The following is a 43,954-nucleotide window of genomic DNA, read 5'->3' as shown; positions in this document are numbered from 1 at the left end:
GGGAGGGGAAAAGCGGAAGGGCGAGCCGCAAGTGGCAAGTGGCAAGCTGCAAGAAGAGGCCAGAGGGGTAGCGTGGATGCGTGAGGGGAAGCGTGATTTTGCTTGCAGGGTTGAACCGAAAGCGGCAAGCGGCGCTTACTTGCCGCTTGCCGCTTGCCGCTTGCCGCTTGCCGCCTTACGCCAGCGCTTTGGACGCCAGCCAGAACAGCCCGGCAGCCAGGCCCATGGAGGCCGGCAGGGTCAGGACCCAGGCCATCAGGATGGTCTTCACCGTGCCGCCTTGCAGGCCGCTCTTGTTCGCCACCATGGTGCCCGCCACGCCGGAGGACAGGACGTGGGTGGTCGAGACCGGCAGACTGAACACGTTGGCCATGCCGATGGCACAGGCCGCGGTGATCTGGGCGGCCATGCCCTGGGCATAGGTCATGCCCTGCTTGCCGATCTTCTCGCCCACGGTCAGCACCACACGCTTCCAGCCGACCATGGTGCCCAGGCCCAGGGCCAGCGCGACGGCCACGATCACCCAGAACGGAGCGTACTCGGTGGTCGCCGTCAGGTCCTTGCGCAGCTTCTCGAGGTCGGACTTCTCGCGTGCGTCGAGGCCTGGCAGCTTGCCGACCTTCTTGGCCGTGTCGTCCAGGCACAGCAGGTAGCGGCGGACTTCGACGCGCTGCTCGGACGGCAGTGCGTGATAGTCGGTCACGCCCTTGAGCGTGCGCTGCAAGGCGGTGATGGTCGGCTCGGTCTGCTGGGGGTCGCAGCTGAACTGCTCCGGCAGATCGCCCGTCTTGGCCTTGCCCAGGGCCAGGAACTCACCCAGCGTCGCTTCGTTGCGCTGGTAGAACTGGCTCAGGTGCAGCGTGGCGTCACGGGTGCGCTCGATCTGGTAGGTACTGCTGCCCAGGTCGAGCACGAACTGCGCCGGCACGATGCCGATCAGCACCAGCATGATCAGGCCGATGCCTTTCTGGCCATCGTTGGAGCCGTGCACGAAACTCACGCCCATGGCCGAGATGACCAGGACTAGACGGTTCCAGAACGGCGGATGCTTCTTGTCGTCGAGCTTGCGGCGCTGCTCCGGGGTCTTGTGCATCTTCGACAGCGGGCGCCACCACTTCAGGCCGATCAGCACCAGGGCCGCGACCGCGAAGCCCGCCACGGGCGACACCACCAGGGAAAGGGCGATGTCGATCGCCTTCTGCCAGTTGACCCCATCGCCCAACGGAATGTCGTTGATCAGGGCATTGGCCAGACCTACGCCGAGGATCGAGCCGATCAGCGTGTGCGAGCTGGAGGCCGGAATGCCGAAGTACCAGGTGCCCAGGTTCCAGGTGATGGCTGCAGCCAGCAACGAGAAGACCATGGCCAGGCCGTGCCCGGTGTTGACGTTGATCAACAGCTCGACCGGCAGCAGGTGGACGATGGCATAGGCCACGCCGACGCCGCCCAGCAGCACGCCCAGGAAATTGAAGACACCGGACAGGAACACGGCCAGGTGTGGTGGCATGGCCTTGGTGTAGATGACGGTGGCTACCGCATTGGCGGTGTCATGAAAACCGTTGATGAACTCGAAGGCGAGCACGAAGGTGACGGCGAGTACCAGGCTCACCAGAACCCAGGCATCCAGTCCGCTGAATAAATCGATCATGAAGTTTGTCTGGCGGTCGTAGGGGGGGCGGATTATGCCAGAAAACCCTGGCAATCGATCCCCCCCTGAAGCAACCGGCGACGAACCGAGGCCTGGGGGCTGGGTAGGTCACGGGTCTTCGGTTCAGGCCGATCGCGCCATGAGTCGTTTCGATCGCCAGCGAATGTGTCGCCAAACGGAGCAAAATGAACTACTGGGACAGCGCCGAAAAAAGACATGAAATTTGTCAAATTACAGGTCAGCCCTGCACGAAGCGCATGCTCGAAAGGGCCATCGAGCGATGCGTTACGGGAAGGGCACCTTCAGAGCTTGTCGTCCCGTAACTCTTTCTCCATCTTCTCCAACTCTTGAGCGAAGACTTGGTCCTGGACCGTGGAGCGTTTGCGCCACGGTTTGCGCTCAGGTTCCGGTTGAGCGGCATAGGTGGTGACTTCGCCACCGTACACATCCTTGTAACGGTCGGCCTGACGCTCGAGTTCGGCGCGCAGTTCATCTTTCGTCACAGTAGTATCCATCGATCATTAATGAAGCCTGGCGACTGCATGCAGACGGCATGCGGCTACGTGGCCAAGGCAAACAACGTGTCGTAGCAACTCGGTTCAAACAAGATTGGAGGCGGCAGGCGCCTCTCGACAGGGCGCTGCGTCGAGCGTCCGAACGATTGGATTGGATCCAGGCATTCAAGCGTCATGGCAAGGCGCGCTGGCGATTATAGCCACTCTGCCCACCGCTGTTCCATGAAGGTCTTCATTGTATCGGGCCAGCGGCGAAGTTGAGGGCTCGACAGTCTGCAATCAATCAATCGCTCATGATCATATGAGATGTTGTTTGTAGGAAAGTTCTGAAATAGCAGAAGAGAGGGTGAGACGGCCTCGCCACGGAGCAAGGCCGTGCCTAGGGACTTCCACGGTGGGTACCTGACCAGTCTCTCCAAAGAAGCCACATGGGCCCACTCAAGGTATAAGCAAATGTATCGCCGGTCAATTGCGATTATCGGTCGATTGTCCGATAATCGCACAAACCAAGCGCTTCGAGGTGACGCATGAACGAACAAGAGCCGGCCATCCCCTGCGATCCGGTGCCGCAGGCGCCTCCCGTGGCGGTTGGGCTAGCCCCACCGATCGTCGCTTCGCCCGCCAAGCGGATCCAGGCCTTCACGGGCGACCCGGATTTCATGACGTCGCTGGCCCGCGGGCTGGCGGTGATCCAGGCCTTTCAGGAGCGTAAGCGTCATCTGACCATCGCACAGATCAGCCACCGGACCGAAATCCCGCGCGCGGCCGTGCGACGGTGCCTGCACACCCTGATGAAGCTGGGGTACGCGACCACCAACGGGCGTACCTATTCCCTGTTGCCCAAGGTACTGACGCTGGGCCATGCCTACCTGTCGTCGACCCCGCTGGCCGTCTCTGCGCAGCCCTACCTGGATCGCATCAGCGAGCAATTGCACGAAGCGGCCAACATGGCCACGCTCGAAGGCGACGACATCCTCTATATCGCCCGGTCGGCCACCGTCGAGCGGCTGATCTCGGTGGACCTGTCGGTGGGTGGGCGGTTGCCGGCGTACTGCACGTCGATGGGGCGTATCATGCTGGCCGCGCTGGACGATGCCAGCTTGCAAGAGTATCTCGAGCGGGCCGACATGAAGCCGCGCACCAGTCGCACCCTGCACGAGCCTGCTGCATTGCTGGCGTGCATTCGACAGGTCCGCGAGCAGGGCTGGTGCGTGGTCGATCAGGAACTGGAGCAAGGCCTGCGTTCGATTGCCGTGCCGGTGTACGACGCCTCCGGGCAGGTGCTGGCCGCGCTCAACGTCAGTACCCATGTCGGGCGTGTGACGCGGGGCGAACTCGAGCAGCGGTTCCTGCCCATCCTGCTGGCTGCCAGTCGCGACCTGTGCGCGCAGCTGTTCGCCTGAACGGCAACCGGGAGCGGCCCGAGCGTCTTACGCTCGCTTAGGGGTAGAAGCGCTGAATGTGTTCGGTAACCGCCCACAGATGCGGTGGCTGGATTGTAGCGCTCGAGATCCTCTCACTATTCTGCTGTCCATCTGGCCTCATGGCCGACAGGCAGGAGAAGCACGATGCGCGATGTCTTCATGTGCGATGCGGTCCGCACCCCGATCGGCCGCTATGGCGGGGCTCTGGCCGGCGTACGCGCCGACGACCTGGCGGCGGTGCCGCTCAAGGCTCTGGTCGAGCGCAACCGGTCGGTGGACTGGACGCAGCTCGACGAAGTCTTTCTCGGCTGCGCGAACCAGGCAGGCGAAGACAACCGCAACGTGGCGCGCATGGCGTCGCTGCTGGCAGGCCTGCCCGAGTCGGTGCCCGGGGTGACGCTCAATCGTCTGTGCGCCTCCGGCATGGAAGCGATCGGTACGGCGTTTCGTGCCATCGCCAGTGGCGAAATGGAACTGGCCGTTGCTGGGGGGGTGGAGTCCATGTCCCGGGCGCCATTCGTCATGGGCAAGGCCGACAGCGGTTATGCGCGCACCCAGCAGCTCGAGGACACCACCCTCGGCTGGCGCTTCGTCAACCCGGCGATGCGTGCGGCGCATGGGGTCGATTCGATGCCGCAGACGGCCGACAACGTCGCCGAGGAGCATCGCATCTCGCGCGCCGATCAGGATGCCTTCGCTCTGCGAAGCCAGCAGCGTGCGGCCGCCGCCCAGGCGGCGGGCTTCTTCGCCGAGGAAATCGTACCGGTGCGCCTTGTGCACAAGAAAGGCGACACCTGGGTCGAGCGTGACGAACATCCGCGTGCCGACACCACCCTCGAGGCGCTGGCGCGGCTCAAGCCGGTCAATGGGGCTGACAAGACCGTCACGGCAGGCAATGCCTCGGGCGTCAACGATGGCGCCGCCGCGATGATCCTGGCGTCGGCCGAGGCCGTGCGGCGGCATGGGTTGACGCCACGGGCGCGGGTGCTGGGCATGGCCAGTGCCGGCGTGGCGCCGCGAGTGATGGGCGTCGGTCCGGTGCCGGCGGTGACCAAACTGCTCGAGCGGCTGAAGCTTAAGGTCTGCGATTTCGACGTCATCGAGCTCAACGAGGCGTTCGCCAGCCAGAGCCTGGCGGTGCTGCGCGGGTTGGGATTGGCGGACGATGCGCCTCAGGTGAACCCCAATGGCGGCGCCATCGCCCTGGGTCATCCGCTGGGCATGAGCGGCGCACGGTTGGTCATGACGGCCTTGCATCAGTTGGAGAGGAGCGGCGGGCGCATGGGCTTGGCGACGTTGTGCGTGGGCGTGGGGCAAGGGTTGGCGCTGGCCATCGAGCGGGTATAGGTCCCTGCCCTGCGGAACGGTGTTGTTACTAGTTATGTCTAGACTCACACTATAATTATTCGGGAGCACCCCACCATGACTTCAATGCCTTATTCCCAGGACGAGCGCCGCAAGCGCATCTTCGCGATCGTGGGCGCCTCGTCGGGCAACCTGGTGGAGTGGTTCGACTTCTACGTCTATGCCTTTTGCGCCATCTACTTCGCGCCGGTGTTCTTTCCTTCGGACAACCCGACCGTGCAACTGCTCAACACCGCCGGCGTATTCGCCGCCGGCTTTCTGATGCGTCCGATCGGCGGCTGGATCTTCGGGCGGCTCGCCGATCGCCGGGGGCGCAAGCATTCGCTGATGATTTCGGTGCTGATGATGTGCTTCGGCTCACTGGTCATCGCCTGCCTGCCGACCTACGCCAGCATTGGGGCCTGGGCGCCGCTGCTGCTGTTGGTGGCGAGGCTGATCCAGGGTCTGTCGGTCGGCGGTGAGTACGGCACCACCGCCACCTACATGAGCGAGGTGGCCCTGCGCGGGCAGCGCGGCTTCTTTGCCTCGTTTCAGTACGTCACCTTGATCGGCGGGCAGTTGCTGGCGGTCCTGGTCGTGGTGATCCTGCAGCAGGTGCTCACCGAGGACGAGCTGCGGGCCTGGGGCTGGCGCATCCCCTTCGTGGTCGGGGCCATCGCCGCGCTGATCTCGCTGATGCTGCGCCGCTCGCTGAAGGAGACCAGCAGCGCGGAAACCCGGCAGAGCGCCGAAGCCGGCAGCGTCGCCGGCCTGTTCCGCAATCATGGCGCCGCGTTCGTCACGGTGCTGGGCTACACCGCGGGCGGCTCGTTGATCTTCTACACCTTCACCACCTACATGCAGAAGTACCTGGTCAACACGGCAGGCATGCACGCCAAGGACGCCAGTTTCGTCATGACCGGCGCGCTGTTCCTGTTCATGTGCCTGCAGCCGCTGTTCGGCATGCTCTCGGACCGGATCGGCCGGCGTACCTCGATGCTGCTGTTCGGCGCATTGGGCACCGTGTTCACCGTGCCGTTGCTGATGGCGCTCAAGACGGTGAGCAGCCCGTTCATGGCCTTCGTGCTGGTCAGCCTGGCGCTGTGCATCGTCAGCTTCTACACCTCCATCAGCGGCCTGGTGAAGGCCGAGATGTTCCCGCCGCAGGTGCGTGCACTGGGTGTCGGGCTGGCCTATGCGGTGGCCAATGCGATGTTCGGCGGGTCGGCCGAATACGTGGCGCTGGGGCTCAAGTCCCTGGGGATGGAGAACACCTTCTACTGGTACGTCACGGCAATGATGGCGATCGCCTTCCTGTTCAGCCTGCGGCTGCCCAAGCAGGCCGAGTACCTGCACCACGATCATTGAGGTGCAGAGTACGGCTCTGAGCGGCACGGGGCTGCCTTGCAGCCCATCGCGGGCAAGCCCGCTCCCACATGGACGTGCGGCGGCCTATCCTTCTGCGGCGCAGCTCATTCATAGGTGGGGGCTTGCCCGCGATACAGGCGACGCGTGGTCGGATCCTGTCGCTGAAGGATCCGGCCCGCTTCCTACCTCAACCCTTCTTCTCGGCATGCATCACTCACCCGCACGCCACGCCGCCAGACAGGTGTCCAGCATCCGGTTGGAGAACCCCCACTCGTTGTCGTACCACGCCATGACCTTGAGCATCCTGCCACTGATGCGGGTGTGATTGGCGTCGAAGATCGACGACCGAGGGTCATGATTGAAATCGCAGGACACCAGCGGCAAGGTGTTGTAGCCCAGCACCGGCGAATGCTCGCTGGCTTGTTTCAGCGCCTGGTTCACCGCGTCGACCGTGGCCTCACGCTCCAAGGTCACGGTCAGGTCCACCAGCGACACGTTGATCACCGGCACGCGCACCGCCATCCCGGTCAGGCGTCCGGCCAGTTCCGGCAGCACCAGGCCCACCGCTTCGGCCGCCCCGGTCTTGCTCGGGATCATCGACTGGGTGGCGGCGCGGGCACGGTAGGGATCCTTGTGGCTGACATCGATCAGCACCTGGTCGTTGGTGAAGGCATGGATGGTGGTCATCAGGCCATGCTCGATGCCGAATTCGCGGTGCAGCACCTGGGCCACCGGTGCCAGGCAGTTGGTGGTGCAGGACGCGTTGGAAATGATCTGGTGCGAGGCGCGCAACTGGTCATGGTTGACCCCGTACACGATCGTCGCATCGGCGCCCTTGGCCGGTGCCGAAACGATGACCTTGGCTGCCCCGGCAGTCAGGTGCGCCGCGGCCTTGTCACGGTCGGTGAACAGCCCGGTACATTCGAACACCACATCGATGCGTTCGTCGCGCCATGGCAGTTCGGCCGGGTTACGGATGGCGCTGAACGCGATGCGATCGCCATTGACCGTCAGGCTGTCCTGCTCGACGTGCACCTCGGCGTCGAACAGGCCGTGTACGCTGTCGTGCTTGAGCAGGTGGGCATTGACCGCGAGGTCGCCGAGGTCGTTGATGGCGACCACCTGCAGGTCCTGGCGGTAGCCCTGGCTGTAGAGTGCGCGCAGGACGTTGCGTCCGATACGACCGAATCCGTTGATGGCAATGCGAAGGGTCATGGGCGATACCTCTGGCGAAGGGAAGAAAGCTGTGACAAGAATGTCGCGTCACTGAAACGATTTTGTTGTTGGAATTACAAGATTATTCGTTCAATGATAGAAAACAAGCCCCGGTAGTGGCAGAATTTTTATCAAACCTACAACGAGCAGTCGAGCACTTCAGGCTTACCGATGGTCCGGGCATGTGCTTCTCAGCCCTGACGATGTGCGAGCCGGACGCTCAAGACCGCCCCTGAACGTCAGCCTGGAGTCGAGTCATCATGCACCCGCGCATCCTTGAGGTTACCGAGCGACTGATCGCTCGCAGTCGTCGTACGCGTGAGCGTTACCTGTCGCTGATCGATGCCGCCGCCAGCGATGGCCCGGTCCGCGCCAGCCTGCAATGCGCCAACTTCGCCCACGGCGTGGCCGGGTGCGGGGGCGAGGACAAGCAACGCCTGCGGCTGATGAACGCCGCCAACGTCGCCATCGTCTCGGCCTACAACGACATGCTCTCGGCGCATCAGCCCTACCAGCACTTTCCCGAGCAGATCAAGCAGGCCCTGCGCGACATTGGTTCGGTCGGCCAGTTCGCCGGCGGCGTGCCAGCGATGTGCGACGGCGTGACCCAGGGCGAACCGGGCATGGAGCTGGCGATCGCCAGCCGTGAAGTCATCGCCATGTCCACCGCGATCGCGCTGTCGCACAATTTGTTCGACGCCACGTTGCTGCTGGGCATCTGCGACAAGATCGTCCCCGGCCTGATGATGGGCGCCTTGCGCTTTGGGCACCTGCCGACGGTCTTCGTTCCAGGCGGTCCCATGCCCTCCGGGCTGTCCAACAAGGAAAAGGCCGACGTGCGTCAGCGCTACGCCGAAGGCAAGGCCAGCCGTGAAGAACTGCTCGAGGCGGAAATGCAGTCCTATCACAGCCCGGGCACCTGCACCTTCTACGGCACGGCCAACACCAACCAACTGCTGATGGAAGTGATGGGCCTGCACCTGCCTGGCGCCTCCTTCGTCAACCCCTATACACCGTTGCGCGACGCGCTCACCGCCGAAGCCGCGCGGCAGGTCACGCGCCTGACCAAGGCCGGTGGCACGTTCACACCCCTGGGCCGGATCGTCGACGAGAAGTCGATGGTCAACGCCATCGTCGCCCTGCATGCCACCGGGGGCTCGACCAACCATACCTTGCACCTGCCGGCCATGGCCCAGGCGGCCGGCCTGCAACTCACCTGGCAGGACATGGCCGACCTGTCCGAGGTGGTGCCGACCCTGGCCCACGTCTACCCCAACGGCAAGGCCGACATCAACCATTTCCAGGCCGCCGGGGGGATGGCCTTCCTCATCGGCCAACTGCTCGACGCCGGTCTGTTGCACGACGACGTGCAGACCGTGGTCGGTCCGGGCCTGCGTCGCTACACCCAGGAGCCGTTTCTCGACGAAGGGCGCCTGGTCTGGCGCGACGGGCCGCGGGACAGCCTCGACGAGAGCATCCTGCGCCCGGTGGCGCGGCCGTTCTCCGCCGAAGGCGGGCTGCGGGTGATGCAGGGCAACCTGGGCCGGGGCGTGATGAAAGTATCGGCCGTGGCGCCTGAGCACCGGGTGGTCGAGGCCCCGGCGCGGGTCTTCCACGATCAGCAATCGCTGGCCGACGCGTTCAAGGCCGGCGAGCTGGAGTGCGACTTCGTCGCCGTGGTGCGCTTCCAGGGGCCGCGCTGCAATGGCATGCCGGAACTGCACAAGCTCACCCCGTTCCTCGGTGTGCTGCAGGACCGCGGCTTCAAGGTCGCGCTGGTGACCGACGGGCGCATGTCCGGCGCCTCCGGCAAGATTCCGGCGGCGATCCATGTCTGCCCGGAAGCCTATGACGGTGGCCTGCTGGCAAAAGTCCGCGATGGTGATAGGGTGCGCGTAGACGGCGCCGAAGGCACGCTGCAGGTCCTGGTGTCGGCCGAGGAACTGGCCGCACGCGACATGCCACCCGCACCCACCGGGAACGACCTGGGGTGCGGGCGCGAGCTCTTTGGCTTCATGCGCGTGGCCTTCAGCTCGGCGGAGCAGGGCGCCAGCGCCTTCACTTCGGCCCTGGAGAATCTGGAATGACAGCCCTGCTGGTAGGCGACATCGGAGGGACCAACGCACGTTTCGCGCTCTGGCAAGATCATCGACTGCACGCGGTGCAGGTGTTTCCGACCGCCGAACATGACAGCGTCGAGGACGCCATCGAGCTGTACCTCGAACAGCAGGGCATTGCCCGCGGTGGCCTGGCGGCCGTGTGCCTGGCGGTGGCCGGGCCGGTCGAAGGCGACGAATTCCACTTCACCAACAACCCCTGGCGCATCCAGCGCGATGCCTTCTGCACGCGCCTGGCCGTCGAGCACTTGCTGCTGATCAACGACTTCTCGGCCATGGCCTTGGGCATGACCTGCCTGGCGCCGGACGAGTACCAGTCGATGCGTGACGGCCAGGCCGACCTGACGCGACCGGCGCTGGTGATCGGGCCAGGTACCGGCCTGGGCGTGGCCGGCCTGCTGCACCTCGACGGGCGCCGCTGGCTGGCGCTGCCTGGCGAGGGTGGCCACGTCGACCTGCCGGTGAGCAACGTGCGCGAAGCGGCGATCCATCAGCAGCTGCACGCCAGCCTGGGTCATGTCAGCGCCGAGCACGTGCTCAGCGGCGGTGGCTTGGTACGCCTGTACGAGGCGATGTGCGCCCTGGACGGCGACCGGCCCCGGCACGACTCGCCTGCCCAGATCACCGATGCCGCGCTCGGGGGTGAGCCCCGGGCACTGGCGGTGATCGAGCAGTTCTGCCGCTTCTTCGGCCGGGTGGTCGGCAACCATGTGCTGACCCTCGGCGCCCGCGGCGGGGTGTACATCGTCGGCGGCGTCATCCCGCGCTTCGTCGAGTTGTTCCGCCAGAGCGGCTTCGCCGACAGCCTGTGCGACAAGGGGGTGATGAGCGATTACTTCGATGGCATCCCGATCTGGCTGGTGACGGCGCCGTTCTCCGGTCTGCTCGGGGCCGGCGTTGCCTTGCAACAATCGCTCGAACACGGATTACAGCGGGCGTAGACCCGCGTGCTTGTCAGAGGGAATTACCGTTGAGCACTGCCGGACATTCGATTCTGCTGGTCGATGACGACCAGGAGATTCGCGAACTGCTGCACACCTACCTCAGCCGCGCCGGCTTCGAGGTGCACGCCGTCGCCGATGGCCAGGCCTTTCGCCAGGCCCTCGACACGGGCCACTGCGACCTGGTGATCCTGGACGTGATGCTGCCCGACGAGGACGGCTTCAGCCTGTGCCGCTGGACGCGCCAGCATCCTCGGCGCGGCCAGGTACCGATCATCATGCTGACCGCCAGCTCGGACGAGGCCGACCGGGTCATCGGCCTGGAGCTGGGGGCCGACGACTACCTGGGCAAACCCTTCAGTCCGCGGGAGTTGCAGGCGCGCATCAAGGCCCTGCTGCGTCGTTCGTCGTTCGCCCGCGACACCGGCTCGGCAGTGCTGATCTTCGACGACTGGCGCCTGGATACGGTCAGCCACCGGTTGTTCCACCGCGATGGCGAGGAAGTGCTGCTGTCCGGGGCGGACTTCGCCCTGCTCAAGCTGTTTCTCGAGCGCCCGCAGCAGATCCTCGACCGCGACACCATCGGCAACGTGACCCGTGGCCGCGAGCCGATGCCCCTGGACCGCGTGGTCGACATGGCCGTGCGCCGCCTGCGTCAGCGCTTGCGCGACGTGGACCGGCCGGCGCGGTTGATCCGCACCGTACGGGGGAGTGGCTACCTGCTGGCCGCGCATGTCAGCACCGGTCGCTGAGCGTCGCTGGCGGCTGCTGCCCCGCTCGCTGCTGGGGCGCATGCTGTTGCTGACGCTGCTGGTGGTGGCGCTCGCCCAGGCGCTTTCGAGCCTGGTCTGGGTCTCGCAATGGCGCGCCAGCCAGGTGCAGGGTCTGCAGGCCAGCGCGGGCAGCCTGGCCCATTCCATGGGCGCCAGCGCCAGTTACCTGCGTTCGCTGCCGGTGGCCTATCGGCCGATGGTGCTGGACCAGCTGCGGCACATGGGCGGCACACGCTTTTTCGTCTCGCTCAATCAGCACGCCTTGCAGATGCGCACGCTGCCAGCGACGCCGCGCAAGCAGGCCGTGATCGACGTGTTTCGCCAGGTGCTGGGCCAGCGCCTGGGCGAGGGCGTGCAGTTCGAGGTGAATTTCGTCAGCCCCGGCGAGCTACGGATCTTCAACAGTGGCCTGCGCCTGGACGAGCTGCCACGCTCCTGGGCGCACTATTCCCTCACCCTGGAACCGCTCGATCCGCCCGTGCTGGTCACACAGATCCGCCTGGCCGAGAACGAATGGCTGTACATCGCCTCGCTGCTGCCGGCGCCCTACACCGAGCCGGAGCCTCCCGAGCTGCCGCGTCAGCAATTGCTGTTCATGGGCATCACCAGCGTGCTGCTGTTGCTGTTCATCGGCCTGCTGGTGCACTGGCAGAGCCGTCCGCTCAAGCGGCTGGCCCGCGCGGCACGGGACATGTCGCTCAGCGGCGAGGTGGCACCGGTGCCCGTGGGTGGGGGCAGTGAGGTGGCGGACGTGGCACGCGCCTTCAACAGCATGAGCGAACGCATCACCCGCTACCTGACCGAGCGGGGCCAGTTGTTCAGCGCGATCTCCCACGACTTGCGCACACCGATCACGCGTTTGCGGCTGCGCGTCGAGCTGCTCGAGGACGAGCAGGTGCAGGCGCGCTTCACCCGTGACCTCGACGAGCTGGAACTGCTGGTCAAGGGCGCGCTGCAATGCGTGAAAGACACCGACATCCATGAGAACGTCGAGCCGGTGGACCTCGACCACGTGTTGCAGCTGCTGGCCGAACCCTACCTGGAGGACGGCCGTGTCACCCTGGAGGGGCGCAGCCTGTCACCGTATCCTGGCAAACCCCTGGCCCTGCGCCGCTGCATCGGCAACCTGATCGACAACGCCATCAAGTACGGCGAGCGTGCTCACCTGCGAGTGCTCGACAGCCCCAGCGGGTTCGTCCTGCAGGTCGACGACCAGGGGCCAGGCGTGCCGGCCCAGCAGCTGGAGCAGGTCTTCGAGCCCCATGTCCGCCTGGGCCAGCAGCAGCAAGGCTATGGGCTGGGGCTGGGCATCGCGCGCAACATCGCCCACAGCCATGGCGGCGAAGTCAGCCTGCTCAACCTGCGCCAGGGCGGCCTGCGTGTGACCTTGAGCCTGCCCCGGTGAGCCCTGCGGCCATTGGCCATGCAATGTCACCATCCGGTGACATTTCTCCAACCTTTCGTGACCTGCCAGGCCTGAAGGTCTGGTTAGACTCCTTGCCCAATACCGGCCATGCCGTCATTGGCCAGGAATCGTTCGCTCGAAACGACTTCGCATAACAACAACAAGGTATTGCCCATGACTACGTTCACACGTATCGCCACTGCCATTTCCCTCGCTTCGCTGATGCCCCTGGCGGCGTTCGCCGACGACAAGGGCACCGTCGAGGTGCTGCACTGGTGGACCTCCGGGGGTGAAGCCGCCGCCGTCAAGACCCTCAAGGATCAGATCGTCCAGGACGGTTACACCTGGAAGGACAATGCCGTCGCCGGCGGCGGCGGTGCGGCGGCCATGACCGTGCTCAAGACCCGCGCAGTCGCTGGCAACCCGCCTGCTGCCGCCCAGATCAAGGGTCCGGACATCCAGGAGTGGGGCGCCCTCGGTCTGCTCACCGAACTGGACGAGGTCGCCACGGCCAACAACTGGGACGCGCTGCTGCCGGCCAAGGTCGCCGACATCATGAAGTACGACGGTCACTACGTGGCCGTGCCGGTGAACATCCACCGCGCCAACTGGCTGTGGATCAACCCGAGCGTCTTCGAAAAGGCCGGCGCCCGCGTGCCGACCACCCTCGACGAACTGTTCGCCGCCGCCGACAAACTCAAGGCCGCTGGCTTCCAGCCGCTGGCCCACGGCGGGCAGCCCTGGCAGGACAGTACCGTATTCGAGGACGTGGTGTTGAGCGTGCTCGGCCCGGTCGGTTACCACCGTGCCTTCGTCGACCTCGATCCAGAGACCCTGACCGGCCCGGACATGGTCAAGGCCTTCGGCGTCCTGCAACGGCTCGGCACCTACATGGACCCGAACCGCGCCGGGCGTGACTGGAACATCGCCGCCGCCGAGGTCATCAACGGCAAGGCCGGCATGCAGATCATGGGCGACTGGGCCAAGAGCGAATGGACCGCCGCCGGCAAGGTGGCGGGCAAGGACTACCAGTGCGTACCGTTCCCGGGTACCCAGGGCAGCTTCACCTACAACATCGATTCGCTGGCCATGTTCCAGCTCAAGGACGAAAAAGACATCGCCGCACAGAACGACCTGGCCAAGGCCGCCCTGGAGCCGGCCTTCCAGACCGCCTTCAACCAGGCCAAGGGCTCGTTGCCGGTACGCCAGGACATGGCCATGAACGCCTTCGACGCCTGCACCCAGCAGTCCTCCAAGGACTTCAAGCAGGCCGAGCAGGGCGAGGGTCTGCAACCGAGCATGGCGCACAACATGGCCTCCTCGCTGGCCGTGCAGGGCGCAATCTTCGATGTGGTCAGCAACTTCATGAACGACCCCAAGGCCGACCCGGCCAAGGCCGCTCAACAGTTGAACGCGGCGATCAAGGCCGCGCGCTGACGCTTTCGCGTGACAGGTGCGTGGCGGTCTGACGCCGCGCACCCTGCCTCTCGCCTCTGGAGACCCAAGCATGACCACAGTCGCCGCCCCGTCGCGGGCCGCACCCCTGGACGCGTTACAGCGCTGGCTACCGAAACTGGTGCTGGCGCCGAGCATGCTGATCGTCCTGGTGGGCTTTTACGGTTACATCCTCTGGACATTGGTATTGTCCTTCACCCGCTCGACCTTCATGCCCAACTACCGCTGGGCCGGATTCGAGCAATACATCAAGTTGCTGGGCAACGACCGTTGGTGGGTCGCCAGCAAGAACCTGCTGGTGTTCGGCAGCCTGTTCATCGGCATCAGCCTGGTGATCGGCGTGGTCCTGGCCGTGCTGCTGGACCAGCGCATTCGCCGCGAAGGCTTCATCCGCACGGTGTACCTCTACCCGATGGCGCTGTCGATGATCGTCACCGGCACCGCTTGGCAGTGGCTGCTCAACCCCGGCCTGGGCCTGGACAAGCTGCTGCGCGACTGGGGCTGGGAGGGTTTTCGCTTCGACTGGCTGGTCGACCCGGAGCGGGTCATCTACTGCCTGGTGATCGCGGCGGTCTGGCAGGCGTCGGGCTTCGTCATGGCGCTGTTCCTGGCCGGTCTGCGCGGCGTCGACCCGTCGATCGTGCGTGCGGCCCAGGTCGATGGCGCCAGCCTGCCGCGCATCTACCTGCGCATCGTCCTGCCGAGCCTGCGTCCGGTGTTCTTCAGCGCGGTGATGATCCTGGCGCACATCGCCATCAAGAGCTTCGACCTGGTCGCGGCGATGACCGCGGGCGGGCCGGGCTATGCCTCGGATCTGCCGGCGATGTTCATGTACTCGTTCACCTTCAGCCGGGGGCAGATGGGCATGGGCTCGGCCAGCGCGATCCTGATGCTCGCCGCGATCCTCGCCATCCTCGTGCCGTATCTGTACTCCGAACTCAGGAACAAGCGCCATGACTAGTCCTCGCTGGTACGCGCCCAGCCGCCTGGCCATTCACGCCACCTTGCTGGCGGCCTGCGCCCTCTACCTGGTCCCGCTGGTGGTGATGCTGCTGACCAGCGTCAAGTCGCCCGAGGACATCCGCACCGGCAACCTGCTGAGCTGGCCTGACGTGATCACCGGGATCGGCTGGCTGAAGGCCTGGGACGCGGTGGGCGGGCATTTCTGGAATTCGGTGAAGATCACCGTGCCTGCCGTGCTGATCTCCACGTTGCTCGGCGCCTTGAACGGCTATGTGCTGTCGATGTGGCGCTTCCGTGGCTCGCAGCTGTTCTTCGGCCTGCTGCTGTTCGGCTGCTTCCTGCCGTTCCAGACCGTGCTGCTGCCGGCGTCCTTCACCCTCGGCAAGCTGGGCCTGGCCAGCAGCACGCTCGGGCTGGTGCTGGTGCACGTGGTCTACGGTTTGGCCTTCACCACGCTGTTCTTTCGCAACTACTACTGCAGCGTGCCGCTGGCCCTGGTGCAGGCGGCGCGGCTGGATGGCGCGGGGTTCTTCACCATCTTCACGCGCATCCTGCTGCCGATGTCGCTGCCGATCATCATGGTGTGCCTGATCTGGCAGTTCACCCAGATCTGGAACGACTTCCTGTTCGGCGTGGTATTCGCCAGTGGCGATGCGCAACCGATCACCGTGGCCTTGAACAACCTGGTCAACACCAGCACCGGGGTCAAGGAATACAACGTCGACATGGCAGCGGCACTGATCGCCGGGTTACCGACCCTGATGGTCTACGTCGTGGCTGGCAAATATTTCCTGCGCGGCCTCACCGCCGGCGCGGTCAAGGGGTGAGACATGGCACGGCTCGAATTACGCAACGTCAACAAACACTACGGTAGCGGCCTGCCGGACACGCTCAAGGCGATCGACCTGGCGATCGACTCCGGCGAGTTTCTGATCCTGGTCGGCCCGTCCGGCTGCGGCAAGTCGACCCTGATGAACTGCATCGCCGGGCTCGAGGACATCAGCGGCGGCGCCATCCTGGTCGACGGCGCCGACATCAGCGGCATGAGCCCCAAGGACCGCGACATCGCGATGGTCTTCCAGTCCTATGCGCTGTACCCGACCATGAGCGTGCGCGACAACATCGCCTTCGGCCTGAAGATCCGCAAGCTGCCCAAGGCCGAGATCGACGCCGAGGTGGACCGGGTCGCCCGGCTGCTGCAGATCGAACACCTGCTGGCACGCAAGCCCGGCCAGCTGTCGGGCGGCCAGCAGCAACGCGTGGCCATGGGGCGTGCCTTGGCCCGTCGGCCGAAGATCTACCTGTTCGACGAACCGCTGTCGAACCTGGATGCCAAGCTGCGGGTGGAGATGCGCACCGAGATCAAGCTGATGCACCAGCGGCTCAGGACCACTACGGTCTATGTGACCCACGATCAGATCGAGGCGATGACCCTGGGCGACAAGGTGGCGGTGATGAAGGATGGTATCATCCAGCAGTTCGGCACGCCCCGCGACATTTATACCAACCCTGCCAACCGCTTCGTGGCCAGCTTCATCGGCTCGCCGCCGATGAACTTCATTCCGGCGACCGTCGTCGAGCGCGACGGCCTGGCGTTGGCACGGTTGGACAGTGGCCAGGGGCTGCATGAACTGCCACTTGGGCGCATGACGCCCGAACTACGAGAACGAACGGTCACCTTGGGTATCCGCCCAGAACAGATCAGCACCCGCCTGGGGCAGGGCACTGCACTGCCCGGCATTCGCGCGCGCGTCCAGGTCACGGAGCCGACCGGCCCGGACCTGCTGGCGTTCGTCACGCTCAATGACACCAACGTCTGTTGTCGCCTGGCACCGGACGTGGCCTGTCGGGCGGGCGATGACGTGGACCTGGCGCTCGACGCCAGTAAGGTATTGCTGTTCGACAGCGCGACCGGCGAGCGCTTGCGCCATTCGCCCGTGCTGTCGGCCGAGCAGGGCGCGGCCCCGTTGGAGCAGGGCTGCTGATACGTGTTGGATACCCATAACAAGAAGAGGAAACACATCATGGAGCAGTGCAAACGCATGGGCGCGCTGGGAGCGCTGGGTCTGCTGGGCGTCATCGCCAGCGGCGAAGCTCAGGCATTCGAACCGTTCGCGACGGATTCACCCTGGATGAGCGGGGATTGGGGCGGCACCCGCACCGAGCTGATCGAGAAAGGCTACAACTTCAGCCTGCAGTACGTGGGCGAGGCGGCGACCAACGTGCATGGCGGCTACGACCATGACCGCACGGCGCGCTACAGCGACCAGTTCGCCTTCGGCCTGCTGACGGACCTGGACAAGGTGCTGGGCTGGAAGAATGCCGAGTTCAAGATCGGCATCACCGAGCGCAGCGGGCGCAACCTGTCCAATGACCGCATCGGCGACCCGCGTGCCGGGCACCTGAGCTCGGTGCAGGAAGTCTGGGGGCGTGGCCAGACCTGGCGCCTGACGCAGTTGTGGCTCCGCCAGACCTACCTGGATGGCGCCCTGGACCTCAAGGTCGGCCGCTACGGCCCGGGCGAGGAGTTCAACAGCTTCCCGTGCGAGTTCCAGAACTTGGCGCTGTGCGGCTCGCAGGTCGGCAACTGGGTCGGTGACATCTGGTACAACTGGCCTGTGAGCCAGTGGGGCGGGCGCCTGAAATACAACGTCTCGCCCGAACTGGCGGTCCAAGTGGGAGTGTTCGAGCAGAACCCGTCCAACCTGGAAACCGGCAACGGCTTCAAGCTGAGCGGCAGCGGCAGTCGCGGCACGATCGTGCCGGTCGAACTGATCTGGTCCCCGCGTCCGGGTGGGCTGCCGGGTGAGTACCGCCTGGGCTACTACCGCAGCAGCGCGTCGGCGGACGATCTGCACAAGGACGTCGACGGTCAGGAGCAGGCCCTCACCGGCAAGGCCTTCAAGTCCCATGGCAGCAAGCATGGGGCCTGGCTGGTGGCGCAGCAGCAGCTGACCTCCCGGGCGTCGGACGCTAGTCGAGGCCTGAGCGTGTTCGCCAACGCCACCGTCCACGACAAGTCGACCAACCTGATCGACAACTACCAGCAGCTCGGCGTGCTCTACACCGGCGCCTTCGATGCCCGTCCCAAGGACGTGATCGGCCTGGGCGTGGCCCGTATCCATGTCAACGAGGACGTGCGCAAGCGGGCTACGCTGCTCAACACCCTCAGCGGCATCGACGACTACGACAACCCCGGGTTCGTCCCGCTGCGCGGCAGCGAATACGACGCCGAACTCTACTATGGCGTGCACGTCACAGACTGGCTGACCGTGCGCCCCAACGTGCAGTTCATCAAGCGTCCCGGCGGTGTCAGCCAGGTCGATGACGCCTGGGTCATGGGCCTTAAGGTCTCGTCAACCTTCTGAGTCGGTCGGCCTGACCTTTCAACCCAGGTCGCTATCCTCGACGGGATAGCGACTGGCGTTGAGGCTTTCCTTGATCTTGCGCAGGTGTGGCTGGAAATCCACGCCACGGCGCAAGGTCATGCCGGTGGCCAGCACGTCGAGCACGGTCAGCTGGATGATGCGCGAGGTCATCGGCATGTAGATATCGGTGTCCTCGGGCAGCGGGATGTGCAGGCTCAGGCTGCACGCCTGGGACAGCGGCGAACCGGCCGCGGTCAGGCCCAGCACCGAAGCGCCGTTTTCCCGGGCGAGCCGCGCCACGTCCACCAGCTCGCGCGTGCGACCGGTGTAGGAAATGATCACGAACAGATCCCCCGTATGTGCCACCGACGCCAGCATTCGCTGCATCAGCACATCGGCATGTGCCGACACCGCCAGGTTGAAGCGGAAGAACTTGTGCTGGGCGTCCAGGGCGACCGGCGCCGAAGCCCCAAGGCCGAAGAAGTGGATCTGCCGCGCCTGGATCATCATGTCCACCGCACGACTGACCTGCTGCGGGTCGAGTTGCTGGCAGGCACTGTCGAGCGACGCGATGGCGCTGCCGAAGATCTTCTGGGTGTACGCCGCCGGATCGTCGTCCTCGGCGACCGCGCGGCTCACGTAGGCCGCGCCGCTGGCCAGGCTCTGCGCCAGTTGCAGCTTGAGTTCGGGGTAGCCGCTGACGCCGAACGAGCGGCAGAAACGGTTGACGGTCGGTTCGCTGACCTTCGCCGCCTGGGCCAGCGCCGCGATGCTGAAGCGCGTGGCCTGCTGGGGGTTGAGCAGGATGACTTCGGCCACCTTGCGCTCGGCCTTGTTCAAATCCTCGAGGCGTCCCTGGATCTGTTCCAGGAGATTTCGCACACGGTCCATGGGGTGTCCTTGAGTCAGGGGGGCGACCGGCTGGCGAAGCAGCGGGCCGTTTGTGAGGTCTATCCTACTGGCAGCTGTCGTGCGCGCACCACCTGTATGCACACGCTGCCCGATAATGTTGTGTTTATTACTACATATTCCCTTGAAAAAAAGCCAATGAACCGGTATTCCTAGGGTCAATTTATGAAAGAACCCAACATCATGCCTGCGATCAGCGTAGAACCCTGTACCTTCGGCCTGTTCGGCGCCCTTGGCGATCTGGCGCTGCGCAAGCTGTTCCCGGCGTTGTACCAGCTCGACCGAGCCGGTCTGCTGCACCCGGATACCCGGCTGCTGGCCCTGGCTCGCGAGGCCGGCAGCGACGACGCGCACCTGGCCTCGATCGAGAGCCACCTGCGGCGCTACCTGCCGGCTAGCGACGTGGACGAGACGGCCATGCAAGGGTTCATGGCCCGCATCACCTACCTGCACCTGGATTTCCTCGAGCGCGACGGCTATCGCCGCCTGGCCGAGGCGGTCACGCCTGATCAGCCGCTGATCGCCTATTTCGCCACGGCCGCTGCCGTGTACGGGGCCATCTGCGAACACCTCGATGGGGTCGGCCTGGCCGAGCGCACCCGTGTGGTGCTGGAAAAGCCCATCGGCCACGACCTGGAGTCGTCGCGCCGGGTCAACGATGCCGTGGCCCAGTATTTCCCGGAAAGCCGCGTCTACCGCATCGACCACTACCTGGGCAAGGAGACCGTGCAGAACCTCATCGCTCTGCGCTTCGCCAACAGCCTGTTCGAGACCCAGTGGAACCAGAACTCCATCTCCCACGTGGAAATCACCGTGGCCGAGAAGGTCGGCATCGAAGGCCGCTGGGGCTATTTCGACAAGGCCGGCCAGTTGCGCGACATGATCCAGAACCACCTGCTGCAGCTGCTGTGCCTGATCGCCATGGACCCGCCGGGCGACCTGTCGGCCGACAGCATCCGTGACGAGAAGGTCAAGGTGCTCAAGGCCCTGGCGCCGATCACCGGCGAAGGGCTGGGCAGCCGTGTGGTGCGTGGCCAGTACATCGCCGGGCACAGCGATGGCCAGCCGGTGCCAGGGTACCTGGACGAAGACAACGCCAACAGCCAGAGCGACACCGAAACCTTCGTCGCCCTGCGCGCCGACATTCGCAACTGGCGGTGGTCGGGCGTGCCGTTCTACCTGCGTACCGGCAAGCGCATGCCGCAGAAGCTGTCGCAGATCGTCATCCATTTCAAGGAACCGACGCACTACATCTTCGCCCCGGAGCAGCGCCTGCAGATCGGCAACAAGCTGGTCATCCGCCTGCAACCGGACGAAGGCATCTCCTTGCGGGTGATGACCAAGGAGCAAGGGCTGGACAAGGGCATGCACCTGCGCAGCGACCTGCTGCAGCTGCATTTCTCCGACACCTGGCGCCGCAGCGCCCGTATCCCCGACGCCTACGAGCGGCTGTTGCTGGAAGTGATGCGCGGCAACCAGAACCTGTTCGTGCGCAAGGACGAGATCGAGCACGCCTGGGCGTGGTGCGATCAACTGATCGCCGGCTGGAAGCAGGCCGGCGACATGCCTCGGCCCTACGCGGCCGGTTCCTGGGGGCCGATGAGTGCGGTCGCCCTGATTACACGCGATGGGAGGTCATGGTATGGCGATATCTGAACTGCGACTGCCAGCCAACGTGCAGGCACACACGTTCACCGAGGCCCGTGCATTGGCCACCGGTCTGGCCCAGGATGTGGCCGAGCGGCTGCGCCAGGCCATAGACGCCAAGGGGCAAGCGACCGTGGTGCTGTCCGGTGGGCGCAGCCCGGTGCCGTTTCTCGAGGCCTTGTCCAGTCAGCCGCTGGACTGGTCCAAGGTGGTGGTGAGCCTGGCCGACGAGCGCTGGGTGCCGGTGGAACATGCCGACAGCAATGCCGGACTGTTGCGCCAGCATCTGCTCAAGGGGGAGGCGGCCAAGGCTCGCTTCGTTGGCCTGTACCGCCCGGCCGACACCTTGGACGCCGCTGCCGAAGCGGCCGACCGCGCCCTGGTCGATCTGCCGCCGATCGATGTGCTGGTCCTCGGCATGGGCGACGACGGTCACACCGCTTCGCTGTTCCCGGCCAGCCCGCAGGTGCGCGCCGGGCTGCAGCGCACCGGCGAGCACCGCTGCCTGCCGATGCTTGCACCCAGTGTGCCCCATCAACGCTTGAGCATGACCCGCGCGCTGCTGGCCACTGCCGCCTTCACGGCTTTGTCCGTGCAAGGGCAGGGCAAGCTCGCGACCCTGCGCGAGGCACTGGCCGGCGATGATGCCGCGTTGATGCCGATCCGCGCATTTCTTCAGGACCCGTTGCATCTGTACTGGTGCCCATGAGCCAAGGATTCCCAGCCATGCCCACGCTTGAACGCCCTCAGCCTCTGCTGACCATGCCCGAGAAGGTGGCGCGCATCGACGCCTTGTGCGAGCGCGCCCGCATTCTTCCGGTCATCACCATTGCCCGCGAACAGGACATCCTGCCACTGGCCGACGCCCTGGCCGAGGGCGGCATTCGTACGCTCGAAGTGACCTTGCGTTCCGAGCATGGCCTCAAGGCCATCGAGGTGCTGCGCGAGCAGCGGCCCGAGCTGTGCGTGGGGGCTGGCACCGTGCTCGATTGCACGATGTTCGCTGCCGTGCAGGCTGCCGGTGCGCAATTCGTGGTGACCCCGGGGATCACGTCGGAGCTACTCAGGGCCGGTGTGGACAGCGACATTCCCCTGCTACCAGGCATCAGCACGGCTTCGGAGATCATGACCGGCTATGCGCTGGGCTACCGCCGCTTCAAGCTGTTCCCGGCCGAGATCGCTGGCGGCGTCGCGGCGATCAAGGCCTTCGCCGGCCCCTTCGGCGACATTCGTTTCTGCCCGACGGGGGGCGTGAACGCGAGCAACGCACGCCACTACATGGCCTTGCCCAACGTCATGTGCGTGGGTGGCACCTGGATGCTCGACAGCAGCTGGATCAAGAACGGCGATTGGGGTCGCATCACCGAGTGCAGCGCCGAGGCGATGGCACTGTTCGACTAAGGGCAAGGTGTCGAGCGCTCGGTCTGGAGGGCGCTCACGCAAACCCGCGCGCTCGAGCTGCCAGAAACAAAAAAGCCCGCATCCTGGATGCGGGCTTTTTTCATGCGTCAGGCGCTCAGGCCGCCTTGGCGTTCTGTTGGCTCAACGAACGGTTCAGCGCACTGAACAAGGCCTTGAAGCTGGCCGTCGTGATGTTTTCATCGATGCCCACCCCGTGGACCGGACGTCCACCCGCCACGCGCAGCTCGATATAGGCGGCGGCCTTGGCATGAGTGCCTGCGCCAATGGCGTGCTCGTTGTAGTCCATGATCTCGACCGCCACCGGCAAGCCGGCGACCAGCGCCTCCAGGGCGCCGTTGCCCTTGCCGGACCATTTCAGGGTGGTCTCGCCTTCACCCGCGACGTCCACTTCCACGGCGCTGTGGCCGTTCTCTTCCCGCAGGCGGTGGCTGACCAATGCATAGGGCGTATTGGCTTGCAGGTATTCCTTCTGCAGCAGGCTGTAGATCTGCTGAGCCGTCATTTCCAAGCCCAGGCGGTCGGTTTCGCCCTGGACCACCTGACTGAATTCGATCTGCATGCGGCGCGGCAGGCTGATGCCGTACTCCTGCTCGAGCAGGTAGGTGATGCCACCCTTGCCCGACTGGCTGTTGACGCGGATCACCGCCTCGTAGTTGCGACCGATGTCGGCCGGGTCGATGGGCAGGTAGGGCACCTCCCACAGTTCGCCGTCCTGCTGTTTGCTCATGCCCTTGCGGATGGCGTCCTGGTGCGAGCCGGAGAACGCGGTGTGGACCAGATCGCCCACGTACGGGTGGCGGGGGTGGACCGGCAACTGGTTGCACTCCTCGACGACCTTGCGCACGCCGTCGATGTCCGAGAAGTCCAGCTGCGGGTCGATGCCTTGGGTGTAGAGGTTCAGGGCCAGGGTCACCAGGTCGACGTTGCCGGTGCGCTCGCCATTGCCGAACAGGCAGCCTTCGGCACGGTCGGCACCGGCCATCAGGCCCAGCTCGGTGGCGGCGATGCCGGTACCACGGTCGTTGTGGGTATGCAGGCTGATGATCACGCTGTCGCGACGGTTGACGTTGCGGCAGAACCACTCGATCTGGTCGGCGTAGACGTTGGGCGTCCCCACTTCGACGGTGGCCGGCAGGTTGAGAATGATCTTGTGCTCGGGCGTCGGGTTCCACACCTCGATCACCGCGTCACAGACTTCCTTGGCGAATTCCAGCTCGGTGGCGCTGAAGGTTTCCGGCGAGTACTGGAACGTCCAGCGTGTCTCGGGTTGCTGCGCGGCGTACTTGACGAACAGCTTGGCGGCGTTGACCGCGATGTCCTTGACGCCTTGCTTGTCCTGGTTGAAGACGATGCGGCGGAACGACGGGCAGGTGGCGTTGTACAGGTGAACGATGGCCTGCTTGGCGCCGCGCAGGGATTCGAAGGTCCGCGCGATCAGGTCTTCACGGGCCTGGGTGAGCACCTGGATGGTGGTGTCGTCCGGGATGTGGCCGTCTTCGATCAGCGTGCGCACGAAGTCGAAATCGGTCTGCGAGGCGGAGGGGAAGGCGGCTTCGATTTCCTTCACGCCCACGTGCACCAGGGTCTGCCAGAAACGCAGCTTCTTCGCCGAGTCCATCGGTTCGATCAACGACTGGTTGCCATCACGCAGGTCGGAGCTGCACCAGATCGGCGCCTGGGTGATGGCCTTCGACGGCCAGGTGCGGTCGGGCAGGTCGATGGTCGGGAACGCGCGGTACTTGCGAGAAGGGTCTTTGAGCATGGACATGGTGCAATCCTTTAATGAGCGGCCGTGATCGGGCCTGCCAGACGATAACCGGTCGAAAGCGGGGTAACGCGGCTCAACCCGATAGTCGTGCGCTGACCAGGGAAAGGCTGCGATGCTGGCGGAGCAGAATGAGGGTGAGTGGAGTCGTCATGCATCCAACCCTAACCACAGGTGCAAGGAATGGCAAGCATAGTAGAAAAATTGAGAGGAATGATCATAAAGGCAGGTCAGGGGTAACCTGACAGGCGCTTTTAGAAAAAAAGCATGCATTTTATTGCGCGAGGAAAGCATTGATCGAAAGAGGGGCCAGACTGGCGTGCCCACGTCCCTGGTTTCACCACCGGCGCACGCTCGAAACCTGTCCACCCACCGGGTTCAGGGTTGGAATGCGCCGATGAAGATCGCCGGGTCCACCCGTGCATCGTTCAGGCTCACGTTCCAGTGCATGTGCGGCCCCGTGGCGCGCCCCGTCGAGCCGACCCGGCCGACCACCTCGCCGCGGCGCAGGTCCTGGCCTTTCTTCACGTCGATGCGCGACAGATGGCAGAACATGCTGATGAACCCCTGGCCGTGATCGACGAACACCGTCTGGCCGTTGAAGAAGTAATCACCGATGAGAATCACCTTGCCATTGGCCGGTGTCTTGATCGGCGTGCCCGCCGGCACCGCGAAATCCAGACCGGCATGGGGGTTGCGCTCTTCGCCATTGAAGAAACGGCGTACGCCGAACTTGCTCGACAAGGGACCGTTGACCGGCTTGTCCAGCAGCAGGTTGCTCGGCAAGACCGGGCTGAAGCTGCGGTAGGCGGTGGTCTGTTCGGCCAGCTCGCGTTCGATGCGCTTGAGGTCGTCGGGCTCCGGGTTGACCTGGCGCTTGTTCTTCAGGGTGATGTGCTGTTCAGGGTACTTCTTGCTGCCGACCATGAACGGCAGGCTGCGCGAGCCTTGCATCACCACCGCCTGGCCCGGCTTGTGGGTCAAAGGGATGCCAACGATCGCCAGCCAGGTGTCCTGTTCCTTCACCACCAGCACCGGCTTGCCCTCGAAGCGCGCGCTGGGGGGCTGTGCCGAAGGGCCGAGGTCGACCACCGCCACGCCGCCCGGCACCGGCTTGTTCAGCTGGCGGGTGATGTAGCTGGCCTGGGCGCAGGTGCCGACCAACAGCAGGGTAAGGGCTAGCAGGGGAGCGATGAACCTTGGCATGGGTCAGTCCAGAAGGGAGAGGGTGACGGGCGTCTGGTGGTTGTCTTCGACACGCACCTTCAATTCGCCATCGTTCAGGCGAGCGGTCAGGCGCTGGCCGGTGTGGGTGTCGGCAGCGCTGCGGATGGCATGGCCCTTTTCGTCGAGCAGGATGCTGTAGCCGCGTGCGAGGGTCGCCAGCGGGCTGACCACTTGCAGGGTCTGCACCTGGGCCTGGAGCCGTTGGCGGCGGTCCTTGAGCAGGTCGCGCATGGCCCGCGGCAGGCGCTCGGCCAGGGCGTCCAGGCGGTGGCCGAGCAAGGTCAGCGTGCGCCCCGGATGCTGCGCGCCCAGGCGTGCCTGCAGCCGCTCCAGGTGTTGCTGGTGCTGGCGCATGTGCAGCGTGAAGGCCCGGCGCAGGCGCATGTCCAGGTCATCCAGGCGCTGGGCCTGCTGGCGCAGACGCTCGCCCGGATGGCGCAGGCGCCGTGACAGGCCATCCAGCCGCAGGCGATCGTGGGCCAGACGGTTGCGCAGGCGCAGCAGCAGGCGCCGCTCCAGGCTCTCGAGGGTCTGGCGCAGCCCGCTGCTGTCGGGCGCCAGCAGTTCGGCCGCCGCCGACGGCGTCGGCGCCCGCACGTCGGCCACGAAATCGCTGATCGAGACGTCCGTCTCATGGCCCACGGCGCTGACGATGGGCGTGGCGCAGGCAGCAATGGCCCGGGCGACGGCCTCTTCGTTGAAGCACCAGAGGTCTTCCAGCGAACCGCCGCCACGGGCCAGGATCAGCGCATCGAAGCCTTGCGCATCGGCCCGCTGCAGCGCCTTGACGATTTGCCCGATGGCGTCGCGACCCTGCACGGCGGTGGGGATCAGGTTCAGCTCCACCTGCGGTGCACGGCGGCCGAACACGCTGATGATGTCGCGAATCACCGCGCCGGTGGGTGAGGTGACGATGCCGATGCGTCGGGGGTGAGCGGGCAAGGCGCGCTTGCGGTCTGCACTGAACAGCCCTTCGGCACCGAGCTTTTCCTTCAAGGCATCGAACGCCAGACGCAGCGCGCCGTCACCGGCCGGCTCGAGCGTGTCGAGGATCAGCTGGTAGTCGCCGCGCCCTTCGAACAGCGAGACCTTGCCACGCACCCGCACCGCCAGGCCGTCACGCAGCGCCTGCCGTACCCGCGCAGCGTTCTGCCGGAACAGTGCGCAACGTACCTGGGCGCCGCTGTCCTTCAGGGTGAAATAGAGGTGCCCGGACGCCGGCCGGGCCAGGTTGGAGATCTCGCCCTCCACCCAGATGGAGCGGAACACGTCCTCGAGCAGCACGCGTGCGCGGCCGTTGAGCTGGCTGACGGTCAGGACTTCACGGTCCAGACCAAGGCGTTCGAAAGGGTCTTTGATCATGGAGGCATCATAAAGGACAAGTCCGTCGGATGCACCGGTGCAGGATCACGGGAAGCGTCCTACCTTTCGCGGCGAAATGAAGGGCTTATCCGCCCATGAGCGCGCGCCTAGCCTGAGCGCTTCCCGTCCCGAGGAGGTGCCCCATGTACGAGGTCGATTCCACCACTTACCGCGCCAAGGCCTTCAATCGGCGCGTCCGCTTTCTGGTGTTCCACTACACCGCCATCCACTTCAATGGTTCGGTCAATGCCCTGGCCAAGGGCAACGAGGTCAGCGCGCACTACCTGCTGCCCAATCCTGCCGATCCGACCTATCAGCGTGCAGGCTTCGGTCGGCTGCGCATCTTCAACCTCGTCGACGAAGGCGAGCGTGCCTGGCATGCGGGCAGCAGCGCCTGGGCCGGGCGCAGCCACCTGAACGACACGGCGATCGGCATCGAGCTGGTCAACGAGGCGACGGCGAGCAACGGGCAATTCACCTTTCCGCCCTACCACCCCGAACAGATCGATGCCCTGATCCAGTTGAGTCGAGACATCCTGCAGCGGTATCCGGACATCACCCCGACCCACGTCGTCGGCCACAGCGACATTTCCATCGGCCGCAAGAGCGACCCAGGCGCGGCGTTCCCCTGGCAGCGCCTGCATGAGGCGGGTATCGGGGCCTGGTACGACGAGACCCGCAAGGCACAGTTCCTGGCGCAGTTCGCGCGCGCCTTGCCGGCTGCCAGGGAAGTTCAGGCCCAGCTGCGTGCCTATGGCTACGAGGTGCCGGCGCAACCGAATGCAAGCCAGATGCGTGCGCTGCTCAGGGCCTTTCAGCTGCACTTTCGTCCGTCCGATTACCGGGGCGTGCTGGATGCCGAGACGGCGGCGATTCTCTATGCGCTGGTCGAGCGCTACAAGGCCTGAGCGTGACGGGTCGCGGGCCGGGCTGCGGGGCGCGCGGCTCGGTCGCTACCTCGGCGCCTGCGCAGGCGCTAGAATGAGCCACCCCCGCCGTCCAGGTTCGTCTTGCCCATGAGTACCCAGCGCATCATCGTCCCCAAGCTGTCCACCGTGCCGTTTCACGAGGCCCGTGCCCGGGCCATCCTGCGCTGGCTGGTGCGGGAGAAGGTGGTGGAGGAAGCCTTGACCACCTGCGGCCGCACCGGCAACCATATGGGCCATGCCCTGGCAGAAGGCGCGCGCAAGTACGCCTTGCACCCTGAGCAGTTGCCATTCGGCGAACAGGCCAATGGTCTGGAGGTCGTGCTCAAGCGCTGCATCTATACGCCTACCGACGGTTTTCTCGAGGAGGCCGGCTGCCCTGAATGCCGCCGTGAAGTCGGGGAACCGCTGTTCGACAGCCTGGAAGAGTGGATGCCCGGGGTGAGCGACAACTTCACCTGCCCCTTGTGCGGGTTCGAGGACGACATCAATGGCTTCCTGTTCCTGCAGCCGTGTGCCTTTTCCAACCTGGGCTTCATCTTCAATGGCTGGGGTGGCGCGGGCTTCACGCCAGCGTTTATCGAACAGTTCGCCGACTGGCTCGACCAGCCGGTGGCGGTAGTGAGCGTGGGGCAGTAGGTGGGGGAGGGCCCACCGGCACGGTCGATCCACGAGCGCAGGAATTGACAGAAAAAGTCAGCGTTGCGCCCCACCACTCGGCATTTCGCGTTGAGCAACGGCCCCGGCATGAGTATAATGGCGCGCTTCCATTTTTCCCGCCCGGGAGCATCCGCGATGCTGCGTATCAGCCAAGAAGCACTGACCTTCGACGACATCCTCCTTGTACCTGGCTACTCCGAGGTACTGCCCAACGAGGTCAGTCTCAAGACCCGCCTGACCCGCGGGATCGAGCTGAACATCCCCCTGGTCTCCGCCGCCATGGATACCGTGACCGAAGCCCGCCTGGCCATCGCCATGGCCCAGGAAGGCGGCATCGGCATCATCCACAAGAACATGACCATCGAACAGCAGGCCAGCGAAGTACGCAAGGTCAAGAAGTTCGAGGCCGGCGTGGTCACCGACCCGATCACCATCGACGCCGACGCCACCGTGCGCGACCTCTTCGAACTGACCCGCTTGAACAACATCTCTGGCGTGCCGGTGCTGGAGAACGGCGACCTGGTCGGCATCGTCACCTCCCGTGACGTGCGCTTCGAAAGCCGCCTGGACGTCACCGTGCGCGAAGTGATGACGCCCAAGGATCGCCTGGTCACCGTCAGCGAAGGTGCCAACAAGGAAGAAGTCCGCGAGCTGCTGCACAAGCACCGCCTGGAGAAGGTCCTGATCGTCGATGCCGCCTTCAACCTCAAGGGCATGATGACCGTCACCGACATCGAGAAGGCCAAGGCCTACCCGCTGGCCAGCAAGGACGACCAGGGTCGCCTGCGCGTCGGCGCCGCCGTCGGTACCGGCAAGGACACCGGTGAGCGCGTCGCTGCCTTGGTCGCTGCCGGCGTCGACGTGGTGGTGGTGGACACCGCCCACGGTCACTCCAAGGGCGTGATCGACCGCGTGCGCTGGGTCAAGGAAACCTACCCGCAGGTACAGGTGATCGGCGGCAACATCGCCACCGGTGCCGCGGCCAAGGCCCTGGTCGAAGCCGGCGCCGACGCCGTCAAGGTCGGTATCGGTCCAGGCTCGATCTGCACCACCCGTATCGTCGCCGGTGTCGGCGTGCCGCAGATCAGCGCCATCGCCAATGTCGCCGAAGCCCTCGAAGGCACCGGCGTGCCGCTGATCGCCGACGGGGGTATCCGCTTCTCCGGTGACCTGTCCAAGGCCATCGTGGCCGGCGCCTCGTGCGTGATGATGGGTTCGATGTTCGCCGGTACCGAAGAGTCGCCAGGCGAGATCGAACTGTTCCAGGGCCGTTCCTACAAGGCCTACCGTGGCATGGGCTCGCTCGGTGCGATGGCCCAGTCGCAAGGTTCTTCGGACCGTTACTTCCAGGATTCCTCGGCCGGCGCCGAGAAGCTGGTCCCCGAAGGCATCGAAGGTCGTGTCGCCTACAAGGGCGCCCTGGCCGCGATCATCCACCAGCTGATGGGCGGTCTGCGTTCGTCCATGGGCTACACCGGCAGCGCGAACATCGACGAGATGCGTACCCGTCCGGAGTTCGTGCGCATCACCGGTGCCGGCATGGCCGAGTCCCACGTGCACGACGTGCAGATCACCAAGGAAGCGCCGAACTACCGCGTAGGCTGACGGCCCGCTTCGAGCGGCACGCTGCAAGCGGTAGCCACACGAAACAGTACGGCGGTCAGTGCGCCTGGCGCGGTGACCGCTTTGACACAGCAGCTTGCCGCTTGCCGCTCACCGCGTGCAGCTGCTCTTCCCGTTTCCCCGATCAACTTGCGGCCTGGGGCTCGATGCCTCGGCTGCACCAGAGAGTTCCCCATGGCCCTCGACATCCACGCCCACCGCATCCTGATCCTGGATTTCGGTTCCCAGTACACCCAGCTGATCGCCCGCCGCGTGCGCGAGATCGGCGTCTACTGCGAACTGCACCCGTTCGACATGTCCGACGAGGCGATCCGCGAATTCAACCCGCGTGGCATCATCCTCGCCGGCGGTCCCGAGTCGGTTCACGAAGCCAACAGCCCGCGCGCACCGCAGGCCGTCTTCGACCTCAACGTCCCGCTGCTGGGCATCTGCTACGGCATGCAGACCATGTCCGAACAACTGGGCGGCAAGGTCGAAGGTTCCGAGCTGCGTGAGTTCGGCTACGCCCGCGTCGACGTGGTCGGCAAGAGCCGCCTGCTCGACGGCATCGAAGACCACATCGACGCCGACGGCGTGCTGGGTCTCGACGTCTGGATGAGCCACGGCGACAAGGTCACCCAGCTGCCGGCCGACTTCCACGTCCTGGCCAGCACCCCGAGCTGCCCGATCGCCGGCATGTTCGACGATGCCCGTGGCTACTACGGCGTGCAGTTCCACCCGGAAGTGACCCACACCAAGCAGGGCGGTCGCATCCTGTCCCGCTTCATCCAGGACATCTGTGGCTGCGAAGCCCTGTGGACCCCGTCCAACATCGTCGAAGACGCCATCGCCCAGGTGCGTGAACAGGTCGGTTCGGCCAACGTCCTGCTCGGCCTGTCCGGCGGTGTCGACTCCTCCGTGGTCGCCGCGCTGCTGCACCGCGCCATCGGCGACCAGCTGACCTGCGTATTCGTCGACAACGGCCTGCTGCGCCTGCACGAAGGTGACCAGGTCATGGCCATGTTCAAGGAGAACATGGGCGTCAAGGTGATCCGCGCCGACGCCGAAGCCCAGTTCCTCGACAACCTGGCCGGCGAAGCCGACCCGGAGAAGAAGCGCAAGATCATCGGCCGCACCTTCATCGACATCTTCGATGCCGAAGCCAGCAAGCTCGAGAACATCCAGTTCCTGGCCCAGGGCACCATCTACCCCGACGTGATCGAGTCGGCCGGCGCCAAGAGCGGCAAGGCCCACGTGATCAAGTCCCACCACAACGTCGGCGGCCTGCCCGAGGAAATGAACCTCAAGCTGGTCGAGCCCCTGCGTGAACTGTTCAAGGACGAAGTGCGCAAGATCGGCCTGGAACTGGGCCTGCCGTACGACATGGTCTATCGCCACCCGTTCCCGGGCCCGGGCCTGGGCGTGCGCATCCTGGGTGAAGTGAAGAAGGAATACGCCGACATCCTGCGTCGCGCCGACCACATCTTCATCGAAGAGCTGCGCAAGGCCGACTGGTACCACAAGACCAGCCAGGCGTTCGTGGTGTTCCAGCCGGTGCGTTCGGTCGGCGTCGTCGGCGACGGCCGCCGCTACGCCTGGGTCGTGGCCCTGCGTGCGGTCGAGACCGTGGACTTCATGACGGCCCGTTGGGCGCACCTGCCGTACGAGCTGCTGGAAACGGTCAGCGGTCGCATCATCAACGAGATCGAAGGGATCTCGCGGGTGACCTACGACGTGTCGAGCAAGCCGCCAGCGACGATTGAGTGGGAATGATTTTGTAGCGTGAAAAAACCGGCTCCGGCCGGTTTTTCTTGTCTGCAAAGAGCAGACGGATACATGCTGGCTTATCTCTGTACGTCTAGCTAACGATGCCTGCTTCGTGAGGGCGGGGGTCGTTGACGCAGGCAGACCAACATCGCCCCACGAAACCAATGCCCACTTCCCTACCTATCAAACCTAATCAGCCCCCCGACTCAACCCCCCCAGCCGCGCCGAAATCGACTGCATCCCCCTACCCAGCTCCCGAAGCGTGTTCGCATCCCGCGCACCTTCCTCACTCGCCGCATGGATACGCACCGCTAGCTCGTTGATTTCCTGTGTCACGTGACTCTGCTCCTGGGCCGCGACGGCAATCTGCTGGGCGCGCTGGACGATGTCATCGAAACTGCCCACGGTCGTGCCCAAGGTGGCGGCCACACCGATCGCCTGCTGCACGGACTCGCGGGTGCGGTGGGCGCCGTTCTGCATGGTGGTGACGGCAGACGTCGAGGCCTCACGCAACTGAGTGATCATCTCCTGGATCTCGTTGGCAGACGTCTGTGTGCGGCCTGCCAGTGTCCGCACCTCATCGGCCACCACCGCAAACCCCCGACCTTGTTCACCAGCGCGCGCGGCCTCGATGGCCGCGTTGAGCGCCAGCAGGTTCGTCTGCTGGGAGATCGACTTGATGACCTCCAGCACGCTGCCGACGCGCTCGATGTCTTCACCCAGCTGAGTGATCGCGGTGGCCGCGCCCGAGATGTCGGTCGCCAGGCTTTCAATGGATTCACCGTTGCGGTTGACCTGCTGCTGACTCTTTTGCGCCTCTGCCAGCGAGCTGCGTGCCGTGTCCGAGCAGTCGCTGGTGTTGTGTGCGACCTCATGGGCACTGGCCGACATTTCGGTGATGGCGGTGGCGAGCAGGGTGTTGTCCTGGCGTTGCGCTTCTGCTCGTTCCGCTAGGCCGTTGGACAGTTGCGCCAGCTCGTTGGCCTGGGCTTCCAGGGACACCGACTCATCGGCAATCTGTCGCAGCATGGTCCGCAAGGAGCCGGCGTAATGGTTGACGGCGCTGCGCAGCGCACCCAGCTCATCTGACCGCAGAATCTCCAGTTGAGCACCGGCTTGACCGCCTTGGCCGAGCCGTTCGATTTGCGTGGTGGTTTCCTCGATCTGGGTGAGCAGTCGTTTGCCCGCCAGCCAGGCGAGCCCCAGCAAAATGCCCAGCAGCGGCAGCAGGAACAGCAGGATCTGCCCGGTCAGTGTGTTCGCCAGTCCGACCACGCGGGCCTCGGGCGTGACCAGACCAATGCGCCAACCAGTGCCTTCCATGGTCGCCAAGGTGACGTAGGCCGGCCCGTCCAGGCGCGCATCGTTTTCCAGGTGCAGCGTCGTCGTGCCAGTGGAATGGCTCGACAGGCTGTCGACGACTGGCTTGAGCCACGGTTGCTCCTGGCTCAAGTTGGCCAGGGTCGGCAGGCCCTTCGTGCTTTTCGCTTCGGGGAAGAACAGCAGGTTCCCTGAACCGTCGACGGCGAACGCATAGCCGTCGGTGACGTTGCCATTGGCCTCGAGAAACGCGGCCAGGCCGTCGAGCTTGAGGTCGATCGTCGCGACTCCGGCGAACGTGCCCTGTGCCTGGTAGGGCACGCTGCAGGTCGTCATGGCCACGCCACTGACCGGATCCTGGTAGGCGTCCGACCAGACGCAACGCCCCGGTGGCGCGGTTTTCGCGCCGGTGTACCAGGATTCAGCCTGGTACGAGGGGGTTTGCGCGGCATTGTATTCGTCCGAATACACCAGCCCATTGCTGGCGTTGCGGGCCCAGAAAAAACTGCGCCGATCCGTTCCGGCCGTAAACGCGTTGGGTTCTGGCCACAGCCCGCCGCCTGCAATGGCGGCATCGCCCTGGCTGTCGATCACGTTGGGCAGAGTGGCCTTGAGCAGGGCCTCGTCGTGGGGCAGGGTTTCGGCCAGGTGCGCCATCGCCGTCGTGGTGCCCTCGATGCGGTTCACTTGCATGGCGAGCTGGCGGGTCATCGCATTGGCCGATTGTTCCGCGGCCTCGGTACCCGCAGCGACCAACCGGGGCTTGCCGCCCAAGGTCATGACGGCGTAGATCGCCAACGCGGTCAGCACCAGCAGCGTCAGGATGCCCAGCGTCATTCGGCCTGAGAGGCGGTCGGGAAGTAGTGACATGCTGAGGCTCCGTAAAATGAGGATCGACTGTTATTGGTTACGGCAGCCAAGCCCGATAGTTGAGGCGCTGTCCGAGGATTTGACCGATGGGACGAAGGGTAGCCAAGAAAACGCGGTTGACTACGTCACGCATGCGTCAGCCCCGTCAATGTATCGGCAAGGGTCTTGGTCCGCTGGGCCGTGCCTTCCGTCGCCCGGCTGGACGCCTCCAGCGTGTCCAGCATTTCTCGTAGCGCACCCACCCCGGTCGATTGATCCTCGATCTGCTGGGCCACCCGCTGGATCTCCCCCGACAGCACCTCGATGTCCGCGCCGATGTCCGCCGCATTCTTGCGTGTGATTTCCGCCAGCTTGCGCACCTCGTCCGCCACCACCGCGAAGCCCCGGCCCAGGTCGCCCGCGCGTGCAGCTTCGATGGCCGCGTTCAGCGCCAGCAGGTTGGTCTGCCCGGCGATCTGCTGGATCACCTGCACGATCGACTGGATCCGCAAGCTCGACCCTGCCAGCGCGCGCGCACCTTCCACCGCGGTCTCTGCCTGGCTGGACAGCCCCTCGACCGTGGTCCCGGCCTGGACGGACACCGTATTCTGCTGGCCGATCGTGCCCACCAGTTCGTCCATCGAGGCATGCAGTTCACCGGAGTACTGCTTGAGCTGCGACGCGATGTCTTCCTGTTGGCGCTCGGCCTGGGCCAGCACCTGGCCCAGGTCGGTCAGGCCTTCGAAGACGGGCAGGATCGTGCGGTCCAGGCCACGGGTATTGAAGGTGTCGGTGAAGTCGTTGTTCTTGAACGCGGCGATCTGCTTGACCACCACATGGTTCAAACCCGCCAGCTTCTTCACCTGGCGCCGCAGGAAGAAGGCCTTGAACTCGCCGTAGTGGGCGATGAAGTTGTCCACGTACTCGGCCGTGAAGCTCGCGCCTTTGGCGACCCGGAAGAAAAAGATCGCCGTCAGCGTCTGGTTCAGGTTCAGGCCCAGGATCTCGCCGAAGGTCGAAAACCCGGTCAACGGCACATCGCCGAACACGCCGGTCATGTTGCCCAGCTCGGCGCCGTTGTTCAGCCGGCGCAGAATGCAATCGTTGAGGATGCCCGCCACCGGCTGGCCGCCCTTGTCCCGCAGGAACTGCTCGTAGTCCAGGCGCGTCGCCTCGCGCAAGGGGGTGCGCCGTACCATCACCAGCTCTTCGCCCGGCGCCACGTCACAGAACAATTGCACGATCTGCTGTTCGTAATCGATACGCGCGATGGACCGCACGAACAGCTCACTGCCGACCCGAATCGCGAACGAGTAGTCCGCCAGCTTCGATTCCAGCGCCTGTGGTGCACACCCGAACGCGTCGCACAGTGCCTGCACCATGCTATTGATGTTGCCGCTGCCGTCGATCACCTGGTCGATCGTGCGGTCTTCCACCGAAGCCGTCAGCACACTGAAGGTCAGGTTCTCTGCCTTGAAGTTCTGGCTCTTGAACACGTCGAACCGCACGTTCGCCGCCGTCTTCAGGAACACCATCTGCACGTGGTTCTGATAGCTGCGCTGGCCGTCATGGATCAGCGTCTTCTGGAAGTCCGACGTGCCCCCGGCCGACCCGCCCACGAACAGACACGGAAACCGCCCGGACTCGTACAGCGCCTCCATGAAGAACGACTCCGACGCCGACAACCCGTCGAACACCACGTACGCCAGCGTATCGCGGTGATCGATCGAGGTGCGTACCTGCGTTCGCTTGATGTTGGCCACCAGCTTGGCGATCCGCTCCTGCATTCCCAACCGCTTGCCACCGCCACGAATGTCCTCGCACTCCAGCGGCACCATCACCACTTCGGCCGAGGCGATCAGGCTGTCGTCGAACAGCTGCAGCACGATCCGGTCCCAGTGCTCGCCCGTGGCGCAGTACAGCGAACGGGGCGCATTGCACAGCTCGCCCGCGGTGGTGCACAGGCTGATGCTGGCGTGGGGAAAGCGGCGCCTGAGCGTGGCGGCGATGGCGTCGATGTTCAGGTGCGGCGACAGGAAACCGGTGATCAACGTGGGGGTGATGCGCAGGGCGGCGAGGGCAGCCTCCAGGTCGTTGGCGGTGCTGGTGAGCGTGGCGGTGCCCGGGCGCGAGGGGCGGGATTTTTTCAGGAAGGCGAGTGGGTTCATGGGAGCTCGATCGGAAAAGGGCAGCGTACGGTTAGTAGGACTATCGGCGGGTTGCAGGGGGGCTGGAGGGGATGCGACGGATGGACGCGTTCCCCGTCTCGACAGGCGGCTTGCGGCCCGTAGGGGCTTTCACGGGGGCTGCGGCATCGGTCGCCGTGCGCGCGGTGACGCGGCGACTGCCGAAGGAATGAAAGCGCGCCTCGCCGTTTGCCAGCAGTCCTGAAAGAGCGGCTGCTTGCACCGGCGGTTTACACTGCCTGGACCTTGGCCAACGGCTCGCCTTCGAGCCAGGTGCTGATCTCGCTGGCGCGCATGGGCTTGGAGAACAGGTAGCCTTGGGCCAGGGTGCAACCGAGGGTTTTCAAGGCGCCCAGTTCGTCAGCGGTCTCCACACCTTCGACGATGCATTCCAGCTGCATGTCCTGGCACAGGGTCACCAGCGACTTGACGATCTTGGAGCTGGCTGGGTTGAGGTGGATGTGGGTGACGAAGGTGCGGTCCACTTTTAGTTTGGTCAGCGACAGCGCATGGATCTGGCTCAGGCTGGAATAGCCGGTGCCGAAATCGTCGAGGGAAATGCCGCAGCCCAGTTCGCGAAACCGGCTGATCGCGCGCTGGGCCTGTGGCAAGTCCTGGATGACAGCGGTTTCGGTGATCTCCAGGTCCAGACAGGTCGGGTCGAAACGGCTGCGCTGGATCAGCTCGACGATCTGCTGGGCGGCATCCTCCGACCCGCAGTCGTGGGCGGACAGGTTGAACGACAGGCGAATCCCTGCCGGGAAGTTCGCGGCAGCGTCCAGCGCCTTGCTCAGCAGCGGCACCGTGAGCTGATTGACCATGCCGATGCGCTCGGCGATCGGGATGAAATCGCTGGGCGGCACGTGGCCCAGTTCCGGGCTTTCCCAGCGGGCCAGTGCCTCGAAGGCGACGGTGTGCTCGCGGTAGATGTCCACGATGGGCTGGAACACCATGTAGAACTCGCGATCCAGATCGGCCCTGCGCAGCGCCTGTTCGGTCAAGCCTTCGCGGTTGAGCTGCTGGCGATGGGCGCCGCTGAACAGGCAGACCGTGCCGGGGCGGTGGCGCTTGCTCTGGTACAGGGCATAGTCGGCGTATTCGTACGCTTGCGTGGCGCAGGACGCCTGGTCCGGGAAGGTCGCGATGCCCAGTGAGCCACTGATCTGGATCGGGATGTCCACCAGCAGGAACGGCTCGCGCAGGCGGTCGCAGATGTTCTCGCCGAACGCCCGCAATTGATCGTCGCCCATGGCCCGCGTGATGATCAGGCCGAACTCGTCGCCCCCCAGGCGGGCCAGGTGCACCCCGTCGTCGAGCAGCCCGGTCAGGCGCTGGCCCACCTGATAGAGCAGCTTGTCACCGATGCTGTGGCCGTAGAGGTCGTTGACCGGCTTGAAGCCGTCCAGGTCGATCAATCCAACGGCCAGACGAGCCCCCTGCTCCGGGGCGTGGGACAGCAGGGTCTCGAGACGGGAAAAGAACTGCCGCCGATTGGCCAGCCCGGTCAGGCTGTCCTGATTGGCCAGGTGAAGGTTTTCTTCGCTGAGCTTGGCCGTCTGCGCCTGCATGTTCACCAGGCGGGTGAAGTCGGCGTACTGCGCCTTGAGGATGACCAGCATGGCGATGGACACCAGCAGGACATCGATCGCCGTGGCGATGAAGGTCGGGATGGTGGTGGAAGCAAAGAACACCACGAACGCCGTGTTCACCACCGCCGTGGTGGCCAGGGCCGCGGGCAGCAGGTGCATCATGCAGAAGATGCAGCCGATGACGGTGATCGCCATGTAGAAGGCGACATGCGCCTGAGTATAGCTGTTGCCATGGGGAAACAGCGCCAGGGACCAGGCGGTGAACGCCACGGCCACGAAGGGTGCGAGCATGTTGGTGCGCCTGAGCGCTGCCAGCATCTGTTCTGGCGTGCGGGTGCGCTTGCGCGTACGCACCCATTCCACCGCGCGGACCACACCGAACAGCGTCATGATCGACGGGCAGTACACCACCAGCCAGCGCGGCGCGAGCGCAAAGTGGGTGCCCGCCAGCATCAAGGTGTTGATCAGCAGGATGAAATACATCATCGGCAACTGGCGCGACAGCGAGATGTATTGCGCCTTGACCAGGCCAGGGTTGTCCTTGGGCACGGACATCGACGCTCGAAGACCGAGCAGTATGTTCTTCATTAGGCGATGCTCTGAAAAGACGACCAGGTGAACGACCGACTGGATGGCCCTTTCCAGCCTGGACCGAGCGGGGCTGAATGCATGTTCCCAGGAGGGGTATCGGCCGATCCTGGGATTTCTACAGCGTCTACGACTAGTGGCACTTTGACTTCGTTCCGTCAGCCGGTCGCTTTCGCTCCCTGCAGCGTGCATGCGCACTGCGTTTCTGGCGGCGCACCCGTGTCGCCTGCCGTGTTACCTTGACCCGAACCTGGCAGTCCGGCCGCTTGCCAACCCTCACGCCACCCACACAGTTCACCTGCCCATGCCTGTGCGTCCTTCGTCCACTCCGCGTTCCGATACCCTCAGCCTCCGTCGACTGCTGGGCTATTACACCCTGTCCATGCTCGGCATCGCCCTGTTCGCCGCGGCCCCCTTGCTCCTGGCGATCGGCGCAGGCACGGTGGCCAGCCAGTTCGGCTGCCAGGTGGACGAGGGGAGCCCGCATGCCTGCTGGATCCTGGGCTGGGACGCCGGCCCGACGTTCTATCGGCTGGGCGTCATGGGCTGGTACATGTTGGTCACGCTGCCAGCAGGGGCCGTGTCGATGCTCGTGGCAACAGGGTTGCTGGTGGTGCACCTGATCCGTCGAGTCCAGGTCGGCGCTTCTCGCTGAGGTCCTGTGGGCTTTACGCACCAGCGTCCTGAGCACCTTGAACAACGCTTGCGCCGACGCTTGTCACCTACGTTGCAGCCCACCTGCCCGCGATCGTGAGGTAGGCTTGTCTCGTTTTTCTTACAGCTAAAAGGACTTGCATGTCTTCTCGTCATTCTGCCGAACCTCTTCACGCTGTCCAACGACCCCCAATCGTGCAAGACCTGCTCGAAGCGCGCTTCGACGCCCTCGATGACCGTTTGCAGGGTCTGCTGTCGGCGGGCGACAGTGCCAGCGAGCAGGCCCTTGGCACCCACTGCGCGACGCTTCAGGCCTTCGCCGAGGGCTGCCAGCACTACGTCGAACAGTTGCCCGTGTGGAAACGCCAGTGTCCGGACAGCGTCTGGCCGGACGTCGTCGCCTGCCTGTTGTGGGAAAAGGCTGCCAGCGAGACGCGCGGCCAGGGCTTGGCTGAAGACGTTAGCGAGGGGCAATGGCAACAGGCCCATCTGGCCTGCGATGCGCTGTTTCTTCAGGCGTTGGACGTGGCCCAGCGTCAGCCTCTGCCCTGGGTGATGACCGTGAGCCTGATGCGCTCCGTGCTGGTGTTCGGCGAACCCGATTGGCTGATGCCCTGGCTGACAGGCCAGTCGAGCGACGCCGAGCTGGCCGCGTTGCATCAGCGTCGGCAGGCGGCGCTCGCCCACTGGCCGAACCTGCCACCCGTGCCGGCGCTGCCTGCCGTGCCCCCGACCCGCCTGGTGGCTGCCTTGGCCGCTTACCCCCGTCGCGAAGGTGAGCCGCAAGGGTTCTTCTGGCTGCATCAGGCGCTCCAGGCTTCGCCAGTCGGCGCCTGGGCCTTGGAGCTGTATGCCTTTTTGCGCACGCCGCGCTGGGGCGGCAGCCATGAGGAGATCCTCTGGCTGGCCGATTCGCCGCTGGCCGCGCGTCTGGATGAATCGCAGCGCAACGCGATCCGCCTGGTCGCCTGGCTCGACGACCTCGATGCCGACAGCGTGGACGTGGAGGACGACGCAGCCTGTCAGGCCGCCTTCCAGCGGGGCCGGCACTTGCTGGAGCGACCGTTGCCGGCCTCGGCACGGGCCCGGGTCAGCCTGGCCTTGGGCGATCTGGCGTATCTGGCCGATCACATGGCGCACGCCCAGGCCTACTACGCGCAGGTGCTTGTCGATTGGCCCCAACTGACCGCAGCGGACGACGTGCTCTACCGCATGCTGTGTGTGGCGGCACACACCGGCATGGGCCCCTGGTTCGGCCAGGTGGTATCCCAGTCGCGTCAACAGTCGGCCTTCGCTGCGGTGCTCTATGGGCTGCTGTGCGACACCGGCTGGTGCGCCGTACCACGCGACCCTGCCCAGGCAGAGCACTGGTACCGACAGGCGCTTACGTATGGACCGATGCCGGAGCCGGAAGGCGAGTGCCCCTTCAATGACGTGTACTACGCCTTCGACGAAAGCCTGCACGGCACGGCGCTGCGGCACATGGTCGAGTACGCGGCCGCGCTGGGTGTGCCCGAGATGCAGTTCGCCCTGGCCTACCTGCACGAAGAAGATGACCCGGTGACGGCCCTGCACTGGTATCGCCAAGCGGGTGCTCATGGCTTTGGACGGGCGTTGTACAACCTGAGCGTGGTCTGCGACCGTGGCGTGGAGGAGGGCGGCCTGCCCGGCTGGGACGTGGAGGCCTTGCGCGAGCTGGGCAACGACTGCGAGGTGGCGTGCCTGGACGAGCTGGTCGACCAGCCGACGCTCACCCCTCGGGCGCTCAACCGCATTCCGAACTGCTTCATCGGTATTCACGGCTACCTGACCGGGCACAAGGTCGACTCCGAACGCGTGCGGCGCAATCTGGCAGTGCTGCGGCAGTATGCCGAGCGCGGCTGGGCCGATGCCATGTATGTGCTCGCCGAACACTACCGCGCCGAGGACTGCCCGCAAGGCCATGACTACCCGCAGGCGGTCTACTGGTGCGAACAGGCCTGTCGCCTGCAGCCGGACGATGCGCGCAGCGTGCGATTGCGCGAGCGCTTGAGCGAAGGGCTGATGGGCGGGATGCGCTACCGGCGGGCGTTGGCCAAGGCAGAAAAGCGCTAGGCGCACGTGCCTGGCGGCTCAGGTGGATCGCTGCACGCCGTCCACCTGAGCCGCCTTGGGCAGGCCAACATGACATTTCTTTCAGCTCCAGCCGTCACGCATCGCTTAATCTTTCGCAATTGCAGGTGTATCGTATTCGCCCTTCGCTGCCACGCTGTTGGCACAACGCTCCTGCATGACGAGGTACCCGCCCGATGTCCCTGACCCGCCGACAAATTCTCAAGGGCCTGACTGGCCTGGCCGTGGTCGGCCTGGGCGCAGGGGGCGCCACGCGCTATTGGCTAGGCAAGGTGGAAGACGAGAATGCCGGGCACGACTACGAACTGATCGCCGCGCCCCTGGACGTCGAGCTGGTGCCCGGCCACATCACCCCGGCCTGGGCATTCGGCCCCTCCGCGCCCGGCACCGAGCTGCGGGTTCGCCAGGGCACCTGGCTGCGGGTCCGCTTCATCAACCACCTGCCGATCGAGACCACCATCCATTGGCACGGCATCCGCCTGCCGTTGGAGATGGACGGCGTGCCCTACGTCTCCCAGCTGCCGGTCAAGCCAGGCGAATATTTCGACTACAAGTTCCGCGTGCCGGACGCCGGCAGTTACTGGTACCACCCCCATGTGGCCAGTTCCGAAGAGCTGGGCCGTGGGCTGGTCGGACCGCTGATCGTCGATGAGCGCGAGCCGACCGGCTTCCAGCACGAGCGCGTGCTCAATCTCAAGACCTGGCACGTGGACGAGCAGGGTGCCTTCATGTCCTTCAGCGTGCCCCGCGAGGCGGCACGCAACGGCACGGCTGGGCGCTTGATCACCATCAATGGCGACGCTGAATCGGTCACCGAGTTGCCGGCAGGGCAGGTGGTGCGCGTACGTCTGCTCAATCTCGACAACACCTGGACCTACCGGATCAACCTCAAGGGCAATTGCGAAGCCCGGATCTACGCGATCGATGGCAATCCGGTCCGGCCCAGGCCGCTGGAGAAAGAATACTGGCTGGGCCCCGGCATGCGGCTTTGCCTGGCCATCAAGATTCCCGAGGCCGGTGAGGAAATCTCGCTGCGCGATGGTTTCGTGCGCCTGGGCACCTTGCGCTCGGTCGCCAGCGACCAGCCTCCCGGCGAGTGGCCACCGGCCTTGCCGCCCAACCCGATCGCCGAGCCGGACCTCGAGAGCGCCGAGACGCTCAACTTCAACTTCGAATGGTCGGGCAAGCTGTCGACCGGGGTGGACGACGGCAAGCCGCCCAGCCTGTGGCAGATCAACGGCAAAGCCTGGGACATCACCGACAAGACCTGTGCGGACCGGCCTATCGCCACCTTGCAGCAGGGCAAGAGCTATATCTTCGAGCTGAAGAACATGACGCAGTACCAGCACCCGATCCACCTGCATGGCATGAGTTTCAAGGTGATCGGCTCCAATCGCCACACGATCACCGAGCCCTGGTTCACCGACACCTACCTGCTGGGTCGCAACGAGCGGGCGCAGGTGGCGCTGGTGGCTGATAACCCTGGCACCTGGATGTTCCATTGCCATGTCATCGACCACATGGAAACCGGCCTGATGGCCGCGATCGCGGTGGTCTGATGCGGCCACGGATCATCGATCGCAGTCGCGATCAGGCCTTCATGGAGCTGGCGCTGGCACTGGCGGCTCAAGGCGCAGCCTTGGGCGAGGTGCCCGTAGGCGCCGTGCTGGTCCAGGACGGGCAGGTGGTGGGCCAGGGCTTCAACCGCCCGATCCTCGACAGCGACCCGAGCGCCCATGCCGAAATGGTCGCCATCCGCGAGGCAGCGCGCATGGCAGGCAATTACCGGCTACCGGGCAGCACGCTGTACGTGACCCTCGAGCCGTGCAGCATGTGCGCTGGGCTGATCGTGCATTCACGGGTGGCACGCGTGGTGTATGGCGCGCTGGAGCCCAAGGCCGGCGTGGTGCAGAGCCAGGGGCAGTTCTTCGAGCAGGGGTTTCTCAACCACCGCGTGCTCTATGAGGGCGGTGTGCTGGGCGAGGCGTGCGGACAGATGCTCAGCGAGTTCTTCAAGGCCAGGCGGGGGCGCAAGGCCGGCTCGTGAGGCCGAGGCTCACTTCAGCGCAGCGCCCTCGGCCGGCTTGCTCGGGCTCACCGCCGGCACGTGCAGGTTGCCTTGCGCCGCCTCCCCTTCGAGCTGCGGCTGGGTCACCCAGGTGAGGATGTCGTAGTAGCGGCGGATGTTGGCGACGAAGTGCACCGGCTCACCGCCGCGCGCATAGCCGTACTTGGTCTGACGGTACCACTGTTTCTGCGCCAGGCGCGGCAGCATCTTCTTCACGTCCAGCCACTTGTTGGGGTCGAGCTTTTCGCGCTTGGCCAGGGTGCGTGCGTCTTCCAGGTGACCGCTGCCGACGTTGTAGGCGGCCAGGGCGAACCAGGTACGGTCCGGTTCCTGGATGCTGTCGTCGAGCTGCGCCTTGATCAGCCTGAAGTACTTGGCCCCGCCCTGGATGCTTTGCCGGGCGTCGAGGCGGTTGGACACGCCCATGGCCTGAGCCGTGCGCTGGGTCAGCATCATCAGGCCGCGCACGCCGGTCTTGGACGTGACTTCCGGCTGCCACATGGACTCCTGGTAGCCGATGGCCGCCAGCAGTCGCCAGTCCACCCCCTCGACCTTGGCCGAAGCCTTGAAGTGCTTCTCGTAGCGCGGCAGGCGTTGCTGCAGGTGCTGGGCGAAGGTGTAGGCGCCGACATAGCCCAGCACGTCCACATGCCCGTAGTAGCGGTCCTTGAGGCGTTGCAGCACGCCATTGCCTTCGGCTTCGTCGAGGAACGCGTTGACCTCGTTGAGCAGGCTGTTGTCTTCGCCTGGCGCCACGGCCCAGCG

34 protein-coding genes and 1 pseudogene (1 of these 35 running past the window's edge) are annotated in these 43,954 nt (G+C 65.1%); 23 read left to right on the top strand and 12 right to left on the bottom strand.

Annotation, left to right across the window (positions count from 1 at the left end; translation table 11 throughout):
- Nucleotides 1-175: 175 nt before the first annotated feature.
- Both G7007_RS10485 and G7007_RS10480 read right to left on the bottom strand, forming a co-directional pair.
- Nucleotides 176-1,648 (bottom strand): inorganic phosphate transporter, encoded by a 1,473-nt coding sequence (locus G7007_RS10485; protein ID WP_181101523.1) that lies wholly within the window; start codon nt 1,646-1,648, stop codon nt 176-178.
- A gap of 302 nt (nt 1,649-1,950) precedes the next feature.
- Nucleotides 1,951-2,151, bottom strand: coding sequence for a hypothetical protein (locus tag G7007_RS10480; RefSeq protein ID WP_181101521.1), 201 nt, complete (start codon nt 2,149-2,151; stop codon nt 1,951-1,953).
- A gap of 539 nt (nt 2,152-2,690) precedes the next feature.
- Between G7007_RS10480 and pcaR the strand changes: the two genes are divergently transcribed.
- The 3 genes from pcaR to G7007_RS10465 all read left to right on the top strand — a co-directional run bounded on the left by pcaR (nt 2,691) and on the right by G7007_RS10465 (nt 6,299).
- Nucleotides 2,691-3,566 (top strand): pca regulon transcriptional regulator PcaR, encoded by an 876-nt coding sequence (gene pcaR / locus G7007_RS10475; RefSeq protein ID WP_258198536.1) that lies wholly within the window; start codon nt 2,691-2,693, stop codon nt 3,564-3,566.
- A 165-nt stretch (nt 3,567-3,731) separates the two neighbouring features.
- Nucleotides 3,732-4,934, top strand: coding sequence for a 3-oxoadipyl-CoA thiolase (gene pcaF, locus G7007_RS10470; protein WP_181101519.1), 1,203 nt, complete (start codon nt 3,732-3,734; stop codon nt 4,932-4,934).
- A 75-nt stretch (nt 4,935-5,009) separates the two neighbouring features.
- Nucleotides 5,010-6,299: an MFS family transporter gene (locus tag G7007_RS10465; RefSeq protein WP_181101518.1), complete on the top strand. Its 1,290-nt coding sequence runs from the start codon at nt 5,010-5,012 to the stop codon at nt 6,297-6,299.
- 210 nt (nt 6,300-6,509) lie between these two features.
- On the opposite strand, the gene gap is transcribed toward G7007_RS10465, so the two are convergent.
- Nucleotides 6,510-7,514 carry a type I glyceraldehyde-3-phosphate dehydrogenase gene (gap, locus tag G7007_RS10460; RefSeq protein WP_181101516.1) on the bottom strand — a complete coding sequence of 335 codons (1,005 nt, stop codon included), beginning with the start codon at nt 7,512-7,514 and terminating at the stop codon, nt 6,510-6,512.
- Between the two features lie 260 nt (nt 7,515-7,774).
- On the opposite strand from gap, the gene edd reads away from it, so the two are divergent.
- The 9 genes from edd to G7007_RS10415 all read left to right on the top strand — a co-directional run bounded on the left by edd (nt 7,775) and on the right by G7007_RS10415 (nt 18,536).
- Nucleotides 7,775-9,601: a phosphogluconate dehydratase gene (gene edd, locus G7007_RS10455; protein WP_181101511.1), complete on the top strand. Its 1,827-nt coding sequence runs from the start codon at nt 7,775-7,777 to the stop codon at nt 9,599-9,601.
- Complete coding sequence (locus G7007_RS10450) at nt 9,598-10,572, top strand: glucokinase (RefSeq protein ID WP_181101510.1); 975 nt, start codon at nt 9,598-9,600, stop codon at nt 10,570-10,572. The genes edd and G7007_RS10450 overlap by 4 nt, the downstream gene beginning before the upstream one ends.
- Nucleotides 10,573-10,601: 29 nt before the next feature.
- Nucleotides 10,602-11,324, top strand: coding sequence for a response regulator (locus G7007_RS10445; RefSeq protein ID WP_060392738.1), 723 nt, complete (start codon nt 10,602-10,604; stop codon nt 11,322-11,324).
- On the top strand, nt 11,305-12,750 hold the full coding sequence (locus tag G7007_RS10440; protein WP_181101508.1) for an ATP-binding protein: 1,446 nt from the start codon (nt 11,305-11,307) through the stop codon (nt 12,748-12,750). Before G7007_RS10445 ends, G7007_RS10440 begins: the two co-directional genes overlap by 20 nt.
- A gap of 174 nt (nt 12,751-12,924) precedes the next feature.
- Nucleotides 12,925-14,187 carry an ABC transporter substrate-binding protein gene (locus tag G7007_RS10435; protein ID WP_181101506.1) on the top strand — a complete coding sequence of 421 codons (1,263 nt, stop codon included), beginning with the start codon at nt 12,925-12,927 and terminating at the stop codon, nt 14,185-14,187.
- Between the two features lie 70 nt (nt 14,188-14,257).
- Nucleotides 14,258-15,166, top strand: coding sequence for a carbohydrate ABC transporter permease (locus G7007_RS10430; RefSeq protein ID WP_181101504.1), 909 nt, complete (start codon nt 14,258-14,260; stop codon nt 15,164-15,166).
- Entirely contained in the window at nt 15,159-15,995 is an 837-nt protein-coding gene (locus tag G7007_RS10425; RefSeq protein ID WP_181101502.1) for a carbohydrate ABC transporter permease, read from the top strand. The genes G7007_RS10430 and G7007_RS10425 overlap by 8 nt, the downstream gene beginning before the upstream one ends.
- A gap of 3 nt (nt 15,996-15,998) precedes the next feature.
- Complete coding sequence (locus tag G7007_RS10420) at nt 15,999-17,153, top strand: ABC transporter ATP-binding protein (protein WP_181101500.1); 1,155 nt, start codon at nt 15,999-16,001, stop codon at nt 17,151-17,153.
- 39 nt (nt 17,154-17,192) lie between these two features.
- Complete coding sequence (locus G7007_RS10415; protein ID WP_181101498.1) at nt 17,193-18,536, top strand: carbohydrate porin; 1,344 nt, start codon at nt 17,193-17,195, stop codon at nt 18,534-18,536.
- An 18-nt stretch (nt 18,537-18,554) separates the two neighbouring features.
- Here G7007_RS10415 and hexR read toward each other — a convergent pair whose 3' ends face one another.
- Nucleotides 18,555-19,418 carry a DNA-binding transcriptional regulator HexR gene (hexR, locus tag G7007_RS10410; RefSeq protein WP_308852292.1) on the bottom strand — a complete coding sequence of 288 codons (864 nt, stop codon included), beginning with the start codon at nt 19,416-19,418 and terminating at the stop codon, nt 18,555-18,557.
- A gap of 210 nt (nt 19,419-19,628) precedes the next feature.
- Between hexR and zwf the strand changes: the two genes are divergently transcribed.
- Genes zwf through G7007_RS10395 form a run of 3 tightly spaced genes read left to right on the top strand, consistent with a single transcriptional unit; the run spans nt 19,629 to nt 22,493 of the window.
- Nucleotides 19,629-21,101, top strand: coding sequence for a glucose-6-phosphate dehydrogenase (zwf, locus tag G7007_RS10405; RefSeq protein WP_181101494.1), 1,473 nt, complete (start codon nt 19,629-19,631; stop codon nt 21,099-21,101).
- The gene (pgl, locus tag G7007_RS10400) at nt 21,088-21,801 is read left to right on the top strand and encodes a 6-phosphogluconolactonase (RefSeq protein WP_181101492.1); all 714 of its coding nucleotides are present in this window, start codon (nt 21,088-21,090) and stop codon (nt 21,799-21,801) included. Before zwf ends, pgl begins: the two co-directional genes overlap by 14 nt.
- Nucleotides 21,802-21,818: 17 nt before the next feature.
- Entirely contained in the window at nt 21,819-22,493 is a 675-nt protein-coding gene (locus G7007_RS10395) for a bifunctional 4-hydroxy-2-oxoglutarate aldolase/2-dehydro-3-deoxy-phosphogluconate aldolase (RefSeq protein ID WP_181101490.1), read from the top strand.
- Between the two features lie 115 nt (nt 22,494-22,608).
- Here G7007_RS10395 and leuA read toward each other — a convergent pair whose 3' ends face one another.
- The 3 genes from leuA to xseA form a co-directional block, all read right to left on the bottom strand.
- Nucleotides 22,609-24,282, bottom strand: a complete 1,674-nt coding sequence (leuA, locus tag G7007_RS10390) for a 2-isopropylmalate synthase (RefSeq protein ID WP_181101488.1) — start codon at nt 24,280-24,282, stop codon at nt 22,609-22,611.
- Nucleotides 24,283-24,657: 375 nt separating this feature from the next.
- Complete coding sequence (locus tag G7007_RS10385; RefSeq protein WP_181101486.1) at nt 24,658-25,485, bottom strand: peptidoglycan DD-metalloendopeptidase family protein; 828 nt, start codon at nt 25,483-25,485, stop codon at nt 24,658-24,660.
- 3 nt (nt 25,486-25,488) lie between these two features.
- On the bottom strand, nt 25,489-26,868 hold the full coding sequence (xseA, locus tag G7007_RS10380; RefSeq protein ID WP_181101484.1) for an exodeoxyribonuclease VII large subunit: 1,380 nt from the start codon (nt 26,866-26,868) through the stop codon (nt 25,489-25,491).
- Nucleotides 26,869-27,011: 143 nt separating this feature from the next.
- On the opposite strand from xseA, the gene G7007_RS10375 reads away from it, so the two are divergent.
- From G7007_RS10375 to guaA, 4 genes are all read left to right on the top strand, one after another.
- Nucleotides 27,012-27,776: an N-acetylmuramoyl-L-alanine amidase gene (locus G7007_RS10375; RefSeq protein ID WP_181101482.1), complete on the top strand. Its 765-nt coding sequence runs from the start codon at nt 27,012-27,014 to the stop codon at nt 27,774-27,776.
- A gap of 108 nt (nt 27,777-27,884) precedes the next feature.
- Nucleotides 27,885-28,433, top strand: coding sequence for a sugar ABC transporter ATPase (locus tag G7007_RS10370; protein ID WP_181101480.1), 549 nt, complete (start codon nt 27,885-27,887; stop codon nt 28,431-28,433).
- Nucleotides 28,434-28,589: 156 nt separating this feature from the next.
- Nucleotides 28,590-30,059, top strand: a complete 1,470-nt coding sequence (gene guaB, locus G7007_RS10365) for an IMP dehydrogenase (protein WP_181101478.1) — start codon at nt 28,590-28,592, stop codon at nt 30,057-30,059.
- A 192-nt stretch (nt 30,060-30,251) separates the two neighbouring features.
- On the top strand, nt 30,252-31,829 hold the full coding sequence (guaA, locus tag G7007_RS10360) for a glutamine-hydrolyzing GMP synthase (RefSeq protein ID WP_060392754.1): 1,578 nt from the start codon (nt 30,252-30,254) through the stop codon (nt 31,827-31,829).
- Between the two features lie 183 nt (nt 31,830-32,012).
- Here guaA and G7007_RS22665 read toward each other — a convergent pair whose 3' ends face one another.
- The 4 genes and pseudogenes from G7007_RS22665 to G7007_RS10345 form a co-directional block, all read right to left on the bottom strand.
- Nucleotides 32,013-32,714: a methyl-accepting chemotaxis protein gene (locus G7007_RS22665; protein ID WP_445675780.1), complete on the bottom strand. Its 702-nt coding sequence runs from the start codon at nt 32,712-32,714 to the stop codon at nt 32,013-32,015.
- Between the two features lie 417 nt (nt 32,715-33,131).
- A pseudogene (locus G7007_RS22660) lies at nt 33,132-33,923 on the bottom strand (cache domain-containing protein); the annotation flags it as partial.
- Nucleotides 33,924-34,138: 215 nt separating this feature from the next.
- On the bottom strand, nt 34,139-36,160 hold the full coding sequence (locus G7007_RS10350; RefSeq protein ID WP_181101474.1) for a methyl-accepting chemotaxis protein: 2,022 nt from the start codon (nt 36,158-36,160) through the stop codon (nt 34,139-34,141).
- A gap of 248 nt (nt 36,161-36,408) precedes the next feature.
- Nucleotides 36,409-38,355 carry a putative bifunctional diguanylate cyclase/phosphodiesterase gene (locus tag G7007_RS10345; RefSeq protein WP_181101472.1) on the bottom strand — a complete coding sequence of 649 codons (1,947 nt, stop codon included), beginning with the start codon at nt 38,353-38,355 and terminating at the stop codon, nt 36,409-36,411.
- Nucleotides 38,356-38,659: 304 nt separating this feature from the next.
- Here G7007_RS10345 and G7007_RS10340 point away from each other — a divergent pair, with 304 nt between their 5' ends.
- The 4 genes from G7007_RS10340 to tadA all read left to right on the top strand — a co-directional run bounded on the left by G7007_RS10340 (nt 38,660) and on the right by tadA (nt 43,168).
- Nucleotides 38,660-39,010 (top strand): hypothetical protein, encoded by a 351-nt coding sequence (locus tag G7007_RS10340; RefSeq protein WP_181101471.1) that lies wholly within the window; start codon nt 38,660-38,662, stop codon nt 39,008-39,010.
- A 194-nt stretch (nt 39,011-39,204) separates the two neighbouring features.
- On the top strand, nt 39,205-41,103 hold the full coding sequence (locus tag G7007_RS10335; RefSeq protein ID WP_181101469.1) for a DUF4034 domain-containing protein: 1,899 nt from the start codon (nt 39,205-39,207) through the stop codon (nt 41,101-41,103).
- A gap of 194 nt (nt 41,104-41,297) precedes the next feature.
- Nucleotides 41,298-42,680 (top strand): multicopper oxidase family protein, encoded by a 1,383-nt coding sequence (locus G7007_RS10330; RefSeq protein ID WP_181101467.1) that lies wholly within the window; start codon nt 41,298-41,300, stop codon nt 42,678-42,680.
- Complete coding sequence (gene tadA, locus G7007_RS10325; RefSeq protein ID WP_181101465.1) at nt 42,680-43,168, top strand: tRNA adenosine(34) deaminase TadA; 489 nt, start codon at nt 42,680-42,682, stop codon at nt 43,166-43,168. Before G7007_RS10330 ends, tadA begins: the two co-directional genes overlap by 1 nt.
- Nucleotides 43,169-43,177: 9 nt before the next feature.
- Here the strand turns inward: tadA and mltF are convergent, their stop codons facing one another.
- Nucleotides 43,178-43,954 carry the 3' portion of a membrane-bound lytic murein transglycosylase MltF gene (gene mltF, locus G7007_RS10320; protein WP_181101464.1) on the bottom strand. It continues 681 nt past the right edge of the window, so 777 of the gene's 1,458 nt are visible here — the last part of the coding sequence; its start codon lies beyond the right edge, outside the window; the stop codon is at nt 43,178-43,180.

The organism is Pseudomonas entomophila (assembly GCF_013523125.1).
Lineage (GTDB): Bacteria > Pseudomonadota > Gammaproteobacteria > Pseudomonadales > Pseudomonadaceae > Aquipseudomonas > Aquipseudomonas entomophila_B.
This window is presented reverse-complemented; position numbering and strand designations above follow the sequence as displayed.

Bases quoted from the DNA above. Each gene is read 5' to 3' on its own strand.
- G7007_RS10485 (WP_181101523.1), bottom strand. From the start codon at position 1,648: ATGATCGATTTATTCAGCGGACTGGATGCCTGGGTTCTGGTGAGCCTG.
- pcaR (WP_258198536.1), top strand. From the start codon at position 2,691: ATGAACGAACAAGAGCCGGCCATCCCCTGCGATCCGGTGCCGCAGGCG.
- pcaF (WP_181101519.1), top strand. From the start codon at position 3,732: ATGCGCGATGTCTTCATGTGCGATGCGGTCCGCACCCCGATCGGCCGC.
- G7007_RS10465 (WP_181101518.1), top strand. From the start codon at position 5,010: ATGACTTCAATGCCTTATTCCCAGGACGAGCGCCGCAAGCGCATCTTC.
- gap (WP_181101516.1), bottom strand. From the start codon at position 7,514: ATGACCCTTCGCATTGCCATCAACGGATTCGGTCGTATCGGACGCAAC.
- edd (WP_181101511.1), top strand. From the start codon at position 7,775: ATGCACCCGCGCATCCTTGAGGTTACCGAGCGACTGATCGCTCGCAGT.
- G7007_RS10450 (WP_181101510.1), top strand. From the start codon at position 9,598: ATGACAGCCCTGCTGGTAGGCGACATCGGAGGGACCAACGCACGTTTC.
- G7007_RS10440 (WP_181101508.1), top strand. From the start codon at position 11,305: ATGTCAGCACCGGTCGCTGAGCGTCGCTGGCGGCTGCTGCCCCGCTCG.
- G7007_RS10435 (WP_181101506.1), top strand. From the start codon at position 12,925: ATGACTACGTTCACACGTATCGCCACTGCCATTTCCCTCGCTTCGCTG.
- G7007_RS10430 (WP_181101504.1), top strand. From the start codon at position 14,258: ATGACCACAGTCGCCGCCCCGTCGCGGGCCGCACCCCTGGACGCGTTA.
- G7007_RS10425 (WP_181101502.1), top strand. From the start codon at position 15,159: ATGACTAGTCCTCGCTGGTACGCGCCCAGCCGCCTGGCCATTCACGCC.
- G7007_RS10420 (WP_181101500.1), top strand. From the start codon at position 15,999: ATGGCACGGCTCGAATTACGCAACGTCAACAAACACTACGGTAGCGGC.
- G7007_RS10415 (WP_181101498.1), top strand. From the start codon at position 17,193: ATGGAGCAGTGCAAACGCATGGGCGCGCTGGGAGCGCTGGGTCTGCTG.
- zwf (WP_181101494.1), top strand. From the start codon at position 19,629: ATGCCTGCGATCAGCGTAGAACCCTGTACCTTCGGCCTGTTCGGCGCC.
- pgl (WP_181101492.1), top strand. From the start codon at position 21,088: ATGGCGATATCTGAACTGCGACTGCCAGCCAACGTGCAGGCACACACG.
- G7007_RS10395 (WP_181101490.1), top strand. From the start codon at position 21,819: ATGCCCACGCTTGAACGCCCTCAGCCTCTGCTGACCATGCCCGAGAAG.
- leuA (WP_181101488.1), bottom strand. From the start codon at position 24,282: ATGTCCATGCTCAAAGACCCTTCTCGCAAGTACCGCGCGTTCCCGACC.
- G7007_RS10385 (WP_181101486.1), bottom strand. From the start codon at position 25,485: ATGCCAAGGTTCATCGCTCCCCTGCTAGCCCTTACCCTGCTGTTGGTC.
- xseA (WP_181101484.1), bottom strand. From the start codon at position 26,868: ATGATCAAAGACCCTTTCGAACGCCTTGGTCTGGACCGTGAAGTCCTG.
- G7007_RS10375 (WP_181101482.1), top strand. From the start codon at position 27,012: ATGTACGAGGTCGATTCCACCACTTACCGCGCCAAGGCCTTCAATCGG.
- G7007_RS10370 (WP_181101480.1), top strand. From the start codon at position 27,885: ATGAGTACCCAGCGCATCATCGTCCCCAAGCTGTCCACCGTGCCGTTT.
- guaB (WP_181101478.1), top strand. From the start codon at position 28,590: ATGCTGCGTATCAGCCAAGAAGCACTGACCTTCGACGACATCCTCCTT.
- guaA (WP_060392754.1), top strand. From the start codon at position 30,252: ATGGCCCTCGACATCCACGCCCACCGCATCCTGATCCTGGATTTCGGT.
- G7007_RS22665 (WP_445675780.1), bottom strand. From the start codon at position 32,714: ATGTCGGCCAGTGCCCATGAGGTCGCACACAACACCAGCGACTGCTCG.
- G7007_RS10350 (WP_181101474.1), bottom strand. From the start codon at position 36,160: ATGAACCCACTCGCCTTCCTGAAAAAATCCCGCCCCTCGCGCCCGGGC.
- G7007_RS10345 (WP_181101472.1), bottom strand. From the start codon at position 38,355: ATGAAGAACATACTGCTCGGTCTTCGAGCGTCGATGTCCGTGCCCAAG.
- G7007_RS10340 (WP_181101471.1), top strand. From the start codon at position 38,660: ATGCCTGTGCGTCCTTCGTCCACTCCGCGTTCCGATACCCTCAGCCTC.
- G7007_RS10330 (WP_181101467.1), top strand. From the start codon at position 41,298: ATGTCCCTGACCCGCCGACAAATTCTCAAGGGCCTGACTGGCCTGGCC.
- tadA (WP_181101465.1), top strand. From the start codon at position 42,680: ATGCGGCCACGGATCATCGATCGCAGTCGCGATCAGGCCTTCATGGAG.